General features: G+C 57.5%; 44 protein-coding genes and 2 pseudogenes (2 of these 46 cut by a window edge). 30 read left to right on the top strand and 16 right to left on the bottom strand.

Annotation, left to right across the window (positions count from 1 at the left end; genetic code table 11):
• From EYC79_RS08200 to EYC79_RS08145, 12 genes and pseudogenes are all read left to right on the top strand, one after another.
• Positions 1-284 carry the 3' portion of a 2-hydroxychromene-2-carboxylate isomerase gene (locus tag EYC79_RS08200; protein ID WP_130977635.1) on the top strand. 319 nt of this gene lie to the left of the window's left edge, so 284 of the gene's 603 nt are visible here — the last part of the coding sequence; its start codon lies off the left edge, out of view; its stop codon occupies positions 282-284.
• Positions 285-392: 108 nt separating this feature from the next.
• Entirely contained in the window at positions 393-1,766 is a 1,374-nt protein-coding gene (locus EYC79_RS08195) for an FAD-binding oxidoreductase (RefSeq protein ID WP_130977634.1), read from the top strand.
• Between the two features lie 39 nt (positions 1,767-1,805).
• Positions 1,806-4,172: a molybdopterin guanine dinucleotide-containing S/N-oxide reductase gene (locus EYC79_RS08190; RefSeq protein ID WP_130977633.1), complete on the top strand. Its 2,367-nt coding sequence runs from the start codon at positions 1,806-1,808 to the stop codon at positions 4,170-4,172.
• Between the two features lie 350 nt (positions 4,173-4,522).
• Positions 4,523-6,187: an ABC transporter substrate-binding protein gene (locus EYC79_RS08185; RefSeq protein WP_130977632.1), complete on the top strand. Its 1,665-nt coding sequence runs from the start codon at positions 4,523-4,525 to the stop codon at positions 6,185-6,187.
• A gap of 23 nt (positions 6,188-6,210) precedes the next feature.
• Positions 6,211-7,221 carry an ABC transporter permease gene (locus EYC79_RS08180; RefSeq protein WP_130977631.1) on the top strand — a complete coding sequence of 337 codons (1,011 nt, stop codon included), beginning with the start codon at positions 6,211-6,213 and terminating at the stop codon, positions 7,219-7,221.
• Positions 7,218-8,063, top strand: a complete 846-nt coding sequence (locus EYC79_RS08175; RefSeq protein WP_112360859.1) for an ABC transporter permease — start codon at positions 7,218-7,220, stop codon at positions 8,061-8,063. Before EYC79_RS08180 ends, EYC79_RS08175 begins: the two co-directional genes overlap by 4 nt.
• On the top strand, positions 8,042-9,760 hold the full coding sequence (locus EYC79_RS08170; RefSeq protein ID WP_130977630.1) for a dipeptide ABC transporter ATP-binding protein: 1,719 nt from the start codon (positions 8,042-8,044) through the stop codon (positions 9,758-9,760). The genes EYC79_RS08175 and EYC79_RS08170 overlap by 22 nt, the downstream gene beginning before the upstream one ends.
• A complete protein-coding gene (locus tag EYC79_RS08165) occupies positions 9,757-10,851 on the top strand; it encodes an LLM class flavin-dependent oxidoreductase (protein WP_130977629.1) in 1,095 nt (364 codons plus the stop codon). Before EYC79_RS08170 ends, EYC79_RS08165 begins: the two co-directional genes overlap by 4 nt.
• Before the next feature lie 148 nt (positions 10,852-10,999).
• Positions 11,000-12,106 carry an LLM class flavin-dependent oxidoreductase gene (locus tag EYC79_RS08160; protein WP_130977628.1) on the top strand — a complete coding sequence of 369 codons (1,107 nt, stop codon included), beginning with the start codon at positions 11,000-11,002 and terminating at the stop codon, positions 12,104-12,106.
• Between the two features lie 117 nt (positions 12,107-12,223).
• On the top strand, positions 12,224-13,402 hold the full coding sequence (locus tag EYC79_RS08155) for an acyl-CoA dehydrogenase family protein (protein WP_130977627.1): 1,179 nt from the start codon (positions 12,224-12,226) through the stop codon (positions 13,400-13,402).
• Positions 13,403-13,452: 50 nt separating this feature from the next.
• A complete protein-coding gene (locus EYC79_RS08150; protein ID WP_130977626.1) occupies positions 13,453-14,013 on the top strand; it encodes an NAD(P)H-dependent oxidoreductase in 561 nt (186 codons plus the stop codon).
• A gap of 26 nt (positions 14,014-14,039) precedes the next feature.
• A pseudogene (locus EYC79_RS08145) lies at positions 14,040-14,670 on the top strand (IS3 family transposase); the annotation flags it as partial.
• A 461-nt stretch (positions 14,671-15,131) separates the two neighbouring features.
• Here the strand turns inward: EYC79_RS08145 and EYC79_RS08140 are convergent.
• Together EYC79_RS08140 and EYC79_RS08135 are read right to left on the bottom strand one after the other, a co-directional pair.
• The gene (locus EYC79_RS08140; RefSeq protein WP_130977625.1) at positions 15,132-16,043 is read right to left on the bottom strand and encodes a proline iminopeptidase-family hydrolase; all 912 of its coding nucleotides are present in this window, start codon (positions 16,041-16,043) and stop codon (positions 15,132-15,134) included.
• Between the two features lie 193 nt (positions 16,044-16,236).
• Positions 16,237-17,004 carry a LuxR family transcriptional regulator gene (locus tag EYC79_RS08135; protein ID WP_062441865.1) on the bottom strand — a complete coding sequence of 256 codons (768 nt, stop codon included), beginning with the start codon at positions 17,002-17,004 and terminating at the stop codon, positions 16,237-16,239.
• A 140-nt stretch (positions 17,005-17,144) separates the two neighbouring features.
• On the opposite strand from EYC79_RS08135, the gene EYC79_RS08130 reads away from it, so the two are divergent.
• The 7 genes from EYC79_RS08130 (at position 17,145) to cydB (ending at position 25,749) form a co-directional block, all read left to right on the top strand.
• Positions 17,145-18,035 (top strand): proline iminopeptidase-family hydrolase, encoded by an 891-nt coding sequence (locus EYC79_RS08130; RefSeq protein ID WP_130977624.1) that lies wholly within the window; start codon positions 17,145-17,147, stop codon positions 18,033-18,035.
• Positions 18,035-18,976: an ABC transporter permease gene (locus tag EYC79_RS08125; RefSeq protein ID WP_130977623.1), complete on the top strand. Its 942-nt coding sequence runs from the start codon at positions 18,035-18,037 to the stop codon at positions 18,974-18,976. Before EYC79_RS08130 ends, EYC79_RS08125 begins: the two co-directional genes overlap by 1 nt.
• Positions 18,973-19,794, top strand: a complete 822-nt coding sequence (locus tag EYC79_RS08120) for an ABC transporter permease (protein ID WP_130977622.1) — start codon at positions 18,973-18,975, stop codon at positions 19,792-19,794. The genes EYC79_RS08125 and EYC79_RS08120 overlap by 4 nt, the downstream gene beginning before the upstream one ends.
• Positions 19,791-21,464, top strand: coding sequence for a dipeptide ABC transporter ATP-binding protein (locus EYC79_RS08115; protein WP_130977621.1), 1,674 nt, complete (start codon positions 19,791-19,793; stop codon positions 21,462-21,464). The genes EYC79_RS08120 and EYC79_RS08115 overlap by 4 nt, the downstream gene beginning before the upstream one ends.
• Positions 21,465-21,498: 34 nt before the next feature.
• Positions 21,499-22,998, top strand: coding sequence for an ABC transporter substrate-binding protein (locus EYC79_RS08110; protein WP_245495224.1), 1,500 nt, complete (start codon positions 21,499-21,501; stop codon positions 22,996-22,998).
• 332 nt (positions 22,999-23,330) lie between these two features.
• A complete protein-coding gene (locus EYC79_RS08105; RefSeq protein ID WP_130977619.1) occupies positions 23,331-24,755 on the top strand; it encodes a cytochrome ubiquinol oxidase subunit I in 1,425 nt (474 codons plus the stop codon).
• Positions 24,745-25,749, top strand: coding sequence for a cytochrome d ubiquinol oxidase subunit II (gene cydB, locus EYC79_RS08100; RefSeq protein ID WP_130977618.1), 1,005 nt, complete (start codon positions 24,745-24,747; stop codon positions 25,747-25,749). Before EYC79_RS08105 ends, cydB begins: the two co-directional genes overlap by 11 nt.
• A 439-nt stretch (positions 25,750-26,188) precedes the next feature.
• Here cydB and EYC79_RS08090 read toward each other — a convergent pair whose 3' ends face one another.
• On the bottom strand, positions 26,189-26,566 hold the full coding sequence (locus EYC79_RS08090) for a winged helix-turn-helix transcriptional regulator (protein WP_062424421.1): 378 nt from the start codon (positions 26,564-26,566) through the stop codon (positions 26,189-26,191).
• A 97-nt stretch (positions 26,567-26,663) separates the two neighbouring features.
• On the opposite strand from EYC79_RS08090, the gene EYC79_RS08085 reads away from it, so the two are divergent.
• The 8 genes and pseudogenes from EYC79_RS08085 to EYC79_RS08050 all read left to right on the top strand — a co-directional run bounded on the left by EYC79_RS08085 (position 26,664) and on the right by EYC79_RS08050 (position 38,008).
• The gene (locus tag EYC79_RS08085; protein WP_130977617.1) at positions 26,664-27,725 is read left to right on the top strand and encodes an SDR family oxidoreductase; all 1,062 of its coding nucleotides are present in this window, start codon (positions 26,664-26,666) and stop codon (positions 27,723-27,725) included.
• Between the two features lie 534 nt (positions 27,726-28,259).
• Positions 28,260-28,580 carry a PepSY domain-containing protein gene (locus EYC79_RS08080; RefSeq protein ID WP_062441223.1) on the top strand — a complete coding sequence of 107 codons (321 nt, stop codon included), beginning with the start codon at positions 28,260-28,262 and terminating at the stop codon, positions 28,578-28,580.
• Between the two features lie 74 nt (positions 28,581-28,654).
• Positions 28,655-29,257, top strand: a complete 603-nt coding sequence (locus tag EYC79_RS08075) for a hypothetical protein (RefSeq protein ID WP_130977616.1) — start codon at positions 28,655-28,657, stop codon at positions 29,255-29,257.
• Between the two features lie 169 nt (positions 29,258-29,426).
• A complete protein-coding gene (locus EYC79_RS08070; RefSeq protein ID WP_130977615.1) occupies positions 29,427-30,587 on the top strand; it encodes a glycosyltransferase family 4 protein in 1,161 nt (386 codons plus the stop codon).
• Between the two features lie 71 nt (positions 30,588-30,658).
• Positions 30,659-31,798 (top strand): annotated as a pseudogene (locus tag EYC79_RS08065) (glycosyltransferase family 1 protein); the annotation flags it as partial.
• Between the two features lie 113 nt (positions 31,799-31,911).
• Positions 31,912-35,154, top strand: coding sequence for a glycosyltransferase (locus tag EYC79_RS08060; protein ID WP_130977614.1), 3,243 nt, complete (start codon positions 31,912-31,914; stop codon positions 35,152-35,154).
• Positions 35,151-37,460, top strand: a complete 2,310-nt coding sequence (locus EYC79_RS08055; protein ID WP_130977613.1) for a glycosyltransferase family 4 protein — start codon at positions 35,151-35,153, stop codon at positions 37,458-37,460. Before EYC79_RS08060 ends, EYC79_RS08055 begins: the two co-directional genes overlap by 4 nt.
• A 344-nt stretch (positions 37,461-37,804) precedes the next feature.
• Positions 37,805-38,008, top strand: a complete 204-nt coding sequence (locus EYC79_RS08050; protein WP_062424416.1) for a cold-shock protein — start codon at positions 37,805-37,807, stop codon at positions 38,006-38,008.
• 162 nt (positions 38,009-38,170) lie between these two features.
• Here EYC79_RS08050 and EYC79_RS08045 read toward each other — a convergent pair whose 3' ends face one another.
• A complete protein-coding gene (locus tag EYC79_RS08045) occupies positions 38,171-39,145 on the bottom strand; it encodes a YihY/virulence factor BrkB family protein (RefSeq protein WP_245495223.1) in 975 nt (324 codons plus the stop codon).
• Between the two features lie 48 nt (positions 39,146-39,193).
• Entirely contained in the window at positions 39,194-39,340 is a 147-nt protein-coding gene (locus EYC79_RS23420; RefSeq protein WP_165456981.1) for a hypothetical protein, read from the bottom strand.
• Between the two features lie 23 nt (positions 39,341-39,363).
• On the opposite strand from EYC79_RS23420, the gene EYC79_RS08040 reads away from it, so the two are divergent.
• Positions 39,364-39,594 carry a hypothetical protein gene (locus tag EYC79_RS08040; protein ID WP_062424414.1) on the top strand — a complete coding sequence of 77 codons (231 nt, stop codon included), beginning with the start codon at positions 39,364-39,366 and terminating at the stop codon, positions 39,592-39,594.
• Positions 39,595-39,783: 189 nt separating this feature from the next.
• On the opposite strand, the gene EYC79_RS08035 is transcribed toward EYC79_RS08040, so the two are convergent.
• Positions 39,784-40,995, bottom strand: a complete 1,212-nt coding sequence (locus EYC79_RS08035) for a CHASE3 domain-containing protein (protein WP_130977611.1) — start codon at positions 40,993-40,995, stop codon at positions 39,784-39,786.
• Between the two features lie 295 nt (positions 40,996-41,290).
• Between EYC79_RS08035 and EYC79_RS08030 the strand changes: the two genes are divergently transcribed.
• Both EYC79_RS08030 and EYC79_RS08025 read left to right on the top strand, forming a co-directional pair.
• Positions 41,291-42,760 carry a sensor domain-containing diguanylate cyclase gene (locus EYC79_RS08030; RefSeq protein WP_130977714.1) on the top strand — a complete coding sequence of 490 codons (1,470 nt, stop codon included), beginning with the start codon at positions 41,291-41,293 and terminating at the stop codon, positions 42,758-42,760.
• Positions 42,761-43,120: 360 nt separating this feature from the next.
• A complete protein-coding gene (locus EYC79_RS08025) occupies positions 43,121-45,187 on the top strand; it encodes an ATP-dependent helicase (RefSeq protein WP_130977610.1) in 2,067 nt (688 codons plus the stop codon).
• Between the two features lie 107 nt (positions 45,188-45,294).
• On the opposite strand, the gene EYC79_RS08020 is transcribed toward EYC79_RS08025, so the two are convergent.
• The 10 genes from EYC79_RS08020 to EYC79_RS07975 all read right to left on the bottom strand — a co-directional run.
• Entirely contained in the window at positions 45,295-46,005 is a 711-nt protein-coding gene (locus tag EYC79_RS08020) for a GntR family transcriptional regulator (protein ID WP_245495222.1), read from the bottom strand.
• A gap of 129 nt (positions 46,006-46,134) precedes the next feature.
• A complete protein-coding gene (locus tag EYC79_RS08015; RefSeq protein WP_130977609.1) occupies positions 46,135-47,373 on the bottom strand; it encodes a Zn-dependent hydrolase in 1,239 nt (412 codons plus the stop codon).
• Positions 47,374-47,410: 37 nt separating this feature from the next.
• On the bottom strand, positions 47,411-48,745 hold the full coding sequence (locus tag EYC79_RS08010) for an aspartate aminotransferase family protein (protein WP_130977608.1): 1,335 nt from the start codon (positions 48,743-48,745) through the stop codon (positions 47,411-47,413).
• On the bottom strand, positions 48,742-49,827 hold the full coding sequence (locus EYC79_RS08005) for a phosphotransferase (RefSeq protein WP_130977607.1): 1,086 nt from the start codon (positions 49,825-49,827) through the stop codon (positions 48,742-48,744). Before EYC79_RS08005 ends, EYC79_RS08010 begins: the two co-directional genes overlap by 4 nt.
• A gap of 71 nt (positions 49,828-49,898) precedes the next feature.
• Complete coding sequence (locus tag EYC79_RS08000) at positions 49,899-51,326, bottom strand: amidase (protein WP_130977606.1); 1,428 nt, start codon at positions 51,324-51,326, stop codon at positions 49,899-49,901.
• Positions 51,327-51,343: 17 nt separating this feature from the next.
• A complete protein-coding gene (locus tag EYC79_RS07995; RefSeq protein WP_130977605.1) occupies positions 51,344-52,696 on the bottom strand; it encodes an aspartate aminotransferase family protein in 1,353 nt (450 codons plus the stop codon).
• A gap of 125 nt (positions 52,697-52,821) precedes the next feature.
• Positions 52,822-54,525 (bottom strand): ABC transporter ATP-binding protein, encoded by a 1,704-nt coding sequence (locus EYC79_RS07990; protein WP_130977604.1) that lies wholly within the window; start codon positions 54,523-54,525, stop codon positions 52,822-52,824.
• Between the two features lie 2 nt (positions 54,526-54,527).
• Complete coding sequence (locus EYC79_RS07985; RefSeq protein ID WP_062599833.1) at positions 54,528-55,367, bottom strand: ABC transporter permease; 840 nt, start codon at positions 55,365-55,367, stop codon at positions 54,528-54,530.
• Entirely contained in the window at positions 55,364-56,335 is a 972-nt protein-coding gene (locus EYC79_RS07980) for an ABC transporter permease (protein ID WP_062424405.1), read from the bottom strand. Before EYC79_RS07980 ends, EYC79_RS07985 begins: the two co-directional genes overlap by 4 nt.
• 68 nt (positions 56,336-56,403) lie before the next feature.
• A protein-coding gene (locus tag EYC79_RS07975) for an ABC transporter substrate-binding protein (RefSeq protein ID WP_130977603.1) crosses the window boundary here: on the bottom strand, positions 56,404-57,671 show its 3' portion. The gene runs 280 nt beyond the window's last position; the window shows 1,268 of its 1,548 coding nt (coding positions 281-1,548); its start codon lies off the right edge, out of view — the gene reads right to left on this strand; it ends in the stop codon at positions 56,404-56,406.

Below are 57,671 nucleotides of genomic sequence, written 5' to 3'. Positions count from 1 at the left end.
TAACCCTGGCGTTTCAGGAGGCGTTTTGGGTGCGAGACGAGGATATTGGCAGCGCTGAAGTGCGTCTTGCGATCGCAAGTGCCGCAGGCTTTGATGCCGCGGCATTGGAAGAGCGGAGTCAGAGCGGCGCGATCGCAGACCTTCGCAAAGCAAGTTACGAGACGGCGAAATCTGCCGGCGTGTTTGGGGTACCCACATATCGCTACGAGGACGAACTCTACTGGGGCCAGGACAGCCTTCATTTTCTTGAACGCCATCTCAAGGGCGACCGGCTCGCTGCCTGAGCCTCAGACAAGATGAGGCAGGCGGCGCTCCCGCCTGCCTATAAAACATGACCCTCCCGCATGCCGCCTCCGTAAGACGCGCCGCGCGGCTCTTCCGGAAAGCAACCCATGACGTCACTCTCGCCCGCTCTGTTGCAAGCCCTTCACGCTCTTCTTGGTGACAGATTTTCGACATCGGTTGCTCTGCGAGAGCAGCACGGACGTGGGGAGGCCCACCATGCCGCAGCGCTTCCCGCGGCTGTTGCGTTTGCCGAAACAACCGCTGAAGTGTCTGAGATCGTCAAGCTTTGCGCATCGGAGAATATCCCGGTTATCGCTTTCGGCGCTGGCACATCGCTGGAAGGACACCTCTCAGCTGTCAGAGGTGGCGTATCAATCGACCTGTCGCGCATGTCGAAGATAACGCGCGTCAGCGCGGAAGATCTGGATTGCACGGTGGAAGCTGGGGTGACGCGCGAACAACTCAACGCCTATCTACGGGACTCTGGCTTGTTTTTCCCCATCGACCCTGGCGCCAATGCCTCGCTGGGCGGCATGGCTGCAACGCGTGCTTCTGGCACAAATGCGGTCCGCTACGGCACCATGCGAGAAAATGTGCTCGGCTTGACTGTCGTTCTCCCGAACGGCCAGATCATCAAAACCGGCGGCCGCGCGAGAAAATCCTCCGCCGGCTATGATTTGACCCGCCTGTTCGTCGGTTCCGAGGGGACGCTTGGAATCATCACCGAGGTAACGTTGCGTCTGTACGGGATTCCGGAGACCATATCCGCGGCGCTCTGCTCCTTTGAGGATGTGCAACAGGCCGTCGCCTCTGCCATTCAGATCGTTCAACTCGGTATCCCCATCGCCCGCATGGAGTTGATGGACCGCGGCCTGATCAAGGCCGTCAATGCCTATTCGGGGCTGAATATGAAGATCGAGGACACGCTCGCCTTCGAATTTCACGGCTCACCGGCAGGTGTGGCGGAACAGGTCGAGCTGGTCTCGGCCATTGTCGAGGAGAATGGCGGCAAGGATTTCGAGTGGGCGAATGCGCCGGAAGAGCGTAACCGACTGTGGAAGGCCCGCCACAATGCTTTCTACGCCGTCGTTTCGCAACGGCCGAACGCCAAGGGTTGGTCGTCGGATGTTTGCGTCCCCGTTTCGAGGTTAGGTGACTGCATATTGGAGACACGAGCGCTTCTAAAGGACTGCACGGTTCCCACTGCGATCCTTGGCCATGTCGGCGACGGCAATTATCACGTTGTCTTTGCCGTGGATCCAAACAACGCGGAAGAACTCGTCGAAGTCGCTGCAATCAACAAGAAAATGGTTCGCCACGCGATCTCGGTGGGCGGCACATCGACCGGAGAACATGGTGTGGGAACCGGCAAGATCGCCTATCTTCGCGAGGAGCATGGCGATGCCGTGGATCTGATGAGCGTCATCAAGCGGGCAGTGGATCCCGCCGGCATCATGAATCCCGGAAAGATCCTGCCGTGAGACGCAGCCGCGACCGTTCTGAGAAAAGCGAGTGCAGTGATGGATCTCTTTAAACCCCACAGCTCCCACTGGGGCGCGTTTTCTGGGCGGATAAATGACGGTCGTTTAGAGGTTCGGCCCCATGATAAGGATCCGTACCCATCACCGTTGCTTGGTAATCTGTCTGCCGTCGCCGACAGCCCAGCGCGCATCCAGCGGCCAGCCGTCCGGCGTGGATGGTTGGAGCAAGATCGCACCCACACGCAACGGCGTGGTGGGGACGAATTCGTCGAAGTGTCATGGGAAACGGCCGAGGCGCTTGTCGCCGCGGAACTTCGCCGCATCTATGAAACGCATGGTCCGTCATCCGTTTTCGGTGGCTCCTATGGCTGGTCGAGTGCAGGACGGTTTCACCATGCCCAAAGCCAAATCCACCGCTTTCTGAACGTGCTTGGCGGCTATGTACGATCCGTGAACACGTATAGTTCGGGGGCCGCGATGGTGATTATCCCACATGTGCTCGGTCCCTATGACAGCTTCGATCGCAAGAGCGTCACCTGGGACGCCATCGAACGCAGCACCGAGCTTCTCGTCGCTTTTGGCGGCATGGCGATCAAGAATGCCGATGTCCATGGCGGCGGTATCAGCAAGCATACGGTCCGACAGACGCTGGGCGGGGCTGGCAAACGGGGCGCGCGCTTCATCTCCATCAGCCCATTAAGAGACGACTTTGCAACCGAACTAAGCCCCGAATGGCTTGCGGTCAAACCCGGCACGGACGTCGCGCTCATGCTCGGGCTGGCATACACGCTTGTTACCGAAGGGCTGCACGATCACGCATTTCTTCGACGCTGCACCATCGGATACGACACGTTTGAGACGTATCTTCTGGGAAGAGAGGACGGCCGGCCCAAAAGCGCGGACTGGGCAGCCTCGATCTGCGGGATCGATGCTGAAACGATCCGAGCCCTTGCGTGGAGAATGGCAAGCAACCGCACCCTGATCACCGTCAGTCACTCGCTCCAGCGAGCCGATTTTGGCGAGCAGCCGGTGTGGATGGGGATCGTGCTGGCAGCGATGCTCGGCCAGATCGGGCTCGATGGCGGCGGCTTCTCCTACTCGCTCGGCGCGCTTGGCAATATCGGCAAGACGTTGCTGGCCGTTCCTCTACCTACACTCAACCAGTTCAAAAATCCGATGGCAGATTACATTCCCTGCGCCCGGATCGCGGACATGCTTCTCGATCCCGGCGGAGAGTTTCACTATAACGGCCACTCCTTACGCTATCCGGATATCCGTCTGGTCTATTGGGCGGGTGGAAATCCGTTTCATCACCATCAGGATATCAATCGCCTGCGTGCGGCGTTCAAGCGTCCCGAGACGATCATCGTTCACGAGTCTGCCTGGACGTCGACGGCGCGACATGCCGACATCGTGCTTCCGGCCACAACCACGCTGGAACGTGACGATATCGGCGCTGCAGACCGCGACCCCCTGATGATTGCAATGAAACGGCTGATCGATCCCGTCGGTGCGGCAAGAGACGATTACGATATCTTCGCCGGAATCGCCCAGCAACTCGGAAAGTCAGATGCTTTTACCGAAGGCCGCAGCAGCCGCGAATGGCTGGCCTTTCTCTACGAAACAACCCGCTCGGCGCTGGAAGCGCAGGGGCACGACGCGCCGGATTTCGAAACATTCTGGCAGCGCGGCGAGCTTGTCCTGCCGACAAAAGCTGATGATGGTGGCCCGGCCCAGGCCTTTCGGGCAGATCCGGAGGCCGCGCCACTTCCGACACCTTCGGGAAAGATCGAAATCTTCTCAAGTACGGTCGAGAGCTTCGGTTACGACGACTGCAAGGGCCATCCGCGCTGGTTCCCGGCGCGAAGCGAAACGGACGGTGAAGCTAATCTCTATCCGCTCCACCTCGTCTGCAACCAGCCCCGGCAGCGGCTTCACAGCCAGCTCGACTATGGCGATTACAGCCGTTCCACCAAGATCAAAGAGCGGGAGCCCGTACGTATTCACCCGGAGGACGCCAGCCGACGCGGTATTTCGCAGGGCGATATTGTCCGGCTCTTCAATGCAAGAGGCAGTTGCCTTGTAGGCGCGCTCTTGAGCGAAGACGTGATGCCAGGCGTTCTGCAGCTTTCGACGGGCGCCTGGTTTGAGCCGGACGATCCCGCGGCAAAGCGGACGATGTGCATCCACGGCAACCCCAACATTCTGACCCGCGATATCGGCACCTCGAAACTCGCACAGGGCTCGACTGGACAGATCGCCAGGGTCGAGGTCGAGCGCTATGCGGGCGAACCGCCGAGGGTGACAATTTTCGAGGCCATCACTTTCGCACCAGGCGGCGAGGAATTGGCGGTCTCACGCCGATACGCGTCAAAGCCGGCCAGCACTGGTTCCAGCCGACGCTGAAACAGCAATCCAACCAGCAGCGAAAACGGCGGCAAATTAATCCCCTAAAACTATAGAAAAAGAACAACCAGTCTTTCTCTCTGCCGCCTCGCTGTTAGATTAGGCGTCAAGATAAACAGATCAACGCAAGGGGGCTGCTCATGACCGAACTATGTAGAAGCGGGCGCGCTCTAGACGCTGGCAAGCGTTCGACACGTTCTGGCCAGCGCTAACAGCACGCTCTTCCTTTCATCGACAGGCTTTCGACGTCTCGTCGCGTGTGCGGCGGGGACGGACATTCGCATGCTTTGCGGGGCCGTTCGACAGCCAGATCATCCCAAGATTTTCAATATTTCACTCAGGACTACATCATGGTCAGACATCTCTCACTGCCTTCTTTTTCCCGACGCAAGCTGCTGGTCACGGCGTCGATCGCAGCCTCCGCGGCGCTCTTCCTTTCGGCCACGGCACCGCTGCCAGTACAGGCAGCGGACCGCCCGCATGATGGCGGCGATATCACATTCCTCATCGACTCCCTCGGCGATACATGGATTCCCAACAACAGCGCCATATCGAGCTTTCAGGGCCACATCTGGGGCCATGTCACCGACAAGCTCGTCTATGTCGATGCCGAGGGTAAGGTAAGCCCGTGGATCGCTGAGACGTGGGAGCAGAACGACACGGCGACGGAGTTCACGCTTCACCTGAAGAGCGGCGTGACCTTTTCGGATGGCGAGCCTCTGGACGCCAATGCCGTCGTTGCCAATCTCAACATCTGGTATGCGGGCCGCAAGAACGAAGGCATCAACCCTATCGGTCTCTTCCCCAAGACCTATGACCGCGCCGAAGCCGTGGATGCGAAAACGGTGAAGGTCTTCTTCAAAAAGCCAACGCTCGGCTTCATTCCGACGCTCGGCTATCACGGCTCGATCCTCATCTCTCCCAAGACGATCGCCCAGCCTGCAAGCGTCCAGGCGGACCTCAGCAAAACGGTTGGCAGCGGCCCCTATGTGGTGGAAAGCTGGAAGGAGGGCGATCATGTCACCCTCGTCAAGCGCAAGGATTACAACTGGGGGCCCGCTGCGGTCGGCCATACGGGTCCTGCCTATCTCGACAGCATTACCTATAAGCTCGTCTCAGAGCCGTCGCTGCGCGTGGCATCGGTTCAGTCCGGCCAGGCGGATGTCGCCTATAATGCCTCTCCGCAGGAACTGAAATCGCTGAAGGAGGAAGGCTTTACCGTTGCCACGCCGCGTTACCTCGGCTTCGTCAATGGCTGGGCAGTCAACACCAAGCTTGCGCCTTACGACGATGTGAAGGTTCGCCAGGCGCTCCAGGCGGCGATCAACCGCCAGGAGATCATCGACACCGTTTATACACCGGACTGGAAGCTCGCGACCTCGTTCATTCAAAGCAATGTGCCAGGCGCGACCGACCATAGTGACCTGCTCGTCTATAACCCCGACAAGGCGGAAAAGCTTCTGGATGAAGCGGGCTGGGTCAAGGGCGCGAACGGTGTGCGCGTCAAGGATGGCAAACCGCTGGAGATCACCCTTCACTCCAATCCCTATCTTGCAACCTCCAAGTCGGTCGATGAGCTGATCGCCCAGCAGCTTGGCAAGGTGGGCTGGAAGGTTAATATCCGCGCTTACGATGTCGTGACCTTCGGCGAGAAGGTCAAATTCGGCGGGTCTGCGGTTCCTGCTTACGAAGTCACGCGCAGCTTCATTGACGCAGGCACGGTCGCCAGCATCCTGACCAATGCCAATAATGGTGAAAACTGGTTTGCACTGGATGAGCGCGACAGCGTGCTGAACGAGCTACGCGACAAGATCGCCGGTGCGGGCTCAATCGAAGAGCGCAAGCCGCTGCTCGACGAGCTGCAGCGATATGTCCTGGAGCAGGGCTACTTCATTCCGAGGACGCAGATCGTTCAGCGCATCTACGTTCAGTCACCGAAGCTGAAGGGCGAAGTGTATAACGGCATTGCCTATGCCAGCTACTACACCGCCTATCTTTCCGACCTGTCCGAGTGAGATGAAAGCCAGGAGGTGACGTTATGAGCAATGCATACCTTACCTACGCCGCGAAGCGGCTCGGCCAGGCGATCATCGTCATCCTTCTGGCCTATGTCTTCACCTTCGTGGTCGTCAGCATCTTGCCTGGCGACCCGATCACAAGCGTGCTGCGCAATCCGCAAAACGGCTTTACCGAACAGGAAATCGCCGAGATCATTACGGCGCAGGGGCTGGACAAGCCGATCCTCGTCCAGCTCTGGAACTCGCTTTCGGCCTTTCTGACCGGCGATCTCGGCATGTCGATGCGCTCCAATCGGCCGGTTGCGACGCTGATCGCCGAAGTCCTGCCCTCGACGCTGGTCCTTGCCGCCTCGGGCATTACGGTTGCGCTGATCCTGGCCTTTGCCGTGGCTTACGGAACGCAGGTTGTGCCGAAGAAGTACGGGCAAGGATTGCTTCGCGCCTTTCCCTCCCTTTTTCTATCGACGCCGAATTTTGTCATCGGGCTGTTCCTGATCCATCTCTTCGGCTTTCAGCTCAGACTGTTCCGCGTCATTGAGCCTGACAGCTTCTGGGCGACTTTCTTCGCTGCCGTTACCATCGGCATCCCATTTTCGGCGCAAATCGCCGAAGTGCTGATCGCCAATCTGGATCACGAAGCCGAGCAAGATTATGCAGCAGTCGCCCGCAGCCGCGGCATTGCGCCTTCTGGCCTCTTTACCAGCCACCTTCTCAAACCCGCAGCCCTCCCGGTCGTCACCGTCATCGCTCTGACGGTGGGCGAACTTCTCGGCAACTCGCTCATAACCGAGACCGTCTTCGGCCGTACCGGGATCGGCAGTCTGGTGCAGCGGTCGGTCAGCACGCAGGACCTACCGGTTTTACAAGCCATCGTATCGCTCGGCGCTGTCGTCTTCGTCGTCGTTAATCTGATCGCAGATCTCCTCTATCCGCTTCTCGATCCAAGGGTGAAACTCATCGTCGACCGCAAGCGCCGCCAGAGGGCTGGCGATGAGGCTTCACCCACATTGGAAGCAGGAGCAAAGTCATGAGCCTCTTTTCCGATACCATCCCCGTCACCACCCCTCTGGAAAGACTGAAAAACCTCAACATTCCTGTGACGGTCGCCCTCTCCTTTCTGGTCATCGCAATCGTCATTGCCTGGTCGGTCGCGCCTCAGCTCTTCACCAGCCACAGCCCGATCAACGGCGTGCCGGCGAACAAGCTGCTTGCCCCAAGTCTGGAACACTGGTTCGGAACGGACCATCTGGGGCGCGATGTCTATTCGCGCGTCGTCTATGGCACAGCGTCATCCGTCTCCAGCGCGCTCGTAGCCGTGGTGATAGGTGTCGTCATTGGAGGGCTGATCGGCCTTCTGGCCGGATTTTTCGGCGGCTGGGTCGATGTCGTCTTTGCCCGCTTTGTCGATGTGCTGCTGTCGATCCCGAAATTCCTGCTCGCTGTCATCGTCGTCACCGCCATCGGCTTCGAAACCATCAACGCTGCGATCGCAACGGGCATATCGGCGATTGCCTTTTTTGCCCGCGTCGCACGCGCCGAAGTCATCAAGACGCGTCAGGCAACCTTTGTGGAGGCATCCTTTCTGCTCGGCGGCTCGCGTGGTTTTATCGTCCTTCGTCACGTCCTTCCTAATGCCTCCCGCTCCATGCTGCCGCTTGCGGTGCTGCAATTCGGCGAGTCGATTCTCGTCATCGCCAGCCTTGCCTTCCTTGGCTATGGCGACCCACCACCCTCCTCCGACTGGGGCCTGCTGATCTCGATCGGCAAGGACTATCTTAAATGGCCCTGGCTCGTTTATGCGCCCGCGTTCGTAACGATCGTGACCGTCCTCTCTGCAAACAGGATCAGCCGATGGCTTCGCAAATCGCATTGAAACCCGTCTTTCAGAAAACCGATTTCACCGCTCCAACACGCGTGCCGGCGACATCTCTGCTGCAAGTGGAAGAGCTCTCGGTCTCCTATGGCCGGCAAGAAGTCGTCCATCATGTCGGCTTCGATATCCGGCAGGGCGAGAGCCTCGCACTGATCGGAGAATCAGGCTCTGGCAAATCCACGATCGCCAAGGCGGTGCTCAGGCTTCTGCCCAATGGGGCAAGCGCCTCCGGTCGTGTCCTCTTTGAGAGGCAAGATATTCTCGGACTTTCGGAGCGTCGTTTCAGGCCACTTCGGGGCCGTGACATAGGCTTTGTTCCGCAGGAGCCGGCGAACGCACTGAATCCCGTGAGGACGATCGGATCGCAGGCTCAGGAGGCTGCTGCCTTGTCTGATCAAGCCGACCCGGCAGCCCGCAAATCACTCATCCTCGATACATTGGCAAAAGTCGGTCTCGACAACCCGCAGCGCGTCTTCGAGTCCTATCCGCACCAGCTTTCAGGCGGCATGTTGCAACGCGTGTTGATCGCTCTGGCCATTCTGCCACGACCTTCGCTTCTGGTTGCCGACGAGCCGACCTCGGCGCTCGACGTCACCGTGCAGAAACGTATCCTCGATCTGCTATCCCGGCTGAAGGAAGATCTGAACATCAGCATGCTGCTCATCACCCACGATCTTGCGATCGCAGGAGAGCGGGCCGAAAGCCTGATCGTGCTGAAGAATGGTACCGTGCAGGAGGCGGGGCGAACATCTGCCGTCTTCTCCTCACCAACCTCGTCCTATGCCCGGAAGCTGCATGGCGATGTTCCCGCGCTCAATCCGAGCCGCTATGCGACCTTGCGCGATCCCGGCTTCGATCGCCTCGGCAATAAGGGTAAGACAAAGATTTCGGTCAACGGCGTGACCAAGCGCTTTTCCGTCGACGGCAAGATCTTGACGGCGGTGGACAACATCTCCTTCTCGGTTGCCGCCGGCACGACCCACGCGCTGGTCGGCGAATCCGGTTCCGGCAAGACGACGACGATCCGCCTGCTGCTGGGGCTGGACGAGCCGGAAACTGGTTCGATCACTGTCGCAGGAGAGGTAATCGGAAGCAGGGACGTTTCATCGCTCCGATCCGTCTGGCGGCATCTTCAATTGGTCTATCAAAACCCGTTCACCTCGCTCGATCCCACATGGAAGGTCGAGCAGCTCGTTCGCGAGCCGCTGGATCGTTTCCAGATCGGCACGCGCCAAGAGCGCGCTGCCGCCATCAGGCAAGCGCTTACCGATGTCGGCTTGAGCGAGCATCTGCTACAGCGCAAGCCTTCCGCCCTTTCCGGCGGGCAGCGTCAACGGGTGGCGATCGCCCGCGCCCTCGTTCTCAAACCGGACGTGATCGTTCTGGATGAACCGACCTCGGCTCTCGATGTCAGCGTCCAGGCCGATATTGTCGAGGTCCTCTTATCGCTCCAGGCAAAGCTCGGCCTGACCTATGTCTTCGTCTCGCACGATCTGGCGCTGGTTCGTCAGCTCGCGCATACCGTTTCGGTGATGCAGAAGGGGCGCATCGTCGAACACGGCACCGTTTCAGACATCTTCGGCAATCCAAAGCACGACTACACTGTGTCGCTTTTGAACTCGATCCCGTCCGGCACGGCTGGAACGTCCATTCCTCCGGCTGCCCGGTCTGCCCGACAGAAGGAGTACACCGCATGAATATGGCGGCACCCTCTCTCAACCTTCCCGCTTCCTTCCGGCCAAAGCAGCGGCTCGGCTTCAATACGCGGGTCTCGTTCAATGACGATGACGGACCGGCGGAGGGGTTGAGGCAGGGTATCGAACTGTTCAAGCAGGCGGAAAGGCTGGGCTATCAATCCGGCTGGGCCTATCAACGCCATTTCGACCACTACCTGTCTTCGCCGCTGCCCTTCTTTGCTGCCGCCGGACAACATACGCGCCACATCACGCTTGGCTCGGCGGTCATTCCCATGCGCTACCAAGACCCAATCCTTCTGGCCGAGGCGGCAGGCACCACCGATCTTCTGATCGGCGGGCGCCTGGAAATTGCCCTTGCGACGGGAGCAAACGGGGCATTCGACGCGATTTTCGGTGCCGTCGAGACAGACGCCAGAACAGAGGCAAAGCGCCGTCAGTCCCGCTTCCTCGCTGCCATCTCCGGGGATGTGCTGCACACGGTCACGGACAAGGACAAAGGCGCTGCTCCAGGGGCTGAGTTGCGCGTTACGCCACACAGTCCCACCTTGCGAAACCGCATCCGGCAAGGCTCTTCCAGCATCGCCTCGGCGATCCAGGCCGCCGAACTCGGTATTGGCCTGATTTGCGGAACGGTCCTGCACGATCAGGAGGACGGAGAAAGCTTCGGCCACTATCAGGCAAGGATCATCGAGGCTTATCGCAGTCACTGGCTTCGCCTCTGGAAGACGACGCCGCCGCCGGTTGCCGTGGCGGCATCCATTTTGGTCAGCACGACCCCGGAACTACGTGCGACCTATGCAGCCTATGACCTCGAGCGCCGCACGGCAGGCATCGGCGCGTCCCGCCCGAAGGGCGCGCTGCTGCCAGCCGCCCCACCGTCGGGCGCGATTATTTCTCCTGTCTTTCAAGGCAAGCCGGATGAGGTGATAGATAAGGTTTTCAGCGATCCGGGCCTTGCAGCGGCAGACGAACTTGTGCTGTTCCTGCCTCCTGCCTTTGGGCTGCCCGAAAATATCAGATTGCTGACGGACTTCGTCACCACAGTCGCGCCCTCTCTGGGATGGCAGGCCATGCACTATCAGCACGCATAGGAACAGCAACGCCGCCGAGTTTTCACCCGCGGAAGACAGGCTGGCAATATTTTCTACAATTTCCATAGAAAAAGAAAGACCTGTCTTCCTCGTTCGCCCACGGCCCTCTAGCCTTCACGCAGATTCACAGAGACCTCAAGGAGCTCCCATGGCTGCCGAATTCATCAGCGTCAGTTTCCCCAACGCGTCCAACGATTTGAACCCAATTCCCGATGCAGCAGTCGATCCGCAATTTTTGGAACGCTATGCGCGCGCACTGGACGACTACGGCTTCAACTATACTCTTATCCCGTATTCGTCCTCGTCATTCGATCCTTTCACGATTGGAGCGACGGTGCTTGCGCATACGAAGAACATCAAGATCATCGTCGCGCTCAGACCGAACACCGTGTACCCGACGGTGGCGGCCAAATCGCTTGCTACACTCGATCAGTTGAGCGGCGGGCGCGTCGTCGTTCACTTCATTGCCGGCGGCAGCGATGAAGAGCAGGCGCGTGAAGGCGACTTCCTCAACAAGGAAGAGCGTTATGAGCGCCAGGAGGAGTATATTCGCATTCTTCGGCTGGCATGGACTTCAAAAGAGCCTTTCGACTTCGATGGCAAATATTACCAATTCAAGCAGTTCCGCAGCTCCGTTCGCCCGACCAATGGCGTGATTCCGATCTCGCTCGGAGGCTCGTCCGATGCTGCCTATCGCATCGGCGGTTCGCTCTGCGATATCTTCGGCCTCTGGGGTGAGCCTCTGAAAGAAACCAAGGAACAGATCGACCGCATCTATGCCGAAGCGGCAAAGGCGGGCCGAACGGATCGCCCGCGCATCTGGGTCACCTTCCGCCCCATCGTGGCAGAGACCGATGACCTTGCCTGGGAGAAGGCGCATCGCGTGCTCGACCAGTTGAACGCAAACCGCCAGAAGGGTCTCTCCCGCAGTCCTCTCAATGCGGCGACGCCAGCCAATATCGGCTCCCAACGGCTTCTCGATATCGCCAAACGCGGCGATGTGCATGACCGGGCGCTCTGGTACCCCACCGTGACTGCTACCAATGCAAGCGGCGCGACGACGGCGCTTGTTGGATCGCCCCGTACCATCGCAGACTCCATTCTCGATTACATCGATCTCGGCTGCGATCTGATCTCTATCCGCGGCTATGACAATTATAACGATGCCGTCGATTACGGCCGATACATCCTGCCGCTAGTGCGCGACGGCATCCGCGAGCGCGAGGACGCCAAGAGCAAGGCGGCCGCCGCCTGAGCGCCATGCAGCAACTATACCGTCCGGTGCCTCAATCGGACGGATTTTCCTTTCAAGTCAACGAGGTGGCCGCAGCGAAACACTGCGTCGCTCTCTCAGCCATAAGGTCGCTCCCACATGTCTTACGAACCCATGACACTCGAGCACGCCGTTCGTGAGGTGGCTGCGGCAGCCCCGGAATCCGATCGCACCGGCGCATTCCCCTGGGCCGGCATACGCGCGGTGCATCGGGCGGGTCTTCTCGAAAGCACCGTGGCTACGCGCTATGGCGGTCAGGGCGGCACACTCAGCACGTCGGCGCACATTCTCGCCGCATTGGGGCGCGGCGATCCCTCGGTCGCACTCATCACCGCCATGACCCTGTTCAATCATCTGGCCCAGGCAAAGAGAGGACATTGGCCTGAGGGGCTTTATAAGGAGCTGTTGTCGAAGGCCAGGCAAAAGCCGCTTCTGCTGAACGCCGCTCGCGTTGAACCCGAACTCGGGTCGCCCGCACGCGGCGGCCTTCCAGCCACCGTTGCAAGGAAGACGGCGAATGGCTGGTCAATCTCCGGTCGCAAACGTTTCGTCACGGGCGCGCATGGTCTCACACATTTTCTCGTCTGGGCGCATACGGATGAGCACCAGCCGCGTGTTGGAACCTTCGTCGTTCCAAACGGCCTGCCCGGTATTACCATTATCGAGAACTGGAAAAGTCTTGGAATGCGGGCGACCGGCTCGCACGACGTCGAGTATAGCAATGTCGAGATCCCGGCGGAACACGTACTTGATCTCGTCGATCCGTCGGTTGCCGAACAGGATAATCGCGGCCATGCCGCCATGACGCTTGCGCTGACAGCGATCTATCTCGGCGCGGCGGAAGCTGCTCAGGAGGCTTTCATCCGCTTCGCCCACGAGCGCGTTCCAACCAATCTTGGCCGTCCCATTGCCAAGACCGAGCGCTTCATCACGCTTTCCGGTGAAATCGACCTTCTGGTGTCCGGGGCGCGCCAGATCATCTTCGGGGCGCTCGATGGCGATCTGAGCGATGCCGAGCGCCTGATCCGCGCGCGGCTTCTTGCAGGACGCCAGATCAGGGAAGCGGTTCAGATCGCCGTTCGCGGCATCGGCAATCCCGGCCTCAACGAAGACCTCGGCCTCGAACGCCACTTCCGCAACGTTCAATCCGTCCTCGTCCACGCCCCCCAGGAAGACACTTCTGTTGCGATCCTTGGCAAGGCTGCCTTTGACCGCTGGGACAAGGCCGAAACCGAGCAGGCATTGCCTCCCAAACTCGCCATCGCCAAAACCGCCTAACCTGCATAATCAAATCGTAAGAGGCGTCCGCGCCAAAAAATGGATCTTCAATGAGCAATAATCTGATCGTCGGATTTTCCGGCAATACCACCCGTCCGTCCAGCACAAGACGGTTTGTCGAAACTGTCACCGAAGCTTTGGCCAAGCGCGTCGGCCTTGGCCACATCGTTTTGGATGTCGTGGAGCTTGGACTGTCATTGCTCTCCGCTCGCTCGGTAGCCGACCTGGATCCACATGCGCGAAGGCTGGTAGAAACCATCATCGACGCAGAGGCCCTCGTTATCGGCTCACCAACATACAAGGGTAGTTATACGGGTCTATTCAAACACGTTATCGATCTGCTCGCCCCCGCAGATCTACGGGGCAAGCCCGTGTTATTGACTGCTACGGGCGGAGGCGACCGCCATTCTCTCATGGTCGAGCATCAACTCCGGCCCCTCTTCGCCTTCTTCGAAGCCTTCGTTACTCCAACGGCAATCTACGCGTCGAGCCGTGATTTCGCAGAGGGCGTCCCTTCTCCCAGCGTCACCGCGCGCGTGGACCAAGCGATCAACGAAGCCAGTCTGCTGCTTCAACATCGCTCCCTACGGACCGTAGAGGCGGCAGAGTAATTCGCGAATTCCTCGACCCGTCGCCGCGCAAGCGCGGCGGTCGGAAACGAGCGATCGGCACCCGAGCTTGCCGCTAATGATCGCTGGTCACTGGACTTCGTGTCGGATCAACTCACCGATGGTCGCAGGTTCCGGGTGCTGACCGTCGTTGACGATTGCACCAGGGAATGCCTGGGTCTCGTCGCCGATACGTCTCTTTCCGGCCTGCGGGTTGCCCGTGAGCTGGACCGGATCATCGAGGGACGAGGCAAGCCGAAGATGATCGTCAGCGATAATGGCAGCGAGTTCACCAGCAACGCGATCCTGCAATGGACGGATCGGACCAAGGTGGAATGGCACTACATCGCGCCTGGCAAGCCGATCAAGAACGCCTTCATCGAAAGCTTCAATGGGCGGCTGCGAGACGAGTTCCTGAATGAAACGCTCTTCTCATCACTGTCCCATGCTCGATCGGCGCTTTCAAACTGGCGCAGCGATTACAACGGTCATCGACCGCATTCCGGTCTCGGCTGGCTGACACCGGCCGAGTTCGCCCAGACCATCAACCCGCGACGTGATGCGGTGCTGCGCGGCCGGAGTGGCTCCGCACCGCAACCCGCCGCTACCGCACCAAATACAGCAACCCAAAACCACTGGAGCGAACTCAAAACTGGATAAAACTTGGGGGCAAGGTCAGTGAGGCGCCATCATCTCGCTGATGGCGGTGCCTTCGAAAAGTACTCTTTAAAACCTGAACATTGAAGCTTGCATAGCGGCGGCCTGAAACCGGGTAGCAACCCCGCGGAGCAAGCCAACAGACTACGCCCAGGACCCTGCTCGCTGACAAAGGCTACGACGCCGACTGGTTTCGAGACGCATTGGCAAAACGTGAGATCACCGCCTGCACTCCATCATAGACAATTCGCAAGGCGATCGTCCCGCATAATCTGGAGCTCTATAAAAACACGCCAAAAGATCGAGAACATGTTCAGTCTGCTCAAGGACTGCCGCAGGATCCATACACGATAAAGCCGCTGCGCCCACGCTTTCTTTCCAGGCACTCGTAGCGCCGCAGTCGTAATCTTTTGGCTCTGATTTAACGAGGCCTGAGCTAGCGTGACTCGACCACCAAAATCCGCTCAAGCGACGGCGTCGTAGACTGACAGGAAGTCGGAAACTGTCTTTAGGCAGAGTTCCTTCTCCTCAACATGCGGCATGTGGCTGGACTCCTCGAAGAGCACCCAGCGGATGTCCGCAACGCGCTCGCGATAGGGACGCACGACTTCCGGTGTGGCTTCATCATAGGCACCGGAAATCAAAAGTGTCGGGGCCTTGATCCGCTCAAGCCGGTCCTCGATCGTCCAGTCTTTCATCGTGCCGATGACGTGGAACTCGGTCGGGCCATTCATGTTGCGGTAGACGGTGTTGTCCTCATCCATGGCAGCGAACGTACGCGCAACGTCTTCGGGCCAGGGTGTCACCCGGCAGACATGGCGGTCATAGAAAACGCGAGAGGCGGCAATGTAGTCCGGATGCGTCAGCGTGCCGGCCTCCTCATGGGCAAGCAGAATTTCCTGTACGTCGACCGGAAGATCGCGGCGCAGACGATTGGCTTCCGCGACCCAGGTATGCATGTTGGCCGGCGAGTTGGCGATGACCAGCGCCTTTAATCCCTGCGGCTGGCGCACCGCATGTTCCGCGCCGAGCATGCCGCCCCAGGACTGACCGAGGAAAGCGTATCGATCCGCGATGCCAAGATGGGCCAGTAGCGCATCCAGCTCTTCGAGAAAGAGAGGAACTGTCCAGAAATCAGCACCCTTTTCCGGCAGACGGGTCGATTTGCCATTGCCAAGCTGGTCGTAGTGGATCACAGCGCGCCCGTCGAGCGCCGCAATGTCTTTGAAACTATCGACGTAGTCGTGCGTGCAGCCTGGACCGCCATGCGCGACGACCAACGGCAGCCTGGCTGCTTCCAGGTCACCGGTAACGCGATACCAGGTCCGATAGTCACGGAATGAAAGATAGCCTTCTCGGGTTTGAACGGATGTCAGTTTGGCGCTCCCTGGATGCGATGATCATGGAGCAGTAAGATAGGCGAATGACTGCCGGGGCGGCAGCTATCACAACTGATAGGGTTGGGGTGACCTACAGCATCGGCCCAAAATCGTAATCGATTTTCGGATTAGCACGATGCGTCGATTCAAAGAGCTAGAGCGCTGTGCATCCAAACGGACGCACAGCGCTCTAGGCGCGCGGTTGGTCGAACATGCGAAGATGCGCCGCGCGAGCGACCGCCTGCGTGCGGTTCCGCGCGCCGAGCTTGCGAGTTGCGGCATTGAGATGCATGACCACAGTCGGCACGGCCCTGTCGATCAGGCGGGATATCTCCTTGGCCGAATACCCTTCCGCCGAATAGCGCAGGCATTCGCGCTCGCGCGCGGTCAGGCGCGGCAGGCTGGACAAAGCCCGTTCCCTGCCGATGCGTAGCGCCGCGGTGCGCTGAAAGAGATGTGCCACCAGATTGAAATCGCCCATACAAAGCTGTACGTCGCGCTCCAGCCTCACCGGGTCGCCTGCACGAATGCCGGTTACAGTGGCGTAATCGCCGCCCGGCAGATGGATCGGCACAGTCACTCCCGCCGTCAGTCCTCGTTCCCAGAGAAATTCAGCGACGGGCACGGTTTCTTCGTTCATGAAAGCGTGAATAAGCGTCTTCGCCTTTGGGTCATAGTTCCAAAAGAATGGCCCTGTCGTGCTAAGCGCCACATGCTGCACGGGGTCGTGACGGAAGTAGCCGCGTTGGCACCAATAATCACGCATCGTCTCGTCGACGTTGCGCAGTTCCAGCACAGTCGGGATTATCAGTTGGCCGCTAAGATCATAGCGACCGGGCGTATAATCGTAGATCAGCGTATCGAAGCCATAGTTCTGCATGGCTAGGAAAAGTTGATCGATCTGATCGTCTAGGCTCGTTGCCGCAGCAAACCGCCCTTCGACATCTTTAACGTCCATGCCGACCTCTCGTGGCTCCACGCCCAATTTTAAACCTGCCATTTGGACATCTTCACCCTATCACTTCTGATAGCTAGTGTAGAGCCCGAATTGCTCTAGAAATAATCCTGCATAAATGTTGTGCAGACGCGAGAAAAATCATGTGGCGCAAAATCGAACCGGACGAGAGACACGAGCTGACGATCCAGGGTTATCGCGTCGTAGCCTATGTTTTCGGCGACGGTCCGGAAACCGTGCTTTGCTTGAACGGTGGACCGGGTCTACCTTGCGACTATCTGCGTGAGGCGCATTCCTGTCTGATCGACAGCGGCTTCCGCGTGGTCGCCTTCGACCAGCTCGGCACTGGCGCATCCGAGCGCCCAGAAGACAAGGGCCTCTGGACCATTGAACGCTACGTTGAGGAGACGGAAGCAGTGCGCCAGACGCTGGGGCTCGGGCGGGTCCACCTGCTCGGCCATTCGTGGGGCGGATGGCTTGCCATCGACTACACGCTGACCTTTCCGGACGCCGTCAAGAGCTTGATCCTGGCCGATACCGTTGCCGACATGCCGCATTTTGCCAGCGAATTGGAACGTTTGCGTGCCGCACTCGGATCTGAGACCGTTGCGATGATGCAGGCGCATGAGGCAGCAGGGTCCTATGATCACCCGGAATATCTCGCGGCCATCACCCTTTTGAACTATCGCCATGTATGCCGCCTGTCCGAATGGCCAGCTCCTGTCAACCAGTCGCTGCAAGACTGGAATATGGAACCCTACATGGCCATGCAGGGGCCGAACGAATTCCTCTATATCGGCAATATGAAGGACTGGAACCGCATTCCGGACCTACCGAAGATCAAAGCGCCGGTGCTGATCGTCGTCGGCGAGCATGATGAGCTCACGCCGGCATGCGCGCTGCGTATGAAGAACGCCCTGCCCGATGGCGCTCGGATCAATGTCGTGCGCAATGCCAGCCATATGCCCTTCTACGAAAATCCGGAGGGTTACTACCCGCCGCTGCTCTCCTTCCTGGAGGATGTAAAAGGCTGATGCTACACCGCTATCGCTTCATTCTAGCAAGACCCTTGCAGTTCCTGCCGGTGATCGTCGGTGTTTCCATCATCACCTTCGTCCTGGTCCGGTTGATCCCTGGCGATCCGGCGCGCGTTTTGCTCGGCACCAAGGCGACGCCGGAAGCCATAGCCAATATCCGCTCGCAATTTGGCCTCGATCAACCGATCTGGCAGCAATATTTTTACTTCATCAAAAACCTGATGCATGGAGAGATGGGCCGCTCGATCACCTTCAAGATCGATGTGCTGCAACTCATCGCAAATCGCATCGAGCCGACGCTGGCGCTTGTGTTCTCTTCGGTGCTCCTGTCTGTCCTGATTGCCGTGCCACTGGCAGCTGTCGCTGCGCGTAACGAAGGCCAGCTTATCGACCACACGGTGCGCGTCGTATCCACTTTCGGGATCGGCCTTCCATCCTTCTGGCTAGCGCTGATGCTGATCCTGCTGTTTTCGGTGAGCATTCCGCTCCTGCCCGTTTCAGGCTACGGCAATACACTGTCAGACAAGCTCACACATCTTGTGCTGCCATCGCTGACTATCGCTCTATCGCTGTCCACAGTGCTGATGCGCTCGCTGCGCGCATCGATGATTGACTGGCTAAAATCTGATGTCGCAACCGCCGCCCGAGCCCGGGGCATGCCCGAGCATGTCGTTTTTTGGCGCCATGTCGTGCCGAATGCCGTGGTTCCGACGATCAATCTTCTGGCCGTCAATATCGGCTGGCTGATCGGCGGAACGGTCGTCGTCGAAAGCGTCTTCGCTTTGCCAGGCATGGGCCAGTTACTGGTGCGGGCTATATTCTCGCGCGATTACATGGTTGTCCAGGGCGTGGCGATGGTGTTCGCCTGTGCCACCGTCCTCGTCAACTTCCTGGCTGACATCGCCACCGTCGCTGCAGACCCGCGGGTGAAGCTATGAGCGGGGGCACGCTCACGGCCCGCAACGACACGCTCTATGCCGGGCTCGCCATCCTAGGCCTGTTCGTGCTGATGGCACTCTTTGCGCCGCTTGTCGCGCCCTACGATCCGATCTTTCAAGATGCTGGGGCACGGCTCATGGCCCCCGGCCTTGCTCACCCCTTCGGCACTGACAATTTTGGCCGCGATATCCTTTCGCGCGTCATCCATTCGGCACGTGTCGATCTCCAGATGGCGTTGATCGGGGTCGCCTTCCCTTTTGTCATCGGCACGGTCATCGGCGCTGTTTCCGGTTTCCTTGGCGGATTGGTCGATGCAGTCCTGATGCGGCTGATCGACGTGATCCTCGCCTTTCCTTTCCTGGTTCTTATGCTGTCTATCATCGCCATTCTCGGACCGGGCCTCGGCAGCTTCTATATCGCTATGGCGCTGGTCGGCTGGGTGTCATATGCGCGCCTCATCCGCGCGCAGATCCTTGTGCTCAAAAATAGCGATTACGCCATGGCTGCGGAGAGCCTTGGCTTCTCGCGCCCACGCGTCCTTTTCCGCCACCTCCTACCTAATGCGATTGCGGGATCGATTGTTTTTTCCATGTCCGATGTGGTGCTGGTTCTGCTGTCTGGCGCAGCGATCAGCTATCTCGGCCTTGGCGTTCAGCCACCTACGGCCGAATGGGGGGTGATGGTTGCGGAAGGCCAGAGCTTCGTGACGCAGGCCTGGTGGATAACGCTCTTCCCAGGGCTTTCCATCGTCGTACTGGCTTTCGGCTTCTCCCTCATCGGCGATGGGCTGGCCAAGCAACTGGGAGTGAACGGATGACCACAGACGTGCTCACCCAACACCCTCTCCTCTCCGTTTGTGATCTTTCGGTTGCGGTCGAGACGACCGAGGGAACACGCTCCCTTCTCGACAGGGTTTCCATCGATATCGCGCGTGGAGAGGTTCTAGGGCTCGTCGGGGAAAGTGGTTCCGGCAAGAGCCTGCTCTGCCGCACGCTCGTAGGTTTGATGCCATCGCGCACTATTCACCGCACCGGCGGCTCGATCCTGTTCGACGGACAGGAGCTCGCCGACACAGACGAGAAGACGCTGCAAGCAGTCCGTGGCGCCCGGATCGGTCTGATCTTCCAAAACCCGGCGAGCCATCTCGATCCGGTCATGCGCATCGGCGACCAGATCCTTGAAGGCATAGTCTATCATCAACATCTTTCGCGTGAGGTGGCGAAGTCGCTGGCACTCGACATCATGGGCCAGGTTGGCTTTACCGATCCGCCCCGCCAGTTTGGCAGCTATGCGCACGAGTTCTCCGGCGGGATGCGGCAAAGGGCGATGATTGCGATTGCGCTTGCCTGCAACCCGGATATCCTGATCGCCGATGAGCCGACGACGGCGCTTGACGTCACAATCCAGGCGCAGATCCTTCATCTTCTGCTGGACCTGCGCGATAAGCGCGGGCTCTCCATCATTCTTGTCACGCACGATCTCGGTGTCGTCGCCCAGACGTGCGACCGTATCGCTGTGATGCGAAACGGTCGTATTGTTGAGACCGGCGAGAAGCGGCAGATCCTGAAGACACCGCAAGCCGACTACACCAAGATGCTGATATCCAGCCATCCGTCCATGCTGATTGAAGCGGCCAAGACTACGGTTGACGTCGCACGACATGCAGACATTCGACCGCTGATCGAGATCGACGATCTTTCCGTGTGTTTTCCTGCCAGTAGCGGGCTGCTTTCGAAGCGCAAGCACTTCAGTGCCGTAGATGGCATATCGCTCCAGATCTGGCAGGGGGATACGGTCGGCATCGTCGGAGAAAGCGGATCAGGCAAGTCGACGCTGGCTCGGGCTATGCTCGGACTGACGCCCGCCTCGTCCGGCCATGTCAGCTTCGCTGGCGCAAGCCTCCGCCTCCATCGTACAAAGGCACTACGCGCGCTTAGAACCCAGGCTGCGATGGTCTTCCAGGACCCTTACAATTCCCTCAATCCACGAATGACGATCGGTGAGACGCTTTCCGAAGTCTTGAAAGTCCAGAAGAGGATTCCCCCCGCCCAGATACCGGAGAGGATAAATGAACTTCTCGATCTCGTGGAACTAGACCGCAGCTTCGCGCAACGCAAGCCGCGCACGATGAGTGGTGGGCAGTGCCAGCGTGCCGGCATCGCTCGCGCACTCGCCATTGATCCGCGCGTCATCGTCGCCGACGAATGTATCGCCGCTCTCGACGTCACGATACAGGCGCAGATCGTCGCCCTTTTCCGCAAGCTGGTTGCGACGATGGATCTGACACTGGTGTTTATCGCACATGATCTGCCGGTCGTCCGCTCGCTCTGCCAGCGGGTCGTCGTCATGCACCGAGGCCGCATCGTAGAGGAAGGTTTGTCTGAAGATGTCTTCGCCAGACCATCCGGAGCCTATACGGCCGGTCTCATAGAGGCCATTCCCGATATCGACCCGGACAAGCCGCTGTCGAGACACTCCAAAATATAATAACCACCAGAGGATCGTTCACATGCAGTTTAAAATGACAAAAGCCAAAATCGCCGCCTTCGCCGCCATCCTCTCCTTGTCGGCCTCCTACGCAGAGGCCGCGGGTGTCCTGACCATCGGTCGCAATGAGGACTCCACCACTTTCGACCCGATCAAGTCGGCACAGAACGTCGATAACTGGGTCTTTTCCAACGTCTTTGACGTGCTCGTACGTGTCGATGCCTCGGGGACCAAACTGCTGCCCGGCCTTGCCGAAAGCTGGACTGTTTCCGACGATGGTCTGACCTACACGTTTAAACTGCGTGACGCGAAATTCTCCGATGGCAGCCCAGTTACGGCCGACGACGCTGCTTTCTCGCTGACACGCATCCGTGACGACAAGGGCTCGCTTTGGGCTGACAGTTTTAAGATCATTGATACCGCCACGGCGGCAGACGACAAGACACTGGTCGTCAAGCTGAAAAGCAAGTCGGTACCCTTTATCACCATGATGGCGCTGCCGAATGCTTCCGTCCTGCCGAAGAAGATCGTAGAAGCCAATCCCGACGCCTTTGCCGAAAAGCCAGTCGGCTCCGGCGCCTTCGCGGTTGAAGACTGGAAGCGAGGCGATCGCATCATCTTGAAGAAAAACCCGAATTATTGGGATGCCGGCCATGTCAGCCTCGACGGCGTCGAATGGATCGTTATTCCCGACGACAATACGCGCATGCTGAACGTCCAAACCGGTCAGATAGACGTGGCGATCACCGTCCCCTTCTCCCGCGTTGCCGAGATGAAGAAGAATCCGGACCTGACAGTGCGCATGGATCCCTCGACGCGTGAAGATCATCTGCTGATCAACCACGAGCACGGCGCACTTGCCAAGAAGGAAGTGCGCGAAGCGCTTGATCTTGCAATCGACAAGAAGGCGATTGTTGAAGCCGCCACGTTCGGCCTCGGCGAAGTCGCCAACTCCTATATCCCGAAGGGTGCGCTTTATCACTATGCCGACAATCTCCAGCGCCCATACGATCCGGAAAAGGCCAAGCAGATGCTGAAAGCGGCAGGTGCCGAAGACTTGACGCTGAACTATATTGTCAACGCCGGTAAGGAGACCGACGAGCAGATAGCGGTCCTCCTTCAGCAGCAACTCGCCAAAGCGGGTGTGACGGCCAATCTGCAGAAGGTCGACTCCAGCCAGAGCTGGGATATGTTGATCGCCGGCGATTACGACATTTCAGTCATGTACTGGACAAATGACATTCTCGACCCTGACCAGAAGACGACCTTCGTACTCGGCCACGACACGAACATGAACTACATGACGCGCTACAAGAACGACAAAGTGAAGGATCTGGTCGCCGCCGCGCGTCTCGAAACGGACCCTGCCAAGCGCGAGGCCATGTATGTCGAGCTACAGAAGACAGCCAAGGCAGACGTGAACTGGATCGACCTCTATTACAGCCCCTATATCAACGTGATGCGCAAGAACGTTTCCAACTTCTACCAGAACCCACTCGGCCGCTTCTTCCTCGAAGACACCGTGAAGAACTGAGCAGATCAAAGGTTTGTCCGCGGAGACTTACTTCTCCGCGGACGACAAATTATGTCCAAGACAATTAGGACATCAGTATCGGCTCCGAAAAAGGCCCTTGATATTCCGATCGATGTCCTGCGAGCCCTGAGCGTGGCTTTCCAAGATCAACGTCGCAAGCAAGCAGACGGTGGCGACAATAGGCGTGACATTGCGTCACGCGACGCCATGCGTCCTTGGAAGCTCTTGAGATGAGCTTACTATGCACTCCATCGACTCTATGAAGTGGTAATGCCTGCCCGGAACATCGGGCTACATTGCTAAGTTCGAGGGTCCTCAGTGATGGAGTCACCATGACCTTCCTCGGCCTCGAAGCAGAAATGCTGGCGCGAATACAGTTCGCGTTCACCGTCTCATTCCATTTTCTCTTTCCCGCGTTCTCGATCGGGACAGCGAGCTACCTCGCCGTTCTAAACGCACTATGGCTGTGGAAGCGGGACGAGGCCTACCTGAAGCTCTTCGAATACTGGAAGACTATCTTCGCAGTGACCTTCGCGATGGGCGTCGTGTCTGGGATCGTCATGAGCTATCAATTCGGCACGAACTGGTCCGCGTTTTCAGACAAAGCCGGACCTGTTATCGGACCGCTGATGGGTTACGAGGTCCTGACGGCGTTTTTCCTTGAGGCGGGCTTCCTCGGTATCGCGCTGTTTGGCCGCAAGCGTGTTGGCGACACCGCGCATATGGTGGCGGTCGCCATGGTAGCTGTAGGCACGCTGATTTCCGCAACGTGGATCACGTCGGCCAACAGTTGGATGCACACGCCAGCTGGCTTCAGCGTCGACGCGAACGGCATTTTCGTGCCTGAAGATTGGTGGAGGATCATCTTCAACCCTTCCTTCCCCTACAGAATGACCCATACCGTGCTGGCAGCCTTCCTGACCACGGCCTTTGCCGTGGGCGCGGTCGGCGCCTGGCACTTGCTGAAGGATCGGACGAACCGCCAGGCCCGCATCATGTTCTCGATGGCGATGTGGATGGCGGCGATCGTCACGCCCGTTCAGATTTTCGTCGGCGACCTGCATGGCCTGAACACGCTCGAAAATCAGCCAGCGAAGATCGCAGCTATGGAGGGACACTACGAGACTCATGAGGAAGGCGCCCCTCTTGTCCTCTTCGGCATACCGGACGACGAAGCAGAGACCACTCGCTACGCGATCGAGATTCCCAAGCTCGGCTCGCTGATCCTGACGCACTCGTTGGACGGCGAGATCAAGGGTCTGAAGGAATGGCCGCGCGACCAACGTCCGCCGGCGCTCATGCCGTTCATGACCTTCCGGATCATGGTCGGCCTCGGTTTCCTGATGCTCGGTGTCGGGATCTGGTCGCTATGGGCCCGCTGGAAAGGAACGCTCTATGACACGCCATCGCTTCATCGTGTCGCGGTGGCCATGGGCGGCTCCGGTTTCGTGGCCGTCCTTGCCGGCTGGTACACGACTGAAGTCGGTCGTCAGCCTTGGACGGTCTACGGGCATCTGCGAACTGCCGAGAGCCTGTCGCCGGTTTCCGCTCCCGCAGTCGGGACCTCGCTGCTTATCTTCATCGCGGTGTATTTTGTCGTCTTCGGCGTGGGCGTCTACTACCTGCTGAAGCTTATGCGACGTCCGCCAACTCCGCTCGACACGGATCAGGAACTTGACGCCGGCCCGATCCGGACGGCAGGCATCGTGCCCGGCGCAACGCAGGATCATTCGCTTGGAGGCCGCCATGGACATTGATCTTTCCTTCGTCTGGGCGGGGATCATCGCCTTCGCCGTCCTCGCCTATGTTGTACTGGACGGTTTCGACCTCGGGATCGGCATCGTCTTCCCGTTCTTCCGAAAGCGTCGCGACCGCGACGTCATGACGAATTCGATAGCTCCCGTCTGGGACGGCAACGAAACATGGCTGGTTCTCGGGGGCGGCGGCCTCATGGCCGTGTTCCCGCTAGCCTACGCAATCATCATGCCAGCGCTCTATATGCCGATCATACTGATGCTGGTCAGCCTTATCTTCCGAGGCGTCGCATTCGAGTTTCGATGGCGAACCCACCATGAATCCCATCTTTGGGATTTTGGTTTCTGGATCGGGTCTTCGGTAGCAGCTCTCATGCAAGGCATTTCTCTCGGCGCACTTGTGCAGGGCGTTGCGGTCGCCGGTAGGCAATACGCAGGCGGCTGGTGGGACTGGCTCACACCCTTCTCAATCCTGACCGGCGTCGCCGTTCTCACAGGCTACGCGCTGCTCGGCGTTACATGGCTCAATCTCAAGACTTCGGGCGATATACAGGCGCGGTCGGCAAAGCTCGCGCGTCCCCTAAGCCTGGCGCTTCTGGCGCTGATTGCCATCGTGTCGCTCTGGACACCGTTCATCAACCGGATCTACTTCGAACGCTGGTTCGCCTGGCCCACCGCCTTTTTCTCGGCCTTGGTACCGTTGCTGCTAGCGGCTTGTGCTTTTGCGCTTTGGAGCGGGCTGACCCAAGGGAAGCACCTGCAGCCGTTCTTGTCGGCGCTCGGCGTGTTCGTGTTGAGCTTTGTCGGACTTGGGATCAGCTTCTATCCATACATGATCCCAGGTGTCCTGACGATCAAGGAAGCGGCCGCACCAGAGAGTTCGATGAAGTTCCTGCTCGTCGGCGCCGTGATACTGGTCCCCATGATCCTTGCCTATACCGCTTACGCCTACTGGGTCTTCCGCGGAAAGATCGATCCGGAAGAAGGATATCACTGATGGCCGAGGCCCTTCGCAAGACGGCCTGGTTTATCGCCCTATGGCTGGCCGGCGTCGGTACTGTCGCGATGATCGGGCTCGTCATCCGCCTGTTTTTGAAATAGCTCAGCTGCCCTCTCAGTGAAGCATGCGGAAACATTGGAGATGAGCCACGAGCGAGCTCTAAGGCGACCAGCCGTTTCTCAGAAACGCCGAAGCACTCCGGCGCTCGGCCTCTGCAATGACAGGTGCATTGCAGCGGCGGCCTTGTTTAAAAGCCCCCAGGACTGAGCGCGATCAGGGATGGAATGACGTCGCTTGAGCGATCTTCTCACAAGAAACGTGATCTAGCGCTTTCACGTTTTAGCCTTACGCGCTCTGCAGCATCAGCATCGGCGCTAAGATCTGAAGCGAGCTTCGAAAAATCGCGATGGGTACACTAAATTGACCGCATCGCGCTTTAGCGCCTTGAGGTGGTGCGAGGTTCGAGTGCATCCAGTGCATCAGCATTGTCCCTCCCCCAGCCATAGAGCATCTCTACGGGCTCGACGAAACGATTGCCTAAATCGGTCAGTCGATATTCGACGGCCGGTGGTCTTGTTGAATGCACATGGCGCGAGACCAGACCTGAACGCTCCATCTCCTTCAAAGTTTGCGTGAGCATTTTCTTTGAGATGCCCGGCAGGCTGCGTTCCAGCACGCCGGTCCTGGCCGTACCTTGGTGAAGCTTATGCAGCGTATGCAGGATCATGCTCGTCCATTTCGTCGAGAAAAGTTCCAGCACCCGGCGGGGCGCGCAGTCCTCGCGCCACTCTTCCTCATCGCTGCCCGGCCTCATGTAGTCACCTCTTGGTATCTATGTCCCCAACTGGTGCCGTCTGGATGTCGAGCGACTGGACGCCCAACTCTACCGAGATCGCAAGTGGAGTATCATCATGGTTAGAACAGCATTGGTCGTTGGTGCAAGCGGGATCGTCGGCGGCGCGACCTCAGAGCTTTTGCTGAAAGAAGGCTGGAAAGTCTATGGTTTGGCAAGACGTCCAAAGGATCACGCACAGATCATTCCCGTCGCTGCCGACCTGCAGGATGCGCGCCAAACAGCACAGGCGCTGAGCGATGTGAAGCCTGATGCCGTCTTCATCAGCACATGGGCGCGTCAGGAGACCGAGGCAGAAAATATCCGTGTGAACTCGTCCATGGTCCGGAATCTGCTGCATGGTCTGAGCTCGAGCAATCCCAACATGCACGTGGCGTTGGTCACCGGCCTGAAGCACTATCTCGGTCCCTTTGAGGCCTATGGCAATGGCACCTTGCCGCAAACCCCATTTCGTGAAGAACAGGGCCGGCTTGATGTCGAGAACTTCTATTACGCGCAGGAAGATGAGCTTTTTGCTGCCGCCAACCGTGATGGGTTTACTTGGAGCGTGCACCGTCCGCATACAGTCATAGGGCAGGCCGTTGGCAATGCCATGAACATGGGAACAACCCTTGCCGTCTATGCTACCATCTGCCGAGAGACGGGACGTCCTTTCCGCTTTCCCGGGTCTTCGGCCCAATGGTACGGTCTGAGCGACATGACAGACGCCAACCTCTTGGCGAAGCATTTGCTGTGGACGGTAGAGACACCGCAGGCCCACAACGAGGCGTTCAATGTGGTCAATGGAGACATATTCCGCTGGAAGTGGATGTGGGAGCGGATCGCCAACTGGTTTGACATTGAGCCTGCCGAGTTCGATGGCACCATGAGTCCTCTTCTAGAGCAGATGAGTGAGGATGCTGCGATCTGGAGCGACATCGCGAAACGCGACAGCCTGGTGGAGTCCGACATCGACCGCCTCGCATCTCCATGGCACACCGATGCGGATCTGGGTCGTCCCATCGAGGTGGTCACCGACATGGGCAAAAGCCGACGTCTGGGCTTCAGAGAATATCAACCCACAGACGATGCGTTTTTCGCCCTTTTCGAGAGCTTGCGTAAAAACCGCCTTATTCCATGAAGGAGAGGATTGCTGCTAGAGCGCCGGGCGTCCTATTGGACGCCCAAGGGACGCTTACCCTTTTTGAATCGACGCATCGTGCTTTCCGAAAATCGAGTCCGATTTTCGGGCCGATGCTGTCGCTCGATCGCGAGATTCTACCGCTTCAAAAGTCACGACAAATTATTCGAGTGAAAAAGTAAGGCCGCGGTGAAAAGCCAATGGATGAAGGATAGATCGTGCCGAGGTTTAGCGGAATTGATGAAACTCACGCAGTTGGAGCTGAAATCTCCTACCTCTGGTGCTGCCGTCAGTTGTGGGACAGTGCCTGCTTCAACATAGATAATTTCCACCCAGCAGGGGTGACGGGAATAAACCCGTGACGCCGGGTGTGACGGATCGATCCATTTTCGCTGTCCTTCGTGAACACGAGCCTATCAAGACAAACGCGGTTTAGCCCGTGCTTAAATTTCTCAACGACAGGAACGAATGTTGGGGGTTCCAGTTAGGTCTTAGGGGAAACACGAAACGCAACCCCCACGAGAGGAAACCATCATGAAAAAGATCATCCTAGCAGTGGCGCTGCTGAGCGCCACAGCGATGTCCGTTGCTGCCCAAACGTCGGCTCCAGCAACCAGCACAGATGGTAACACGCCTGCAGTCGCGACTCCTGAAACCAAGAATCCGACTGCTCCTGTCGAGGGTGCCAACAGCTTCACCGAAGCGCAGGCAAAAAGCCGCATAGAAGAAGCCGGCTATTCCGACGTCAAGGACCTCAAGAAGGATGACAAGGGAATCTGGATGGCCGCTGGAATGAAGGACGGCAAGTCCGTCATGATCTCCATGGATTATCAGGGCAACATTGTCGCCAAGTAACGCGGCGTGCATCCGGCGGTGATCTCAAGGCCAGACCTTGGATCACAACTATTTACGCAATCGAGGACAACCCGATGAAAACTGTAACTGGACTATTCGACGACAATGCGGATGCGCATTCGGCAGTGACTCAACTAGAAGCAGCAGGCGTGCCATCGAATGACATCAGCATCGTCTCGAACAACGCTCATCACCACGATGGCAGCGAATCCAAGGCCGCAGAAGGCGCTGGAACGGGCGCTGGCATAGGTGCAGTTGTGGGCGGTGCAGGTGGTCTGCTGACCGGTCTCGGCCTCATGGCCATCCCGGGTGTCGGCCCTGTCGTGGCCGCCGGTTGGCTCGCAGCAACCGCTGCTGGCGTCGCCGCTGGTGCCGTGGCGGGTGGTGCGGCAGGTGGCATCGTAGGTGCCATGACAGACTCAGGTGTCTCTGAAGAAGACGCTCACGTTTATGCGGAAGGCGTACGCCGTGGCGGCACTATCGTGACCGCAAAGGTGGACGACGGCATGGTTCCGGAGGCGGAAGCTATTCTCAAGCGATCGAACTTGGTCGACCCGGCCTCGCGCCGTGACGCTTACAAAAAAGAGGGTTGGAACCGCTTCGACGACACGCTTGATCCCTATGACGCCGACCAGATCAAGACCGAGCGCGATCGTTACAACCGTCCCGCACTCTGAACCGACATCGGTAGGGGCCTTCCCGTTGCCCTTGGTTTGCGGGTACGTGCCGCACGCTGGAAATGATTTGGGCCGCTTTCGGGCGGCCTTTTTCCTTAGAGGTGGAACTCACCACTCCTAAGATGGGCGCCGTCCAAAACCACTCGTGCGAAATTGGAATACGTTCGCGATGAGACAAACTCAAACGCTCAGACGCCTCGTTGTGATCAGCGACTTCCAGGACGGGGATGCCTTTTCGGGCGTCGTGCCGTCTATTGAAGAGTTCCAAATGCAATGGAAGAGCGGCGAACGCGGCAAACCCGCATCGCAATGCACAGAGTTGGCTGATGTTCGCGTCGAAGGCGGTTATATTGAACGTCTGCCTCTTGCATGCGTAAAAGCGGGTCTGGTCGATGTCGTGGAAATTTGGACCCATTGGCGCGGTGAGATCCCTCCCGCGCCGGACATGCGCCAAGCGCCCCTTATCATCCGCCGCGCATTTCAGATGAACGGACCGAATGCACCGTTTCACTCCAATGATATGGTGGCCCATCTTGCCACATTCGGCCCGCCGGAGATCCTTTGCATATGGGGTCTTGGCGTCTCACAGGATATATTGAACGCCTGCGGGCCAAGCTATAAAATATATAATTCCATTGATGCCCCTGCTCTACGCATTCCGCCAGAGGTGAGTCAGTGCTTCGATCTGATTTTGACAGGAGCTGAATGGCAATCACAGGAGGTGAGGCAGCGCCATCCGCAGATGGCAACCGCGGTTTTGCCGATCGGGCCTGAATTCGCATCAGAAACGCAGTTCCACCCCATTGTTGGACCGAAACCCTACGACATCGTCTATGTCGCTGCTGCCCAAGCCTATAAACGTCACGACATCCTGTTCGACGCTTTGGAAAAGCTGCCGCGATCGATCCGCAGTCTGTGCGTTTTCGGCTATGGGGAACTGGGCGATGACTTGCGCCAACGTGCGCTTGACCTCGGTATTGACGTTGACTTCATCGGCCCGCCAGGTGTTCCCTTCGCAGAGGTCAACCAACTGATGAACCTCGCCAAGATCGGCGTCGTCTGTGGCATTGATGACGGTGCCCCCGCCATCCTCACTGAATATATGCTGGCCGGTCTTCCTGTTCTCGCCAACAGTCGGCTGCGCTGCGGATTGCAATACATCACTCCCAAGACGGGATGGGCCGCACCGGCAGAAAGCTTTCACGAAGCGATTTTGTTGATGCTGGAAAAACTCGATGATTTTTCTCCCCGGCAAGCCGTGATCGACAATTGGACGTGGCCGCACTCCGTTGAAAAACTGCGCAAAATCATGCGCAGGTCAAAGAGTTAGAAAGTTTCCCCTCGTCCGGAACAAAGCTAATTGCGTCCGGTTCGGTTACGTCCTCAAACCCGGATGCCTCAATGAACCTTTCTAGTTCGATCTCCTCGCAGTCACTTGCAATCAACGAGCGGGAAGCACCGCTCATCTGTTTTTCGCATTTGCGGTGGGATTTCGTCCTACAGCGTCCCCAGCATTTGATGGCCCGCTTTGCGAAGCAGAGAGCTGTCTTTTTCTTCGAAGAATATATACCTACAGACCACCATCTCGCTTACTTTGAAATCCATCCATTCGAGGGCACTACCGTCAAATCGATACGCCCGCGTGTTCCTCATTGGTGGAATGCAGCCGAGCGTAACCTGGCCTTAAGTCGACTTCTGGATGAGTTTCTAGCAATGTCAGGCGCACGACGGCCAATTCTCTGGTTTTACACGCCCGCGATGTACGAGTTTGCGCGTCATATCGATGCGGCCGCGGTCATTTATGATTGCATGGACGAGCTTGCGAACTTCAGGTTCGCACCGGACCGCATGAAGGACATGGAAGCTGCATTGATGGCGCGGGCCGATGTTGTCTTCACCGGCGGCTACAGCCTTTATGAGGCGAAATGCAAGCAGCATAGCAACATCCACCCGTTCCCATCTGGTGTCGATGTCGATCATTTTCACCAAGCCCGGCAAAGGGTTGTTGAGCCGGCCGATCAGCAAGCCATCTCCGGCCCAAAGCTTGGTTATTACGGCGTCATCGATGAGCGTCTGGACCTCGAACTCATTGCATCCCTGGCTGCGGCAAGGCCGGATTATTCCTTCATTTTCATCGGACCGATCGCCAAGATTGCGCCGGAGGATTTGCCGAGGGCACAGAATATCCACTATCTCGGACAGAAACATTACGGCGAATTGCCAGCCTACGTCTCAGGCTGGGACGCTGCCCTCATGCCTTTCGCATTGAACGGTTCCACCCAATTCATCAGCCCTACGAAGACACCAGAATATCTGGCCGCCGGTCGTCCTGTGATCAGCACGGCGATCAAGGATGTCATCCGTCATTATGGAGAGGTGGAAGGGGTTTTTATCGCCAGCGATCCGCAGCATTTTGCGCAAGCCTGCGACGATGCTCTGTTGCTGGCAAGAAGCGGCAACGCGTGGTGGAAACCTGTCGATCAGATGCTGGAAGGTTCGTCCTGGGACAAGACATTCCTGGCGATGGAGGGGCTCGTGGACGGCGTCATTTCCAGCACCGGTTTTGCCCATATGCAGGCTGCTAAAGGCACCTCGCGGAAGACAGCTGCCAGCAAACCAATTATCCTCGGCGAAGTCGTAGGCGTGCCCGGTCTATGAGCGAAAAACCTCGCAGGATCGTCCTTGCAACCGATAGTCTCGATCCATCCGGCATGGGCGAGCACATGCTGACACTGGCCCGTGCTCTTGACGAGGAGTGGAGCGTAACCGTTGCGGCCTATGCCGACACCGAGGGCGATCTCCTGTCGCGAGCCGCACGCTCCGGGCTAGCCATCAAGGTCATCGATGATATCGAAACATTCGGGTATTGGCTGCATGCCACCGGCACATCGCTCCTGCATGTCCATGCAGGTATCGGCTGGGAAGGACATCAAATTGCAACGGCGGGTCTTGATGCCAACATAGCTGTCATCAGAACCGAACACCTGCCCTATCTTTTGACGGACACGGACCAACAGCAGAACTACGCCCGCCAGTGCGCATCGCTTTCCCACCGCATCGCCGTATCACAAGCCGCCCTCGACAGTTTCGAGGATAATGGTGTCGATCCAGAACATATCAGCCTTGTCCGCAACGGTATCTTCGCACTGAGACCGGACGGGAAGAGACAAGCGCCTCCAGTCGACGGACTTGAGGGTAAAACCGTTCTTCTGTCCGTTGCTCGCTTTTCCAGGCAGAAAGACCATGCAAGCCTGATCGCGGCAATGCCAGCCGTTCTAGCTGCCCACCCGGATACTGTCCTCCTTCTGGTCGGCAGGGGCGAAGAACTGGGAGCGATCAAGGCTCTGGTAGAGGCAGCGTCCCTCCAACAGCAGATCCTGTTCCTGGGCCACAGAACCGATATCGCCGATCTCATGGCGCTGGCTGATCTCTTCGTTCTTCCTTCCAAATTTGAAGGATTGCCGCTGGCCATGCTGGAAGCCATGTCCATCGGGCTCCCGGTCGTCGCGACCAATATCGGTGGAAATATCGAAGCGCTCGGCTCCTGCCATCCCTTTCTCGCCGACCCCGGCAATCCTGCCTCGCTGGCGCAGGTGCTTATCAGCGCGCTTGAAGATCCCGCAGCCGCAAGGGTCGCCGGGCAATTCGGCGCGCAACGTTTTCAGACACTCTTTTCCGCCCAGCGCATGGCGACCGAGACCGCCGCCGTTTACCAGCGCGTTCTTTCGCACGCCGCACCCCTCACACAAGGACACGCTTCCATGGAAAAAACGCGTATCGGCTTCATCGGCGCGGGCGGCATTGCCAACCGCCATCTGGATATTCTCAGCCGTTTTGAGGATGTCGCGCTCGTCGCTTTTGCTGATCCGGATTTCGCCCGCGCCGAACAGGCCGCCAGCCGCTTCGGTGCGAGGGCCTTTGAGAGCCACCGCGACATGCTGGAAGCACAGCCGCTGGACGCCGTGTATATCTGCGTGCCACCATTTGCCCACGGTGAGGCCGAGCGGGATCTGATCGCCAAAGGCATCCCGTTCTTCGTTGAAAAGCCGATCACCCTGGATCTGGCATTGGCGGAAGAACTGAGCGCCGCCGTCACGGCTGCCGATCTGATTACCGGCGTCGGCTATCACTGGCGCTACCTCGATACAGTCGAGGAAGCTCGCAACCTGCTCCAGGATAATCCCGCCCAGCTTCTTTCGGGCTACTGGCTGGACCAAACCCCGCCGCCGCAATGGTGGTGGAAGTCGGAGATGTCCGGTGGACAGATTGTGGAGCAGACCACCCACATCATCGATCTGGCTCGCTATCTTGTCGGGGAAGTCACCGATGTCTATGGCCGTGTCGGTTTCAAGGATCGGAGTAATTTTCCCGGTTTCGACGTGCCCGGCGTCACCACCGCAAGTCTCACCTTTCAGTCCGGGGTCATCGCCAACATCTCATCCACATGCCTGCTTGGCTGGAGTCACCGGATCGGTCTCAACATTTTTGCGGATCGTTTGGCCATTGAGCTGACCGACCATGATATCATGGTAGACGTTGGTGCGGGGCGACCGACCCGCCGTGCGGATGGCGATCCGGTCTGGCGTGAAGACCGCGATTTCATCGACGCAGTGCGTGGAGGTGAAAACCATATACGCTGCACCTATCAGGATGCGCTTGCCACCCATCGCATCGCCCTCGCCGTTGTGCAATCGGCTCGCAGCGGCGAGCCCGTGGCGGTCGACCAACCCACCGTCACTCGCAACCCTGCTTCACCGCTCCATCATGAGCCGCGAAATGACCCGCCACCTGGGCTGGCGCCTGGTCACCGCATCATCCGTTCGCTCGGCATCGAGGCACCGGGAAAGGCTTTTTTCTTTGATTACGAGGAGGGTCCTCCCGGCGACGGTCAGGTGCGGATGGACACGCTCTATACCGGTTTTTCGGCAGGTACCGAACTCACCTTCATGAAAAACACAAATCCTTACTTTCACTCCCGGTTTGATCCGGGACGCGGCGTATTCCTGCAAAACGAACCGGACCTGAATTATCCGGTCCCCTTCCTCGGCTATATGGAAGTAGCACGTGTTGCAGAATCCCGCGCCTCCGGTTTTGGTGAAGGCGATATTCTCGCGACCACCTATGCGCATAAATCCGGTCACACGGCGGACCCGTTTCACGATGTGCTGGTGCCGATGCCTGACGACATCGACGCCATGCTCGGCGTCTTCGTTGCGCAGATGGGCCCAATCGCTGCCAACGGCATTCTCCACGCGGATGCGGATGCGCTGGGACAGACGATATCCAACTTCGGTTCAGGAATTGCGGGTCGCCAAGTTGTCATTATTGGTGCAGGCACGGTCGGTCTGATGACGGCGCTATTTGCACAAAGGGCAGGTGCACTCGATGTCATCATCGCCGATCCCTCGGAATTTCGCCGCAACAAGGCGCAATCAATGGGATTGATGGCCATGACAGAGGATGCTGCCTGGCAGCACACCAAAGCCCGTTGGCACAATGGCGGAGGGGATCGCGGTGCAGACTTCGTGTTCCAGACCCGGGCGCACCCCCAAAGTCTGCACGTCGCGCTTAAAGCGCTTCGTCCGCAGGGCACGGTCATTGATCTCGCCTTCTATCAGGGTGGGGCTGACGCGCTGCGGCTTGGCGAGGAATTCCACCACAATGGCCTCAACATTCGCTGTGCCCAGATCAATCGCGTCCCGCGCGGACTGGATTGCCTGTGGACAAGGCGGCGCCTGGCGCACGAAACCATCGGGCTCCTCCAATCACACGGCAAGATCATTCGCGAGCACATGATCACGCATGTTGTCCCTTTCGCAGACGGCCCGCAATTCCTGGCAGACCTCGTCACGAACCGCCCGGATTTTCTGCAAATCATCTTCGCGGTCAACGAATGACGCTTCACGAACAACCCATTCGCATTCTCTTCGTCTTCGCATGGCTGGTCGTGGGCGGCGAGGAGACGGAAGTCAGGCTTCTCGCCCGGCATCTGGATCGCAGCCGCTATCGTCTGGATGTCGTTGCCTGTTTCCACAAGCCGAACATGCCGCACCAGACGCACGAGCAACTGCGAGAACTTGGAGTAGAGGTGGATACCACCCCCTACCACCTTTCATTTGAAGACACTGTTGCCTATCTCGCCAACAAGATACCAGGTTATGACATCGTCATATCCTGCCAGAACGTCGCCGATATCTATCCTGCGCTGGAACGGCTGCACTGGCACCCGCCGCTTATCGAACATGGCGGGCTGGTCTCTGAGGCGCTTGCCGGACCGAAGCATTTCACCAGTCGCTATGTCGGCGTCTGCCGCTCTATCCGAGACGCAGCCGCATCTGTCATGCCGGGGCGAGAAGGTGATGCCATCGAAATTCCGTCGATGGTAGAACTGTCGGATTTCGAAGTTCATCAAAGGGCCGCCATAAGAACATCGCTTGGCGTGAACCCGGACGAGACCCTTATCGGCTGGGTCGGCAGGCTGGATCCCAAAAAAAACGTCGAGGATTTCATCGAAGCCGCGGCACTGGTTCATGCCCGCGATCCGAGAACCCGCTTCGTGATCATCGGCGGACCGGACGCCTTCCTTCCAGACTATGCTGTACACCTGCAGTCACTTGCAACGAGCCGAAATTTGGACCGCGTGTTGCGCTTTCTGGGTGATCGAAAGGATATCCCGACCCTGCTGTCGGCCATGGACATATTTGTTTGGTTGTCAAAGGGCGAAGGCATGCCACATGTCATCGCGGAAGCCGGCGCTGCCGCCCTCCCCGTCATTGCCACACCCGACAACGGCGCGATGCAGCAGATAGAAGGCCGTGTGAGCGGTATTTTCGTGCCGTATAACAATCCCTCCGTCGTTGCCGAAGCCATGGAACGTCTGGTCGCAAGCCCGGCTTTGCGTGAGACCCTAGGACAAGCGCTCCGACGGAAGGTGGAAGCCACATACAGCGTTACAGCTGTCCTTCCTCAATGGGAAAAGCTGTTCGCTGAGGTGCTGAATGGGCGAAAGCCTTCTGGACCGACGGGTCTGTTCAAGTCTTTCTTACAAGGCGGCTTCGAATGCTCGACGCACCGGCTCCGCTCTACCGGCTCAGCTGAAGGTCGACGTCTCGACATGATTGCTGCGGTCGGTCACGACGTGCATGCGGCTCCAGATTACAACCAGCTTGCAGACTTCAACATTCGAACCGTTCGCGATGGCTTTCGTTGGCATCTTATCGAAAGACAAGGCGGCTATGACTGGTCAAGCATTCGTCCGATGCTAAGGGCGGCCCAATCAACCGGAACGCAGGTGATCTGGGACTTGCTGCACTATGGATGGCCGGACGATCTTGACATTTGGTCGCCGCAGTTTGTGGATCGATTTGCCCTGTTTGCCGGCGCATGTGCCCGATTGGTGCGTGAGGAGAGCGATGATGTCCCGTTCTATTGCCCCGTCAACGAAATCTCTTTCTTCTCCTGGGGCGGCGGAGATGCCGGCTATCTCAACCCCTTTGCGAATGGCCGCGGATACGAGCTCAAGGTACAGCTTGCCCGAGCGGCGATTGCTGCGATGGAAACTATCCTCATGATCGAGCCGCGAGCGCGTTTCGTTCACTGTGATCCGGTCATCAACGTCATCACCGATCCCACCCGACCGTGGGAAGCGGGTGCCAGCGAAGGCCACAGGCAAGCGCAGTTTCAAGGTTGGGACCTTATCGCAGGAAGAATGTGGCCCCAAATCGGTGGTAGGCCGGAGCTTCTCGATATCATCGGCGTCAATTACTATTTCAACAATCAGTGGATCCACGGCGGTCCTCCGATCGATATCGGCCATCCACTTTACAAGCCGCTGAGCAAGATACTGGCTGAAACCTATGCCCGCTATGGCCGACCTATTCTGATTGCCGAGACGGGTATCGAAGACGAGCGGCGAGCGGAATGGTTCGAATATGTGGCTTCGCAAGCAGCGAAAGCGATGCAGGCAGGTGTGCCTCTCGAGGGCATCTGCCTTTATCCGATCATCAATCATCCCGGTTGGGACGATAACCGACCTTGCTTCAACGGACTTCTTTCTAGCGATATCACCACAGAGAATACCCGCTCGGTCTACCAGCCCCTCGCCGATGTATTGAGATCGAACCATATGCCAGACGGAGGTCATCTTCACTCACACAGCCCTCTCCCATCTTTAGTATGCAATGGAAACGAAAAACGCCCCTAGGTCGCGCTCTCTCCGGGTTTTTTCTGAGCAGGAAGACGACGATCGTCGCCGGTTTCCCGGACGCCTGGACACTGGCCGCCAATCCGATCTGGTGGCGCTAATAACGCAATCGTGCCCAACCGAGCCGCTGGTTACGGTCATGCCAGTTTCCCTCTTCCAGTCGAGACGCTGGATGAGCGTCGCCATGCTCTGGGCTCCAGGATGGAGAGCGACCCTGCACATGCGTGGCTGGGCGAAAGAGGCATCTCCATTTGCGGCCCAGCGTCGGTAGCGTACGGAAAAACTTGAAGTTGAACGCAACAGTCGATATTGCGGCAGTTTCCAATCGATAAAACGAGGACAACATGGCAACTGGTACTGTTAAATTTTTCGCACAGGATAAGGGCTTCGGCTTCATTACCCCAGACAACGGCGGTCCGGACGTCTTTGTTCACATCTCCGCGGTGGGCTTCGGTGGCGCTTTGACCGACGGACAGAAGGTTAGCTATGATGTCGGCCAGGACCGTAAGACGGGCAAGGCAAAGGCAGAGAACGTAACTGTTCTGTAATTACGCTATGGCCCCGTCTCTATTGCCGGGGCCACGCACAACCTGACAACACCGCAGCAGACTCGTTGTGATCGCAAAAATGGTAGCCTCAACGAGAGCACATGTTTGGGCGTAAAATGCCGCCTCCACCCAGTCGCTGCATGCTGCCCGCGCCTCGCCGGATCACAAACTCCCGTCCCTGGCCGCTTCACCAACAGTGTCAGCAACATAAGCCCCACGCTCCCCCATTGGTTTCGGTGAGCCGGTTGTCGAATCCTTGCGCGTTTGATGCTCGAGTTCGGCGTTGATCTCTGCTCCGACGATCAGGATAACGACCGAAATCCACACCCACACCATCAACCCAATGAGGGCGCCGAGAGTGCCGTAGGTCGCATTATAGTTCGCGAAATTCTCAAGGTAGAACGAAAACAAGACGGAGGCGACCAGCCAGAGCACCGTGCTGAAGACGACGCCCCAGCTTAACCATTTGATCTTTGCTTCTTCGCGGCTCGGACCGTACCGGTAGATCATTGAAATTCCGCAGCCGAAGACAAGGATGATGAATGGCCAACGCGCTAGACGGGCAAGAAACTCCTGCCAATCATCAAGCCACAGATACTTCAGAACTGCGGGCAGCACGCCAATAGCTGCAATCAGAATGATTGCGACGACAAGCGCGCAAAAAGTGAACCCCAGGGATAGAAGGTTCAAACGAACAAGACTGCGTTTTTCATCTTCTTGATACGAGACATTCATCGCGTCGAACAATGCCTTCATACCGCTGTTGGCGCTCCAGATCGCTACGAGCAAGCCGCCAAAGAACGCCAGACTTCTTGTCGATGTCGCCTGCTGCGTGAGAGATGTCAGCTGGTTCATTATCAAATCGAACGATCCAGGTGGGAAGACACCTGCAAGGAAACCGATGTGGGCCATAATCGCCGTGGGATCTGCGACAAATCCGTAGAGTGCCACCAAGGCACCGAGTGCCGGAAACAGCGACAGCAACATGAAATAGGTGACGCCAGCAGCAATCAACGTCACGCGATCAGCCATGATCGCCTTGACGACGCGCCAGAACACATCCCTTAAACCCTTTGCCGGAATGTCCTGTGGTGCCTCGGCGTCACGGCCGCGATCGCCCCCAGTGTCGTCGCTCATTGATCTCTCCAGCATGCTCGTTCTGAAACCGCATCATAAACGAAATAGCTAACGTTTATCGCCTGTTAAGTTGCTTTTTCCCCATGCCATTCCGAACAGAATTTGTCTCTTCTTCAAGAAAATCGGCACCGGCAATTGCATCACGGTTTGTTTCAGGGCATCATAATCCGGCGGTACCAGCTGCATATTCTTCATTTGCAAATCCCGAGGAAGTACAAATGGAAGGTGCACCCGTACGTTTTAGAGCAATAGAGGACTGTGAGGCTTCAGGAATTTCCATCCCGGCCGGTCCATACATCGGTCGAGAAAAAATCCAGGCGACGGATAACGATCCGGCTGGGCGGGAATTTCTCTACAGCCTCGACATGGCTGACAAAGGTACAAGCCTAGACGTCACGCCGCTGGTTGAACTTGGCAAAATCACCGTTGTTCGGCAAAGCGCGCTCTAACCAAACAATCGAAGATCGCGTTTCCTGCGAAACCCTCCAAGTTGGAGGGTTTCCTTTACCCTCATCCGAACAGATCCGCGATCGCGCTGATTTCGTGCTTACAAGGTAGCGTTTCTGGCTGAGAACGTTTCTCGCTCCGAAGGCCTTTAGCATACCCCTTGTCCGTGGCACCAAGAGCGTTGAACATACCTAGGCGGCTTCGCGAACCCTAAACGTGCTGATCGGTCGAGAAATGTTTTTGACCTGCTGGAAACCAGCGTCTTCAAACTTTAGTTTTCTCTGCTTCCTGATGTGATCCCTGACGGACCGGGAAACACATATGCCTCCGGGCTCAGCGATGCCCTCAAGCCGAGCGGCGATGTTGACGGTGTCACCGAATATGTCTCCGTTGTCTACGATGACGTCTCCGACATTCATTCCTATTCTAAATAGAAGGCGATCGTCGTTTGGCCTGTCGGCATTGTGCGTCACCATAAATTTCTGGATCTGGAGCGCACAGTCGATCGCCGAGAGCGCGCTTGGAAATGCCGCAACGATGCTATCGCCTGCTGTCGTTATTATCACACCACTATTGTCTTCGATTATTGTGTCGATGACGTCTCTTGCCGCCTTTAAACGCTCGAGAGTGTCGGCCTCATTGTTTTCCATCAGCCTGCTGTAACCAACGAGGTCAGCTGCCATGACCGCCATCAGGCGCCGATCCGCATGTGAAAGAAGTTCATCTCTCGTCCTTTCAGCCGCTTTCGCCCGCGTGACCGTGGCGCGCACGACCAGTATCGCCATACCGCCGACCATTATGGCGAACAACAAAAGGAGAAAGTGCATCCGCGTCTTCGCAGCGCTGGCTGCGTCGGAACGTTTCGCAAGTTGCTCCAATCCATCCTTCTCCATCTGAGCCAACACGGACCGGATCCCATCCATGAGGATTTTACCCTGCCCGGTTTTGACAAGCGCAATCGCGCCGCTGTCGTCCCCATTGCGGCGATATTCCACGCTTTGCTCGAGCTCGGACTTCTTCTGGGCAACCAGACTCCGTAGGGTCGGGATGCTTCCTGTTTCGACAGATGCGTCTTCCGCTCCCGCAGCAAGCTTATCCAGCATCCCATCAAGCGACTCCATAGCGGTGGTATATGGCTTAAGGTAAAGCTGGTCGCCCGTGAGGAGGAACCCTCTCTGTCCGATTTCTGCGTCTTGAATGTGGGACATGAGGCTGGAGACATCTGTGAGATATGCAACGTTTCCCCGGACAGCCTCATCTGCCTTTTTGTCTTCTGACGATATCCAGAACGACAGGTAAATTGTCATGCACACACCGATCGCAACGACTGAAAGCGCGACTGGCATTGCCTTCTTTGCGAGCTGTTTGGAAATACTGGTTTCGATAGATGAAGTTCGGCGCATGCGTGCGGCTCCGCCACGATAAAAGACTTCGAAAAGCAATCGGGAGGTTCAATCCGCAGCTTGCGAACAGAAACGAACGATGACGAACATTGTTCAATGTCCCGCCCGTTAACATTCGCTTGGATTGATCTTTCGTGTTGGCCCCTGCGGAAATGCCGATCCTTACGGGCTGGTACGCGCCAACCCATCTTTTGATCGAGGACTTTCAATACTATTAAAGCACCGGTTACATATTATTCGTAAAGTCTCGGCAGCGCGGTCCACTCCAGTGCTTGAACTTACCCCAGGAAATCCGATGATCGATGCTTTAGAGTCCGATATCTTTAATCTTGCGCCGATCGCCATGTGGATCGAAGATTTCAGCGGAGTGCAGGCGCTTTTCGATGACTGGCGCTCCAAGGGAGTGACCGATATCAAAGCGTTCCTGAGAGAGGATCGCAGTCGGATTCATGCCTGTTCAACGCGGATCCGTGTTACCGCTGTCAACGCCAAAACTCTCGACCTTTTCGAAGCGGATAGCCTCGAGCACTTGGTCGCCAATATCACTTCCGTCTTCCGCGATGATATGCTGGACACTCATATCAACGAACTGTCCGCGCTCTTCGATGGCGCAATGTCTTTTTCGAGCACGACCGTCAATTACACAATTTCCGGGCGCAGGCTCGACATCCAGCTGCGAGGAACAGTTCTACCTGGTCATGAAGAGACGCTCGGCAGGGTTCTTTTGACCACCGAAGATATCACCGACCGCGAAGACGCCCGTCGTGCGGAAGCCGAACAAAGGCGTCAGGCGGAGGGCATTTTCCAGCATTCTCCGGTATCGTTATGGATTGAGGATTTCAGTCGCATCCGCACGCTGATTGAAGACATCCGTGACCGCGGCATTACCGACTTCCGCACATTCATGGACGTTCACCCGGAATTTGTGCGCCAATGTATGAGCGAGATCAGGGTTATAGACGTCAATCAGTCAACGCTCGATCTGTTCGGAGCACGAGATCAAAACGATCTTCTGCACCGGCTTGGCGAAATTTTCCGTGACGACATGGAGAAACCCTTCCGAGAACAACTGATGGAGCTTTGGAACGGCAATCTTTTTCATCACCGCGAAGTGGTGAATTACGCGCTAGATGGTTCAATGCGTCACATTTTGCTGCATTTCTCCGTGTTCCCGGGTCACGAAGGCGATTGGTCTCGCGTACAGGTGGCGCTCGCCGACATCACGGCACGCAAGAAGGCAGAAGCTTATCTCGAATATCTCGGAAAGCATGACGTCCTCACCAAACTCTACAATCGCGCCTTCTATGCCGACGAGATGAATCGCCTCGAGCGCAAATCGCTGCGCCCTGTCTCAGCCGTCATCATTGACCTCAATGGCTTGAAGGAGGCAAACGATCAACTTGGGCACGACGCAGGCGATGGACTCTTGCGCCGCTTCGGCGAGATCCTCAATGGCGCGGTGGCGGCGCCGAACCATGCCTGCCGGATAGGCGGGGATGAATTTGCGGTCCTGTTGCCCGGCGCAGATGCAAAATCCGCTGCCACAATGATGGAAACAATCCTTGAACTTCTGCGGATCAACAATCAGTTTTACTCGACTGCTCCTCTGAGCATGTCCTACGGCGTGGCGACCAGCGAAGGAGACGAGACAATCGAGTCTGTCGTCAAACGTGCTGACGCCCTCATGTATGAAAACAAGAAGGCGCATTATGCCTCTATCAATTCCGGTGGCGCGCTGACCCGAGCGGAAGCTCGGAGACGATAATCCGCGGCAGAATCGCACCCTGACTCCAGGCGGTCACGTGACGAAGACGTTTGGGTACTAGTGATTGGTGCCTACTAGGCCACACCAGGCATCATCGGTTATTTAAGTCGCTAGAGTTGGCGCACTGATCGCGCAATTGACAGCCTGAGCGCCGCCGCCAAAACTTGCGCATGCTTTGAAAATCAAAGGCGCATTCTCTAAAAACGAGCCGCGCCGGATTGTCGTCCGACCATTCTCCTGCTGTTCTGGAAGAAATAATCGCTTGATGGCATGAGAACCTTCCATACAGCTAAAGAGTGGCGTATGTTCAGTCTTTGTTCCCAACCCCTCCTTTGCAATCTGAGCATCAAGTAAGATTTTATGGCCGTCGCCTATCTCGAAAAACTAAATGAGCAACAGCGCAAGGCCGTCGAGCATGGCGTTGGACTGGCTCAGGGCGAGACGGGAGGACCACTGCTGATCATCGCCGGTGCAGGCTCCGGCAAGACAAACACGCTGGCGCACCGCGTCGCTCATCTCATCGTTAATGGTGCCGACCCTCGGCGCATTCTTCTCATGACCTTCTCACGCAGAGCAGCATCGGAAATGTCCCGCCGCGTTGAGAGAATCTGCCGCAATGTGCTGGGCTCTAACTCTGCGATCTTGACGGACGCACTTGCTTGGTCCGGCACATTCCACGGTATCGGCGCAAGGCTGCTGAGAATGTATGCCGAGCAGATCGGTCTCAACGTGGACTTTACGATTCACGATCGGGAAGACAGTGCGGACCTGATCAACCTGGCGCGTCATGAGCTAGGCTTTTCAAAAACTGAAAGCCGATTTCCCACAAAAGGGACCTGTCTTGCGATCTATTCCCGCACGGTAAACTCCCAGACACCGTTGAGCGAGATACTGCGTCAGCACTATCCCTGGGTGGCGATGTGGGAAGAGCAGCTTAAGGAATTGTTTGCGGCCTATGTAGAGGCAAAGCAGAGCCAGAACGTTCTCGACTACGACGATCTCCTCCTATACTGGGCGCAAATGGTCGGCGATCCGGATCTAGCCGATGATATCGGCAAGCGGTTCGACCACGTTATGGTTGACGAATATCAAGACACCAACAGATTGCAGGCCTCCGTGTTGATGGCGCTGAAGCCGGGTGGTCGCGGTCTGACTGTGGTTGGCGACGATGCCCAGTCGATCTATTCCTTCCGCGCTGCGACGGTCCGTAACATTCTCGACTTCCCGTCGTCATTCACCCCAGCCGCTGACATCATCACGCTCGACCGCAATTACCGCTCGACGCAACCGATCTTGGCGGCAGCGAACAGTGTAATCGAACTTGCACGTGAGCGTTTCACCAAGAACCTGTGGACGGAGCGGGAGTCGCTCGAGCGCCCGAAACTTGTCACAGTCAAGGACGAGACCGAACAAGCTAACTTCATCATCGATCAGGTGCTTGCCAATCGCGAAACAGGAATGACGCTCAAGCAGCAGGCCGTTCTTTTTCGAACATCAAGCCATAGTGGTGCACTTGAGGTTGAGCTTACCCGACGCAACATTCCTTTCGTCAAATTTGGCGGTCTCAAGTTTCTCGACAGCGCCCATGTAAAAGACATGCTGTCCGTCCTCCGTTTCGCGCAAAACCCGCGCGATCGGGTTGCCGGATTTCGCTTGCTGCAGATGCTCCCAGGCATCGGTCCGAAGAAGGCTGGTGTGATTCTCGATACTATCTCGTCTGATCCTGAACCGATCATGGCACTTGCGGAAGTCCCGCCGCCACCAAAGACGGGTGCAGATTGGACATCTTTTGTGACGCTCCTCGCTGGTCTTGGGAAAACGCAGCAAGGGTGGCCCTCGGACATAGCTCAGGCCCGTCTTTGGTACGAACCCCATCTTGAGCGGATGCATGAAGATGCCGATACGCGTAAAGCTGACCTCCTACAGCTTGAGCAAATCGCTGGCGGATATGCATCCCGCGAACGGTTTTTGACCGAACTGACCCTTGATCCTCCAGATGCTACGAGCGACCAGGCAGGGGTTCCTTTGCTCGATGAGGACTACCTCGTCCTCTCGACAATACATTCTGCGAAAGGCCAGGAATGGCGCTCCGTGTTCATGCTGAATGTTGTCGATGGCTGTATACCGTCTGATCTAGGCACGGGGACGACACAGGAAATCGAAGAAGAGCGGCGTCTGCTTTATGTAGGAATGACACGCGCGAAGGACAGCCTGGCGCTGATTACGCCGCAGCGATTTTTTACCCATGGGCAGAATTCGCAGGGCGATCGACACGTCTATGCATCACGTTCCAGGTTCATCCCAGCAACTCTGCTTCAATATTTCGAACCTACGACCTGGCCCAAAGTTTCGGCTGCGGCATCTGAGCGTAGTGCACAGCAAATTCGCATCGATGTCGGCGCGCGGATGCGCGAAATGTGGAAGTAGTATTGCCAGTGCGCGCCCTTTAAGCGACGGCGGACCCGTCACCGTTCGAGAAGTATGGATGCGCGCACATAGCATCTTGCCCGTAGACCGGCGATCGACCAGACGGGTTAGAGGTCCTGAAGTCCATTAAGCAAAGCGATATGGTCTTTTCCACTGATTGCGTCTGCATCTGTTTGAACGACATACTCTATCACGGCCGAAATGCCACTGAGATGGCGTCTGAGCAAAGTCACGGCCTCATCCTCATCACGGGCCTTTATGGCCGTAGAGAGTGCTACGTGCTCTTCGATTACCTCATCAAAGTAACCGATCTTTGGAAAGCCACGGCGGCGCACGCGATCAAGCTGACCGGTGGCATTGTGGATTGTTTGCCAGATGTCCGGAAAGCCTGAAATCCTGCACAAAAGACGATGAAATTCGTTGTCGACGTTGAAGGCCTCACTCACATCGCGCCGCTTGGCCGCGTCATGCTGGCGGAAAATCAAAAGGTCAAGGTCGCGTTCATGAACCGGATCGAAGTTGCGCGCCGCAAGCCTTATGGTGCGCATCTCAAGGCTTGAGCGAACCAGATGGCCTTCGATGACCTTTTTCATGACGATCTTGTTGATGAAGGTGCCGCCGCTGGGAACGATGTTGACCAGACCTTCTTGGGCCAAGCGCAAGACCGCTTCGCGCATCGGGGTGCGCGAGATACCCAACTCTGCGCAGGTATCTTTTTCGCTAAGCGTCTCTCCAGGTGCCAGCTTCATGGTAATGATTGCGTCGCGGATGACATTATAGGCCCACAGTGCCTTGGGTAGGCCCGCGCCTTCGGTCACGCTCGTGTCACCTAATCCCAGTTTCGTGTGTAAGTTCACCCAATGCCTCTTTCGCGCAGTTCAATAAGTACAACATAGTATCACATCGCCCGTTTCCCGTGCCATGGGATGATGTTTTGCCGCTGAGCGTCAGAGCTCGTTGGCGATCTTAAGGGTCATGTCGAGGAGAACTCTGGCACCTGCTGCAACTTGATATGGTTCACACCACTCTTTCTCACTGTGCGAGATGCCGCCTTTGCAGGGGACGAAGATAATGGCGGTGGGGCATATCTGCGTCATCGATAGGGCGTCATGCGACGTCAGCGTCGGCAGCGTCATGGATGGATAGCCACGGTCCGCTGCTGCTTCCAGTACCTGTCCGCAAAGCTCACTCGATAGATCCAGCCGTTGGCGATAATGCGAATTGGCGTTGTGTATCGATAGCCCAGTCTCATCCGCAATCCGTTTTACAGCAGACTCGATGCGGCTGATAATCGAGGCCCGACCCGGCTCCGTCGCATGAACGACGACATATGATAGCTTGGTCAAGTGCGGAATGTTTACGCGGTTGTTCGGCCAATTCCGGATGACTGTGGCGCTCACCATTCCATCGGGCTCGTTCTCCGCGCCTATCGCCTCGATCTCTATAATGAGTTGAGCTGCCGCAACCAGAGCATTCCGACGCTTTGACATCGGTGCGGTCTGCGAATGGCCATTCTCGCCTTTGATATCGATGAATCCGCTGCAACCCCAGGAACTATTGGAAACGGCGGCGATCGTGACACCGGCCGCCTCCATCTCTGGTCCCTGCTCGATATGCAGTTCTAAATATTTATGCACTGGTCGACCACCGACTGGACGGGATCCCGCATACCCGATGCGAACAAGCTCGTCGCCGAGAAGCGTTCCTTCATCGTCCTTGCGTGACAAGGCTTCATCAAGCCGCGAGAGACCGGCAAAAACGCTGGACCCCATGATGCCCGGCTGAAACCGCGCGCCTTCCTCGTTGGTAAAGTTGACGATCTCGATTGCCCGTCTCGTCGCAATGCCTCCGGCATTCAACGATCGCACAACAGCAAGTCCAGCGAGCACGCCGAGGACGCCATCGAACTTGCCGCCGGGCATCTGGGTGTCGAGATGACTGCCAATCATCAGTGGCGGCAAAGACGGGTCTTCACCTTCCCGCCGTGCAAACATGTTGCCGATCTCGTCTACCGTGACTGTGAGACCGGCCTCCTGCGCCCAGTAACGAAACAGGTTGCGCCCTTCCCTGTCTGCGTCAGAAAGGGCCGGGCGAAAGCTGCCGCCGCCCTCGGTGGCGCCGATCGCCCCCATCGTCATTATGTCGGCCCACAAGCGTTCGGCGTTAATGTCAGGTGACGCTGTCATGGTCTATCCTTGGATGGTCTAAAAGCAATTCTCGAAATCAATTCGTTTCGTGCAGCACGGATTCGAGCGTGTTGAGGAAGATATCGGCGTGTTCGCGTCCAAAGGGCAGCGGTGGACGGATCTTCAGCGTGTTGCCGTGAATGCCTGCCGCGCTGATGAGCACGCGACGTTCACGCATACGATTGACCACCGCCAGCGAGCGGGCACCATCCGGAGTGCGGCTCTTGCGATCGCTCACGAATTCAAGGCCGAGAAAGAGGCCCGCGCCCCGAACATCTCCGATGCAGTCAAATGTCTGCTGCAGCTTACGCATGCCCTCCAGCATGTAGTTGCCCGTCGACAAAGCATTGTCGGTCAGCGCCTCGTCTTCAATGATGTCCAGGACGGCATTGGCGGCGGCAATCGACACGTGGTTGGCGCCAAAGGTGTTGAAATAGCGAATGTCGTGGCCAAAGCGCTCCTGCACCTCGCTCTTCATCACCGCAGCGGCGATAGGCATGCCGTTGCCCATCGGCTTACCCATCACAGCGATGTCCGGCACAATGCCATGGCGCATGAAGCCCCACATGTGAGAGCCTGTACGACCGAAGCCCGGTTGCACCTCGTCGGCGATGTAAAGCGCCCCGGCCTCATGGACAACCTCCAATGTCTTTCTCAAGAAGCCAGCTGGCTCCGAGAATATCCCGTCGGTCGAAAAGATACTGTCGGCGATGAAGGCGGCGGGCTTGATCCCACGGCGGCGCATGAAAGCAATCGCCTTGGAAACCTCCTGCGCAAACATGTCGCCGACGTCTCCGCCATCGGCACGATAGGCATCGGGTGCCGGCACGGTGACCACATGCATGCCAAGCGGCATGTTGGGGCCCAGCGATGGAGAGATGGCGGCCGTTACAGCTGTCGTGCCGTGATAAGCGTTTTCGGTGATAATGATACCGGTTCCACCGGTTTGATAGCCGGCAATGCGCAGTGCCAGGTCAACAGCTTCGCTACCGGTGCAGCAATACATGACCCGGTTCAATTCCTCGGGGAATGTTGCAAGCAGTCTCGTCGAGTAAGCAAGGATCTTATCGTCGAGATAGCGTGTATGTGTGTTCAATACCGCAGCTTGTTCGGCAATCGCAGCAACCACGCGGGGATGGCAGTGGCCTACCGAGGGCACATTATTATACGCGTCAAGATAAGCATTTCCGTCAGGGTCGTAGAGCCAGACACCGTCTCCGCGCACAAGGTGTAGAGGATTTTCGTAAAACAATCGGTATGACGGGCCGAGCAACGCCTGACGACGTTCGATCATCGAACGCTCCCGCTCCGGCAGACTGGCCAGACGCGACGCGTCGAAGCCGTTGATCATCGTCGTTGCTGGCTTGTTCATGCCGGTCTCTCCACGGACGTGCGGCAAGCCGCTGCTAGTCGCGCAATAGTATCATCCTTTGGCAATGCATCGAGGCGGGCAAATTGCGCCCAGACGGTGGGACTATTTCGGGTGTAACGTTCCTTATGTTCCGGAAATAGTTTGGCTTGCCATTCCTGTATCGCAAGTCGCATCAGCATGCGCGTCACGATGGCTGGATATATCAGTTCGAGTTCCTGATCGGACAGCGGCTTCTCCGTCGCATATCCTTTGAGGAAATCGCACATCGCTTCGACGGGGTCCGCAGCGTCCCCCATCTGGTAGGCCGCACCCACCGCAACATCGAATAGGACCGGTGCATGCACCATGTCACCGAAATCGATGATGCCGCTGATCGCGTCTGGATTCTCCTCTCTGACGAGAATGTTTTCCATGTTGAAATCATTATGGATAACCTGCGCGGGCAGTTGCGTTATGCGCGGCAGGATCAGGCTTTCGAAGTCGGTCATCGCCGCCTCCAGCCTCCTTCGTTGCGCTTCGTCGCCGAAGATGGACAGCAAGTCCCGCAGCCCCGCTGCGTGAGACATGTCCCAGGTGATGCGATGATGGGCGGCTTCATGTGTGAAACCTTGAAGAGCCTTCTGCATCCGACCCAACAACGCACCAATGCGATAGCGCTGGATCGCAGAATGCGGCTGCGATTTCTGGGATTTTCCCGGAACGAACGTGACCATGCGCACCCCGCGGGTGGCACCTTCATCATCGGTCATCCGGAAATCCGCCTCGCCGTCGAGCGTTCGAATGATCCTCTGGATTGGAATGCCCGGGTCGGCAGCTTCGACATGCAAAAGCGCCTGACTGTGCATGCTGGTCATGGCAGGATTTTCGGCCGGATTGAGGATCTTGAGGAGATATTCCGAACCGTTGTCGAGCGTCAGACGGTAATTGCTGTCCTTTTCGCCCCAGAGCCATTCCGCCCTCCCGACAAAGCCGTATTTCTCCCGCGCGATCTGCTCTGCCTGATCCGCAAGCACGGTGGTTGCGCTTGTCTTCAGCTCCGCGCCAAGCGCACTTGCCGCTTCCTGGTGTGCCGTGGAAGCCATGTTCCCGTTCCCCGATATTGCATTGAATGATAGGCACTGGGGGCCGATGGACCCCCACGCGTTTAGTGGCGTCAGGCGAGCCTCGGCGCGCCGATCGTCTCCTCCGGAAAGGCCGATTGATAGGCCGCGGCCAGCGCGAGTACGATGTCATCGCGATAGCGCGGGCCAACAAACTGCAAACCAATCGGCAGGCCACCTTGATCGAAGCCGCAGGGTATCGACACGGCCGGTTGGCCGGTCATGTTGAACGGATAGGTGAAGGGCGACCAGTCAGACCAGTCCTTGCCTTCGATGCCGCTTGGGAAATCCACACCTGCCTCAATTGCTGTCGTCGGCATGGTCGGCAGCATGAGCGCGTCATAGGTCTGATGAAACAGCGCCATCGTTACTTTAAGATCAGCCCTGACCTGTTCGGCCGCGACATAGTCCCGCGCGGTATAGGCACAGCCTTTCTCATAGATGCGGATCAGGCCCGGATCCATAAGCGCTTTTTGCTCTTCCGTTGGATTGATCAACTCTACAGTTTTGGCTTCGGCGGCGTACCAAAGGGCGAGAAGAGCATCCTGCGGATTGGAGAACCCCGGATCGACGTCTTCGATAATGGCACCCATGTCGGCCAGCCGCTTGGCGGCGCGCTCGACGGCCGCGGCCACGTCCGGCTGGACCTCGGCGTAGCCAAGATTGCGACTGTAACCGATCTTCATGCCCTTGATGTTGGCAGCCTTGGTTCCTTCATGCCAGTTCGGCACGGGAGTGGGGCAGTAGCCATACATCGCCTTCGGGGTCGGACCCGTTGTTGCATTCATGAACAGCGCCGCATCTTCAACCGTCCGAGTCAGCGGGCCGCGATGCGCAAGCTCGAACAACGGCGTCGGCGTGTCGGAGGGAATCCAGCCATAGGTCGGCTTGATACCGAATGTTCCGCAGAAAGAGGCCGGAATACGGATTGAGCCGGCGCCGTCAGACCCCTCATGCAGGACACCCATATTGAGCGCTGCTGCAACGGCTGCACCGCCAGACGAGCCTCCGGAGGCGCGATCTGAACGCCATGGATTGAGCGTATTTCCAAAGGCCGGGCCGTGGGTCACTCCCTTCCAGCCAAACTCCGGCGATGTTGTTGTGCCAAGGACAGTGACGCCAGCGCCACGCAGGCGTTCCATGATGAGAAACTCTTCCTCCGATGGCGTTGTCGAACCCAGTGCTGACCCACGTCGCCAGGGAATACCCTTCACGGGGGTCAATTCCTTGATTGTTGTCGGCGCACCATCGATGGGGGAAAGTTGCTCTCCTTTCTTCCAGCGCGCTTCCGATGCTTTCGCTTCTGCCAGTGCCAGTTCCGGCACGACATAAGCGAATGCATTTACGCTTGGGTTGAATTTCTCAATCCGTGCCAGCGATGCCTTGGCGGCCTCCACGGGAGACGCCTGGCCCGAGGCGAAGAGCTGCGAGAGCTGCACGGCCGTCATCTCGCCGAGGTCGGTTTTGTTCGTCACATCCATATCTCAGTCCTCAATGCTTAGGCGCGCGTGGCTTGAACGGTGGCCAGTGCGCGACTGACGGCACCAAACATGTCGTCGATCTGCTCGGCAGTGATAATCAATGGTGGGCAGAAGCAGATCGCTTCTCCAATATTGCGGATGATCAGGCCTTCGTTCTGGCATGCCGCCGCAACCGCCGCAGCTGCGTCCCCAGCATTTGCATCCGCCCATGGGTTGACCTCCAGCGCACCAAGAAGGCCAATGCCGCGCGACGAATGCACAAGCGGATGTTCGGCAAGTGCCGCCAGTCCGTGGAGGAACTTTTCTTCGAGGCGCGCGACATTGCCGACAAGGTCGCGTTCCTGGATGATCTTCAGGTTCTCGAGACCGACGGCTGTCGCGACGGGATGACCGGACGCGGTGAACCCGTGACCGAAGACGCCGATCCGATCCGCTTCATCGGCGATCGGCTGATAAAAGCGATCGTTCATGATAATCGCGGAAAGCGGCATGTAGGACGAGGAGATCTGCTTCGACACGACCAGCACATCCGGCTCAATGCCGAGCGTTTCGCACGCAAACATCTTGCCCGTGCGGCCGAAGCCGCAGATCACTTCGTCGGCGACAAGAAGAATATCATATTTCTTCAGGATCTCCTGAACGCCGGCCCAGTAACCATCCGGCGGCACCAGCACGCCGCCAGCGCCCATCACAGGCTCACCCCAGAAGGCAGCAATTGTTTCGGGACCTTCCTTCAGAATGAGCTCTTCCAGATCATTCAGAATGCGCTTGGTGAAATCGGCTTCACTTTCGCCATCCAAGGCGAAATGCACGTAGGATGGGCATGACGTGTGGATCATCCGGTCGAGCGGCAGATCGAAGCTTTCATGATTGCGAGGCAGGCCCGTGATTGAACCGGAAGCGATTGTCACGCCATGATAGCCCTTGATCCGGCCGATGATCTTCTTCTTGTCTTTCTTGCCAAGCGCATTGGAACGGTACCACACCATCTTGCAGGCAAGGTCGTTGGCTTCCGAACCCGAGGATGTAAAATGCACTTTCGACATCGGCACGGGAGCAAGCTTGATCAACATCTCCGCCAGATCGACCGAAGGCCCGTGAGTCTTGTAGGCGAAGCTATGATAATAGGGCAGCTTCTCCATCTGTGCCTTGGCGGCCTCCACCAGACGCTTTTCGCCGAAGCCCAGCGCCACCGACCACAGCCCGGCTAGTCCCTCGATATAACGCTTTCCCGTATTGTCGGTGACATAGATCCCGTCGCCGCTCTCGATCACGAGACCGCCTGACTTTTCGTATTTTCGAAGATTGACCATCGGATGCATCTGATAGGCGATGTCGCGGGCTTCCACAGAATTCGGCATAATCGTCATGTACTGCTCCACAAACGGGCTCTTAAGCCCGCAACTTGGTTGATATCGACCGGACGAGTGGTCTGATTTTGACATTTCATCATCAAGGCCGGCTCACGCCGGCATCAAGTGCCAAATTCATTCCACTAGGCCGTCATGAGCGCTTCCTTCGCCCGACCGGGAATGGCCTCGATCAGGCTCTTCGTGTAGGGGTGCTGGGGTTTATCGAAGATCGTGTTCCCGTAGCCGAGTTCGACCACCTCGCCCTTCTGCATCACCATCACACGGTCGCAGATCTTTGCCGCTACGCGAAGGTCATGAGTGATGAAGACGAGAGAGAGATCGAGGTCTTTCTTGAGCTGGCCCAGCAGTTCCAGGACCTGGGCCTGGATCGACACATCAAGGGCTGAAACGGCCTCATCGGCGATGATGATCTCAGGTTCGAGCGCCAGCGCCCGCGCAATGCCGATACGCTGGCGCTGACCGCCAGAAAACTCGTGCGGAAAACGGTTCGTCGCCTTCGGATCGAGACCGACCATCTCCATCAACTCGGCCGCGCGTGCCAACGCCTTCTTCTCATCTTCGCCGTAAGCAATAGGCCCTGAGGCAATGATGCGCCCGACTTTTTCGCGCGGATTGAGCGATGAGTAAGGATCTTGAAAAATCATTTGCATCCGCCGGCGCATGGTTCGCAGTTCTTCGCCTTTCAAATGCGCCATGTCTTGACCGCCAAGCAAGATGCGCCCGCTACTGGGATCTTGTAGCCGTACGAGACAACGTCCCACTGAGGATTTACCGGATCCGCTTTCCCCCACAATGCCCAGCGTTTCGCCACGGCAAAGTGTGAAGGACACGTTCTTGACCGCATTCACCTCGCGCACCTTGGAGAACAGCCCCGTGCCCATACGATAAACCTTCGAAAGGTTCTCGACAGTGAGCAATGGCTCCCGGTCGTCAACGTGCTTGACGCCCTCTCCAGCGCGGGGAATGGCAGCGATCAGCTTATTCGTATAGGGGTGTCTCGGCGAGAAAAGGACTTCTTCCGCTGTCCCCTGTTCCACTATTCGACCGAGCTGCATGACGCTGACATAGTCGGCGACCTCGGCTACGACGCCGAAATCATGGGTGATGAACATGACCGCCATATTGCGCTCCTTCTGGAGCTTGGCGATCAGTTTCAAAATTTGCGCCTGCGTCGTCACATCGAGCGCGGTGGTCGGCTCGTCTGCGATCAGCACCTCCGGTTCCAACGCCAGCGCCATGGCAATCATGACGCGTTGGCGCTGACCGCCGGAAAGCTGGAACGGGTAGCTGGCTGCAACGCGCGGCGGATCTGGCAGGCCAACTTCCGTAAGAAGCGACAGCGCTTTTTCTTTTCGCTCCTTTGGTGTCAACAACCCATGCGCTTCGAAGACCTCCTCGATCTGCGCCGAAACCTTCATCAGCGGGTTGAGCGCAGACATCGGTTCCTGAAAAATCATCGCCACGCGGCGCCCTCGAATGGCGTAGAGCGCGTCGGCTGGCATGGTAACGAGATCCGTCGTGCCTAGGAGGATGCGGCCCTGCGCCACGCGCACCGTATCCGGTAATAGTCCCATCAGCGCATTGGCAGACATCGATTTGCCTGAGCCACTTTCGCCGACCACGCAAAGCATTTCTCCTGGAAAGAGCTTGAAGCTGACACGGTCGACTGCAAAGGGCCGGTCTGCGCCATCCGGTAATGCAATGCTCAGCCGGTCGATGTGGACGACCGGTTCACCGCGCCCTTCTTTCTCCAGCGCTCCCGGATGAAGAACGGCCGCAGCAGTCCCTTCAAAGCTCACGTCATCGGTATTTATGGTGTCGGCCATATTTACTTCCCCTTTCGCGCAAGGCGAGGGTTGAGGGCATCGTTCAGCCCCTCCCCGACCAGGTTCAGCGCCAGCACAGTCAACAGGATAGCAAGGCCGGGGAAAAAGCTCACCCACCAAGCCTGACGGATCACGGTGCGACCGGCGCCGATGATGTAACCCCATGACATGATGTTACGATCGCCCAATCCGAGAAACGAAAGCGAACTTTCGATCAGGATCGCCGCAGCCACCATCATCGAGGCAAGCACGATGATCGGTGAAAGTGTATTCGGCAGGATTTGCCGCCAGATAATCGTGGAGTGCCTTTGGCCGGAAAGCACAGCTGCCTCGACAAATTCACGCGACCGGAGCGACATCACCTCGCCGCGCAGAAGGCGGGCGACAGGAGGCCAGGAGACGATGGCGATCGAGATCACGATCGAATAGATGCTCGGCTGAAAAATGGCCACCAGCACCACTGCAAGCGCAAAGCTTGGAACGCTTTGGAAGAACTCGGTGAACCTCATCAGCACATCATCGACCCAACCGCCGAAGTAACCGGCGATCGCACCGATCGGAATACCGATCAGCAGAGAGACCACGGTCGAGACAAGACCAACGAGAAGCGACACCCTGGCACCGTAAGCGAGACCTGCAGCGAGATCACGCCCCATCGGATCCGTACCGAGAAAGAAGGCATCCATGGTGAAAGGCGGAATGAACGGCCGCTGGACCATTGCCCAGGGGGATTTGGTGTAAAGGAAGGGAGCAACGATCGATACAATGACGACCAGGAGCAAAATAACGAGGCCGACGACAGCACCGCGATTCTGCGAAAAGCGTTTCCAGAAATCCTTCATGACGCCACCTTGATGCGCGGATCGACGAGGCGGTAAAGCACGTCGGTGATGAGGTTGAAGAGCAGGACCATCGCGGCGGAGACGACAAACACACCAAGCAAAAGATTATAGTCTCGTTGCGACAATGCATCGAACATCAGCCGGCCGATGCCCGGCCACGCGAAGACAGTCTCGATCAGCACGGCTCCACCGACCAACTGACCTGCCTGCAAACCGGCAAGGGTTACGACCGGCAAGAGAGCGTTGCGCAGCACATGGCGGCGCTGGATGATGCCTGGACGCAGACCCTTGGCCTTCGCAGTCTTGACGAAATCGAGCCTGCCAACCTCCAACATCGAGGCGCGGGTCATGCGGGCATAGACGGCCATGAAAAACAGGCCGAGCGTCATGGCGGGTAAAATAAGGTGCCGCAATATGTCCAGCATACGGGCAACGCCAGTGTAGTTGGCCCCGACCGTTTCGTAACCGAAGCCGGGTAGCCAGCCGAGTTCGACGGAGAACAGTAAGACGCCCATCAGCGCCAGCCAGAACAGCGGTGTCGCGTAGAAGATCAGCGCCACCAGCGAGATGATCGTGTCGGCCCACTTTCCTTGCCGGGCAGAAGCAAAAGCGCCAGCCGCAACACCGAGACCGAGCGAGATCACAAAAGCGGAGAGTGAGAGAAGCAACGTGGCAGGCAAACGTTCGCTAATGAGCTGAAGCACCGGTAGCTGCTGACGGTAGGAGTAACCGAGATCAAGCCGAAGGACCGAAGATACATAGATCCAAAGCTGCACATAAAGTGGCTGATCGAGACCAAACCGTTCTCGGAGCTGTTGAAGGAAGGCGGGATCGGCATCACCTGCTTCTCCCGCCATCACCGAAGCCGGGTCTCCCGGCGCAGCATGAATGAGAAAGAAGTTGAGCACGGTGATACAGATCAAGATCACGGCTGCCTTTAACAGGCGCCCCGAGATGAATCTGAGCATGAGCGTGGCTCCGACTAGGGTTTTCGGTCTGAATGATTGGCGGAGACTGATCTCCGCCAAATATCGACTTACTTCTTGATCCAGGCGTCGCGCATGGATTCCGGAAGGCCTGACGCCGTCGTGACGATGTCTTGAACCTTGCAGTTATAGATCGTCGGGAAACCGAGCTCGAGCAGCCAGGCGACCGGCACGTCTTCCTGAAGCTTCATCTGAACTTGATCGTAGAGTTCCTGACGCTTGGAGGCTGGATAGGCCACGGCTGCCTGCTCGAACAGCTTGTCGAGTTCCGGATTGGAATAGCCCTCGACATTGTTGAACGGATTGCCCTTTGCGATCTGAGAGGTCTTGTAGTTGCGATCCACGCCTATGGCTGGATCGCCATTCTGGTAAAGATATGTGAAGGCGATGTCGTAATCCCAGTTCGACGTGCGCTGATTCCACCCCGCAACGTCCGTCGCTTCGATCTCGATTGGAATACCGACTTCCTCAAGATTCTGCTTCACCGCTTCTGCCCAGCGCTGCCATGTTTCACCGTATGGGAGCGGGAGAAGCTTCAGAGGCTTGCCTTCATAGCCGGCCTCCTTAAGCAGTGCTTTGGCCTTATCGACGTCGTGTGGATAATGCGGTTCAACATCCTTGTAGAAGGGCAGTTTTGACGACAGTGGACCGGTTGCAACCTTTCCATAGCCGTTCCACAAAACGTCTTTGGCAAACTCGCGATCGAGCGCGTACATAACTGCCTGGCGGAATTTCACATTATCCATCGGTGCCTTGCGGTTGTTCAACCATAGCCACGATAGCGGAGCGAAGTACTCCCAGCCTTTTTCCGTTATGCAGCTGTTGGGCAAATCCTTCAGTCTGGGAATGTCGAAATTCTCAACCGATCCGCCCGGTAAGACATCGACTTTGCCTGTCTCGAATGCAACGGACCGCGACGCACCGTCTGGAATGACCTGATAGTACAGCTCATCGAGGTAAGGCTTGCCCTTGATGTAATAGTCATTGTTCTTGACGAGATGGATGTAGCTCCCACGCTTCCATTCGTCGAACTTGAAAGGGCCCGTTCCGATCGGCTTGTCGTTGGCTGGGTTCGTCGCGTAGTCGGTACCTTCATAAATGTGCTTGGGCACGATCGGCATCGTGTAGAAGGCCAAACCGCGGATAAAGGCTTCGAAAGGTTGCTTCAGCTTGAACACGACGGTCTTTTCGTCCGGCGCGGTCACGCTTTCCACATGGGTCATCAAGTTGCGGTGACGCGGCTGCATCTTCATAAGATAGTCGTTGGCGGAGAACAGAACGTCAGCCGATGTCATCGGCTTGCCGTCGTGCCATTTTA

Source organism: Agrobacterium cavarae (assembly GCF_004310285.1).
GTDB lineage: Bacteria > Pseudomonadota > Alphaproteobacteria > Rhizobiales > Rhizobiaceae > Agrobacterium > Agrobacterium cavarae.
This window is presented reverse-complemented; position numbering and strand designations above follow the sequence as displayed.

What these genes read in the sequence shown, in the direction of transcription:
- EYC79_RS08055 (WP_130977613.1), top strand. Translation starts at nt 35,151, where the DNA reads ATGACGCTTCACGAACAACCCATTCGCATTCTCTTCGTCTTCGCATGG.
- EYC79_RS08075 (WP_130977616.1), top strand. Translation starts at nt 28,655, where the DNA reads ATGAAAACTGTAACTGGACTATTCGACGACAATGCGGATGCGCATTCG.
- EYC79_RS23420 (WP_165456981.1), bottom strand. Translation starts at nt 39,340, where the DNA reads ATGAAGAATATGCAGCTGGTACCGCCGGATTATGATGCCCTGAAACAA.
- EYC79_RS08190 (WP_130977633.1), top strand. Translation starts at nt 1,806, where the DNA reads ATGGATCTCTTTAAACCCCACAGCTCCCACTGGGGCGCGTTTTCTGGG.
- EYC79_RS08080 (WP_062441223.1), top strand. Translation starts at nt 28,260, where the DNA reads ATGAAAAAGATCATCCTAGCAGTGGCGCTGCTGAGCGCCACAGCGATG.
- EYC79_RS08110 (WP_245495224.1), top strand. Translation starts at nt 21,499, where the DNA reads ATGACAAAAGCCAAAATCGCCGCCTTCGCCGCCATCCTCTCCTTGTCG.
- EYC79_RS08030 (WP_130977714.1), top strand. Translation starts at nt 41,291, where the DNA reads ATGATCGATGCTTTAGAGTCCGATATCTTTAATCTTGCGCCGATCGCC.
- EYC79_RS08195 (WP_130977634.1), top strand. Translation starts at nt 393, where the DNA reads ATGACGTCACTCTCGCCCGCTCTGTTGCAAGCCCTTCACGCTCTTCTT.
- EYC79_RS07995 (WP_130977605.1), bottom strand. Translation starts at nt 52,696, where the DNA reads ATGACGATTATGCCGAATTCTGTGGAAGCCCGCGACATCGCCTATCAG.
- EYC79_RS08130 (WP_130977624.1), top strand. Translation starts at nt 17,145, where the DNA reads ATGTGGCGCAAAATCGAACCGGACGAGAGACACGAGCTGACGATCCAG.
- EYC79_RS08010 (WP_130977608.1), bottom strand. Translation starts at nt 48,745, where the DNA reads ATGAACAAGCCAGCAACGACGATGATCAACGGCTTCGACGCGTCGCGT.
- EYC79_RS08185 (WP_130977632.1), top strand. Translation starts at nt 4,523, where the DNA reads ATGGTCAGACATCTCTCACTGCCTTCTTTTTCCCGACGCAAGCTGCTG.
- EYC79_RS08025 (WP_130977610.1), top strand. Translation starts at nt 43,121, where the DNA reads ATGGCCGTCGCCTATCTCGAAAAACTAAATGAGCAACAGCGCAAGGCC.
- EYC79_RS08035 (WP_130977611.1), bottom strand. Translation starts at nt 40,995, where the DNA reads ATGCGCCGAACTTCATCTATCGAAACCAGTATTTCCAAACAGCTCGCA.
- EYC79_RS08160 (WP_130977628.1), top strand. Translation starts at nt 11,000, where the DNA reads ATGGCTGCCGAATTCATCAGCGTCAGTTTCCCCAACGCGTCCAACGAT.
- EYC79_RS08105 (WP_130977619.1), top strand. Translation starts at nt 23,331, where the DNA reads ATGACCTTCCTCGGCCTCGAAGCAGAAATGCTGGCGCGAATACAGTTC.
- EYC79_RS08135 (WP_062441865.1), bottom strand. Translation starts at nt 17,004, where the DNA reads ATGGACGTTAAAGATGTCGAAGGGCGGTTTGCTGCGGCAACGAGCCTA.
- EYC79_RS08180 (WP_130977631.1), top strand. Translation starts at nt 6,211, where the DNA reads ATGAGCAATGCATACCTTACCTACGCCGCGAAGCGGCTCGGCCAGGCG.
- EYC79_RS08125 (WP_130977623.1), top strand. Translation starts at nt 18,035, where the DNA reads ATGCTACACCGCTATCGCTTCATTCTAGCAAGACCCTTGCAGTTCCTG.
- EYC79_RS08070 (WP_130977615.1), top strand. Translation starts at nt 29,427, where the DNA reads ATGAGACAAACTCAAACGCTCAGACGCCTCGTTGTGATCAGCGACTTC.
- EYC79_RS08175 (WP_112360859.1), top strand. Translation starts at nt 7,218, where the DNA reads ATGAGCCTCTTTTCCGATACCATCCCCGTCACCACCCCTCTGGAAAGA.
- EYC79_RS08015 (WP_130977609.1), bottom strand. Translation starts at nt 47,373, where the DNA reads ATGACAGCGTCACCTGACATTAACGCCGAACGCTTGTGGGCCGACATA.
- EYC79_RS08040 (WP_062424414.1), top strand. Translation starts at nt 39,364, where the DNA reads ATGGAAGGTGCACCCGTACGTTTTAGAGCAATAGAGGACTGTGAGGCT.
- EYC79_RS08085 (WP_130977617.1), top strand. Translation starts at nt 26,664, where the DNA reads ATGGTTAGAACAGCATTGGTCGTTGGTGCAAGCGGGATCGTCGGCGGC.
- EYC79_RS08165 (WP_130977629.1), top strand. Translation starts at nt 9,757, where the DNA reads ATGAATATGGCGGCACCCTCTCTCAACCTTCCCGCTTCCTTCCGGCCA.
- EYC79_RS08005 (WP_130977607.1), bottom strand. Translation starts at nt 49,827, where the DNA reads ATGGCTTCCACGGCACACCAGGAAGCGGCAAGTGCGCTTGGCGCGGAG.
- EYC79_RS07990 (WP_130977604.1), bottom strand. Translation starts at nt 54,525, where the DNA reads ATGGCCGACACCATAAATACCGATGACGTGAGCTTTGAAGGGACTGCT.
- EYC79_RS08170 (WP_130977630.1), top strand. Translation starts at nt 8,042, where the DNA reads ATGGCTTCGCAAATCGCATTGAAACCCGTCTTTCAGAAAACCGATTTC.
- cydB (WP_130977618.1), top strand. Translation starts at nt 24,745, where the DNA reads ATGGACATTGATCTTTCCTTCGTCTGGGCGGGGATCATCGCCTTCGCC.
- EYC79_RS07980 (WP_062424405.1), bottom strand. Translation starts at nt 56,335, where the DNA reads ATGCTCAGATTCATCTCGGGGCGCCTGTTAAAGGCAGCCGTGATCTTG.
- EYC79_RS08155 (WP_130977627.1), top strand. Translation starts at nt 12,224, where the DNA reads ATGTCTTACGAACCCATGACACTCGAGCACGCCGTTCGTGAGGTGGCT.
- EYC79_RS08060 (WP_130977614.1), top strand. Translation starts at nt 31,912, where the DNA reads ATGAGCGAAAAACCTCGCAGGATCGTCCTTGCAACCGATAGTCTCGAT.
- EYC79_RS08150 (WP_130977626.1), top strand. Translation starts at nt 13,453, where the DNA reads ATGAGCAATAATCTGATCGTCGGATTTTCCGGCAATACCACCCGTCCG.
- EYC79_RS08115 (WP_130977621.1), top strand. Translation starts at nt 19,791, where the DNA reads ATGACCACAGACGTGCTCACCCAACACCCTCTCCTCTCCGTTTGTGAT.
- EYC79_RS08050 (WP_062424416.1), top strand. Translation starts at nt 37,805, where the DNA reads ATGGCAACTGGTACTGTTAAATTTTTCGCACAGGATAAGGGCTTCGGC.
- EYC79_RS08045 (WP_245495223.1), bottom strand. Translation starts at nt 39,145, where the DNA reads ATGAGCGACGACACTGGGGGCGATCGCGGCCGTGACGCCGAGGCACCA.
- EYC79_RS08120 (WP_130977622.1), top strand. Translation starts at nt 18,973, where the DNA reads ATGAGCGGGGGCACGCTCACGGCCCGCAACGACACGCTCTATGCCGGG.
- EYC79_RS08000 (WP_130977606.1), bottom strand. Translation starts at nt 51,326, where the DNA reads ATGGATGTGACGAACAAAACCGACCTCGGCGAGATGACGGCCGTGCAG.
- EYC79_RS08090 (WP_062424421.1), bottom strand. Translation starts at nt 26,566, where the DNA reads ATGAGGCCGGGCAGCGATGAGGAAGAGTGGCGCGAGGACTGCGCGCCC.
- EYC79_RS07985 (WP_062599833.1), bottom strand. Translation starts at nt 55,367, where the DNA reads ATGAAGGATTTCTGGAAACGCTTTTCGCAGAATCGCGGTGCTGTCGTC.